Origin of the sequence: Acinetobacter sp. ANC 5414, from assembly GCF_013004295.1 — a bacterium.
GTDB lineage: Bacteria > Pseudomonadota > Gammaproteobacteria > Pseudomonadales > Moraxellaceae > Acinetobacter.
Map to the genome: position 1 here is coordinate 57672 of NZ_JABERM010000032.1, position 57671 is coordinate 115342.

Genomic DNA, 57671 nt, shown 5'->3' on the forward strand with positions numbered 1-57671 from the left:
AATTCAGCAATCAGCTGCTTGTCTTTAATTGCCACTTCATTGCGAGTATAGGTATAAGCCATGTTCAGCAGGGTGTGAGCAACTTCAGCACGTTTTAAAGCATTTTTTGTGCCCATAACCACGACAATCAGGCGACGTTCAGGCAGTGCCGGATTACCGGTAGGACGGTGTGCAGTCAGTGCCAGGTTATAACCTGCGGCTTTGGTAAAACCGGTTTTTAAACCATCCACAGTTGGGTCAAATTTGAGCGCCAAATTGGTTGCGCGGTGAAAACGCTGGTTATAACTGAAACTTGGCATCACTGAATAATGTAAGTATTCAGGTGTTTGTAATGCGAGTGCTTGACCCAGCAGTGCCATGTCATGTGCAGAGGAAAAATGATCTGGCATGGTTACACCGGGTGCATTGGCAAAATGTGTATCGTTCATTCCCAAAGCTTTGGCTTCTTTATTCATGCGTTGGATGAAAGCCGGTACTGTCCCTGAAATACGTTCCGCTAAAGTCACGGCAGCATCATTGGCTGACATCACGATCAAACCCGCCAGCAGCTGATCAATGGAGATCTGATCACCTTCTTTCAGGTACATTTGTGATTCATCCCACTGCACCATTTTTACCACCGGTGTTGCAGTGATGATTTCATCCTTTTTTAAACGCCCCGCTTCAATTTCTTTCAGCGCTATATACGCAACCATCATTTTGGTCATCGATGCTGGTGCACGTTGCTCATGGCTATTGTGCTCCGCAATCACTTGTCCAGATTGGGTATCAAGAATGGTCCATGCAGCAGCTTCAACGCTTTCAGGGACGAGGTTCAGTAGTGCAGCATTGACTATCGTGGAGCACAATAAACAAAGAGACGCGACGAGGTAGATGACAGCTTTCAATGATGTTCCTTTATTTGCCAATCCATTGACTTTAAAATGCAAAAAATCACGGGCATGCTATGCTTTTTTTTTAGCAATGGCTAGTCAGAATTGTAGACAATTGCGACAGTTCGCATTGCTTTGTAAAAAAATGCTAAGCTAATTGCCAAGTTACCTTTTTTTATTTTGTATTGCCCATTATGTTGCATTATCAAATCGAATTTGACGATTATCGTCAGCATCTAGTTCACGTGACACTTCGCTTTTTAGCAAATCCTACCCAAGTACTTTCTTTACCGACCTGGATTCCGGGAAGTTATTTGATTCGCGAGTTTTCAAAGCATCTTGAATCAGTCAAAGCATATGATGAAGATGGCCGCATTTTACAGATTCAAAAATTTGAAAAGAATAAATGGCGTTTATTTAATACCGATCATGAACTGATTACAGTTGAATATGATGTTTATGCCTATGATTTGTCTGTTCGCGGTGCATATGTGGATCAGACACGTTTATACGTGAATCCAGCCTGTGCATGTTTGGGACTGGAAGGTCAGGAAGATAAAGCCATTGAAGTTGAAGTGTTCTTGCCGCCAGAACTGAAACACTTCCAATTGGCTACCGGTTTGGAAAATAAAAGCCTGGTCAAAGGTCGTTATACCTTAAAAGCTAAAAACTATGCGCAGCTGATTGATTCGCCATTTGAACTGGCTGATCAAACCCGTTTTAGTTTTGAAGCCAATGGTATTCCGCACGAGTTCGTGGTTTCGGGCAAACATGCCATGAATGCCCAGCGTATGCAGCAAGACATTGAAAAAATCTGTAGCACAGAAATTTCAATGTTTGGTTCAGCGCCATTTGAAAATTATACTTTCATGACGATGGCAACAGGCAATAGTTATGGTGGTTTAGAACACCCGAATAGTACGAGCTTAATTACGCCACGTGATGACCTGCCAAAAGCAGATGAGCCAGAAGAGCCATCGAAAGATTATCAACGTTTCCTGGGTTTATGCAGTCACGAATATTTCCACTCTTGGCTGGTGAAATTTATTCGTCCGGAAAACTTTGTCAATTATGATTTGAATAGAGAAGGCTATACCTCACTCCTCTGGATCTTTGAAGGCTTTACCTCTTATTACGATGATCTGATTTTGCTGCGTAGCGGTGTCATCAATCAAGAATCGTATATTGCTTTATTAAAAGTACAGATTGATCGTTACCTGCAAAACCCAGGTCATGCGATTCAAACTGTGGCGGAATCCAGTTTTGATGCATGGGTGAAATTTTACCGTCAGGATGAGAACTCGAATAATGCAGGCACAAGCTATTACAACAAAGGTTGTTTGGTGGCGTTGTGTCTGGATTTAGGGTTGCGTCTTAAAGGTTCAAGCCTTGATGCACTCATGCGTAAGCTGTATGAAAATGCGCAAAAAGGCATTCAAGTGAATGAACGTACCATCTTTGATTTGTGTCAGGAGTTGACAGGTCAAAGTTGGCTTGAGCAAATTAATCATTTGATTAACACTACAGACGAATTGCCACTGGATCAGTTGTTCCCTGAATTTGGTCTAAGTTTTGAATTGAAAAATGAAAAAGCTTTGCCATTCGGACTAAAAGTTGCAGATAAACCTGAAGGTGTGGTGGTTCAACAGGTTCGTCGTGACAGTGCAGGGGCTAAAGCCGGTCTTTCAGCCAATGATGTGATTGTTGCAATTGATGGCTTAAAAGCCTCTGAAAAACTTCTTGAGAAATATTCAAAACAAGAAGGTATTTTCACTGTATATGCATTCCGCCGTGATGAATTTATTCAGTTTGAAGTTCAAGGTGGTGCGATTGATTTGACCACGGTTGAACTGAAAGTTGAAGATCAAGCCAAAGCAGAGAAGTGGTTGAAGGCTTAATTTGCTAGTTTGATTAAACTCATGTAAAACCGATGCTTAGGCGTCGGTTTTTTATTTTTTAATATGAAAAAATGATTTGATTTTATTTCTCAACCAACCAAACAGATACTTTTGATATCTCTTACTTGTTTAATTTTATACTTTAAACCCGTTATTTGTTCAAAAGTAATTTTATCTATACTCTTTTCAGGTTGGTATCTTTAGGCTAAAGCTCTGAAATTAGATTTTACTTATGGGTCGCACCTTTAAAATCCCCCATTTATCACCTTGCTGAGCTTCAAGGACAACATTTATATCTTGGATTCTCCCACAATATTCCGTTGAAAATTACCGCTCGAAAGCCTTTAAAGTTTAGTAAAACTTAAGTAAGGAGCGCAGACTTCACAATGACTACTTTTTCGGCTGATCAGGAAAAAATTTGCATCGTATTCCTTTATGTATGATTTATTTCCATGATACCCAACATGTTTTAATTAATTGGGTTGTAAAACAGTAAATTGATCGGTTTAAATTTTGATCATTAATCTAGAGTTTAATTAATATAAGATATTGATAAATAAATAATATTTGTTATTAAAGTCTTGAGTCGTTGCTCATGTAATGAGGTGTGTGAATGTAGTCGAAGAGACCAGCTGAGACTGCCTGTACTCGAAAAAATACGAAATTTCAAGTAGAATATAAGGATTGGTGAACAACACCGATATATATGAATTTTCAGCCAAGAAGCAATATGAAACAATATTGTTGTTTAGCTGAGGTGCAATGAGCACCGATACTTTCGATGTTTTATTTAAGCAAATCGGTTCGTAGGGCTGGGCCAAAAGCTCGGTTCTCAAAACTCAATCTAACGCAAGGGGCTATATATGGCTGGTGGAAAGTCAACTATCATTTACACTCTGACTGACGAGGCGCCATTGTTGGCGACTTATTCGCTGCTGCCGATCATTGAGACCTTTACCAAGCCGGCCGGTATCGAGATTGTCAAAAGTGACATCTCTGTAGCCGTTCGCGTGCTCGCAGAATTTGCAGACTGCCTAAATGAAGAGCAGAAAGTTCCCGATATCCTCGCGGAGCTAGGTCATCTTACACAAGATCCAGATACCAACATTATTAAATTACCGAATATCAGTGCCTCTGTTGGCCAGCTAACAGCGTGTATTAAAGAACTTCAGTCAAAAGGCTATGCAATCCCGGATTATCCGGAAAACCCAACGACTGAAGAAGAAAAATCAATCAAGGTTCGTTATGGCAAATGCTTAGGCTCTGCTGTAAACCCAGTATTACGTGAAGGTAACTCTGACCGTCGTGCGCCTGCCGCAGTGAAAAACTACGTTAAGAAACACCCGCATTCAATGAGCGAGTGGAAACAGTGGTCACAAACTCACGTTTCGCACATGAATGAAGGTGACTTCTACCACGGCGAAAAGTCAATGACACTTGACCGCGCGCGTGACGTGAAAATGGAATTGATCACGAAAAGTGGCGAAACCATCGTTCTTAAACAAAAAGTTGCATTGAAAGATGGCGAAATCATCGACTCAATGTTTATGAGCAAAAAAGCACTTTGCGACTTCTACGAGAAAGAACTTGAAGACTGTCGTGAAGCGGGCATTTTGTTCTCTTTACACGTTAAAGCAACCATGATGAAAGTTTCACACCCGATCGTATTCGGTCACTGTGTGAAAATTTACTACAAAGATGCGTTTGAGAAGCATGGCAAGTTATTTGATGAGTTAGGTGTTAACATCAATAACGGTATGGCGAGTCTTTACGAGAAGCTTGAAACTTTACCTGCATCGCAGCGTGAAGAAATCATCCGTGACTTGCACGCGTGTCAAGAACACCGTCCAGCACTTGCGATGGTTGATTCAGCAAAAGGCATCACCAACTTCCATTCACCAAACGACGTCATTGTAGATGCTTCTATGCCTGCAATGATCCGTGGTGGTGGTAAAATGTGGGGTGCTGACGGCAAACCTTACGACTGTAAAGCCGTAATGCCTGAATCGACTTTCGCACGTATCTACCAAGAAATGATCAATTTCTGTAAGTGGAATGGCAACTTCGATCCAAAAACAATGGGTACTGTACCTAACGTTGGCTTGATGGCGCAAAAAGCTGAAGAATACGGCTCACACGACAAAACGTTTGAAATTCCTGAAGCGGGTATTGCCAACATCACTGATCTTGAAACAGGTGAAGTGTTGATGTCGCAAAATGTTGAGGAAGGCGATATCTGGCGTATGTGTCAGGTGAAAGATGCACCGATCCGTGACTGGGTGAAACTTGCGGTAACTCGCGCGCGTAACTCTGGCATGCCGGCAATCTTCTGGCTTGACCCGTACCGTCCACACGAAAACGAATTGATCAAGAAAGTTGAAAAATACTTGAAAGATCATGACACTGACGGTTTAGATATCCAAATCATGTCACAAGTTCGTGCAATGCGTTATACGCTTGAACGTGTTGCTCGTGGTCTAGATACAATCTCTGTAACAGGTAACATCTTACGTGACTACCTGACAGACTTATTCCCAATCATGGAATTGGGTACTTCAGCGAAAATGCTTTCTATCGTGCCGTTAATGGCGGGTGGTGGTATGTACGAAACAGGTGCAGGCGGTTCTGCTCCCAAACACGTACAGCAGTTGGTTGAAGAAAACCACTTGCGTTGGGATTCACTGGGTGAGTTCATGGCGCTTGCTGTTTCTCTAGAAGAAATGGGCATCAAAGAAGACAATGCTGCTGCGAAGTTATTGGCTAAGACATTAGACCAAGCGACTGGCAAATTGCTCGACAATGACAAGTCACCATCGCGTCGCACTGGCGAACTTGATAACCGTGGCAGCCACTTCTACCTAGCAAAATTCTGGGCTGAAGCGTTAGCTGCTCAAGATGAAAATGCTGAATTGAAAGCGAAGTTTGCTCCGCTTGCTAAAGCATTGGCTGAAAACGAAGACAAGATCGTTGCTGAGCTAGCTGCTGTTCAAGGTAAAGCGGCTGACATCGGCGGTTACTACGCTCTTGATCAAGAGAAAGTAAATGCTGTGATGCGTCCAAGCGCAACCTTAAACGCTGCTCTTGCTTCTGTTTAATCTCGCTTGAACCTATCGGCTTTGCTGTAGGGTGGAGTCGATAAAAAAGCCGGTGCATATGCACCGGCTTTTTTTCGTCCGCAATTTCTACGGTACGAACACTCCCCCAAAAAGGAACTTATTTAAACTCAATTTTAGCGACCGTTACTACGTCCACGACCACGAGGTGCTTTAGTATTTGGGCGTGTCGTACCATTGGTTTTGCGACGTGGTTTATCCGCATCATCCATTTGCCAAATACGCGTTGTACCACCACTGGCTTTTTTCTTGCCTTTGAATGGCGCTTCGCCTTTTGCTTCGCGTGCTTTGTCTTTAGCAACCGAGAAATGCTGTTTCTTGGTTGTAGTCTTTTTCGCAAAGGAACGACCTTCATACGGTTTGTCCGCAGGAACATCTTTAAAGTCTGGGTAAAGTAAAGGTTCGATCTCCACTTGCTCACCGGGCTGTAAGCCCAATTTTACAATGCTGAGGCTACCAATTTGAGTACGAATCAAACGTAAAGTTGGAAAACCTACCGCAGAGGTCATGCGACGAACCTGACGGTTACGACCTTCACAAATTTGAATTTCTACCCATGAAGTTGGAACGCTAGCACGAAAACGTACGGGTGGCGTACGTTCCCATAACCAGTCCGGCTCATCAATTTTTTTGGCTTGAGCAGGCAGGGTGATGCCATCTTTAAGCTCAACACCTTTACGAAGTTGCTCTAAAGCTTCTTCGGTGATGTCACCATCAACCTGTACCACATAAGTTTTAAACTTTTTGTTGGCAGGGTTGGTAATAAACTGGTTCAAACCACCATGATCGGTTAAGAACATTAAGCCTTCTGAGTCTAAATCAAGACGACCAGCGATACGAAGATCAGGGTCTTGAGTGAAATCAGCCATGGTTTGATGTTTCTCATCGGCACGGAACTGGGAGAGAACGTCATAAGGTTTATTAAGAATGACGATTTTCATAGAAAATAACTACTTTGATAATGATAAATACTGGAAACGTTGAGTTTTATTTTATGGAGAAATGGCGTTATTTCCCCTGTAAATCTCAAAAACACTTAAATAGGATTACAATATTATGCGTTAAGATAAGTTGAAAGTATTGCATATTGGCAATTATTTTTTAGATTCGCCAGATAGAATAACAATAGGGAGAACGAGTACAATGGGTTATCAAAAGATTGTTGTGCCTGTGGATGGTAGCAAAATTACCGTAAATGCAGACTTGTCACTGAATGTTCCTAACAATCCTATCATTCCTTTCATTGAAGGCGACGGTATTGGTGTGGATATTACACCAACAATGAAAGCAGTGGTAGATGCTGCAGTTCAAAAAGCTTACGCTGGCAAACGTTCGATCGAATGGATGGAAGTTTACTGCGGTGAAAAAGCAGATAAAATCTATGGTACTTACATGCCAGAAGAAACGTTCGAAGCGCTTCGCGAGTTTGTCGTTTCTATCAAAGGTCCATTAACGACTCCTGTTGGTGGTGGCATTCGTTCTCTCAATGTCGCTTTACGCCAAGAATTAGACCTTTACGTCTGTGTGCGTCCAGTGCGTTGGTTCGAAGGTGTTCCTTCTCCAGTTCAACATCCTGAACTGACTGATATGGTGATTTTTCGTGAAAACTCTGAAGATATCTATGCAGGGATTGAATGGAAAGCGGATTCACCTGAAGCTAAAAAAGTCATCAAATTCCTGAAAGAAGAAATGGGTGTGACTAAAATCCGTTTCGAAGAAAATTGTGGCATTGGTATTAAACCGGTATCTAAAGAAGGGACGCAACGTCTGGTTCGTAAAGCCATTCAGTTTGCAATCGACAATGACAAGCCTAGCGTGACTCTCGTTCACAAAGGCAACATCATGAAGTATACCGAAGGTGCGTTCAAAGAATGGGGTTACGAAGTTGCGCTTGAGCGTTTTGGTGGCGAACTTTTGGACGGTGGTCCATGGGTGACTATCAAGAACCCTAAAAACGGCAAAGACATCATCATTAAAGATGTGATTGCTGATGCGTTCCTGCAACAAATCCTGATGCGTCCTTCTGAATATTCAGTGATCGCGACGCTTAACTTGAACGGTGACTACATTTCTGATGCGCTTGCAGCTGAAGTTGGCGGTATCGGTATTGCGCCTGGTGCAAACATTGGTGGTGCAATCCAGATGTACGAAGCCACTCACGGTACTGCGCCTAAATATGCAGGTCAAGACAAAGTAAACCCAGGTTCAATCATCCTTTCTGCTGAAATGATGCTGCGTGACATGGGCTGGACTGAAGCAGCCGACTTGATCATTAAAGGTGTTTCTGGTGCGATTACTGCAAAAACGGTCACTTATGATTTCGAGCGTTTAATGCCTGACGCGACTTTGTTACGTTGTTCGGAATTTGGTCAAGCAGTCATTAACAATATGGAATAAGTCTGGGACTGAAACCTTGTGTTAGAAAAACCTGCCATTCGTTGCGGGTTTTTTTGTTTTTACAGAAAGCATGTTTAATTTAATATATTTAAAATTTTAAGATGAAATAAAATCTCTTGCATAAATTATTTGAATATATTGCTTTTAAAGGCTTGGAGAACTTGGATTGAAAGATATTTAGCATAAGCTGAATAATACTATTCGAGAAATTTTGTAAAATATGGCAGAATATGCGGTTTTAAAGTATTTAGAGGATTGGCAGCATGCGCTTTGTTGATGAAGCAGTCATTACCGTAGAGGCTGGCGACGGTGGCAATGGCGTAGCCAGTTTTCGCCGTGAAAAATTCGTACCATTTGGTGGTCCAGATGGTGGTGATGGTGGACGTGGCGGTAACATCTATGTTGAAGCCGATAACGACACAAGCACACTTGTAGATTATCGTTATACACGCAGATTCCGTGCAGAACGTGCTAAAAACGGTCGTGGTGCGAACTGCTCAGGCCGTGGCGGTGAAGACACCATATTAAAGGTTCCAGTAGGAACAACAATTGTCGATACAGAATCAGGCGATATTATCGGTGACTTGGTTGCTGATGGTCAACGTGTGATGGTTGCAGCGGGTGGTGAAGGTGGTTTGGGTAATACCCACTTTAAATCATCGACTAACCGTTCACCACGTAAGTGCACAACAGGTACCAAAGGTGAATACCGTGAAATTCGTTTAGAGCTTAAAGTTCTTGCGGATGTTGGTTTGCTCGGTATGCCAAATGCAGGTAAATCGACATTTATTCGTGCAGTATCGGCAGCAAAACCTAAAGTTGCAGATTATCCATTTACTACCATGGTTCCAAACCTGGGTGTGGTAGATGCCGACCGTCACCGTTCATTTGTGATGGCCGATATTCCTGGACTGATTGAAGGTGCCTCTGAAGGTGCAGGTCTGGGTATTCGTTTCCTTAAACATTTGGCCCGTACCCGTATTCTGTTGCACATTGTTGATGTACAGCCGATTGACGGTTCAGACCCGGTGCACAATGCCAAGGCAATTTTGAATGAGTTGAAAAAATTCTCTCCAACCCTTGCTAAATTGCCAGTGGTACTGGTGCTGAACAAGGTTGACCAACTCGATCAGGACACCAAAGAAGAATGGTGTAAACATCTTCTGGAAGAAATGAAGTGGGAAGGTCCGGTATTCCAAACTTCTGGCTTAATGTCGGAAGGAACCAAAGAAGTTGTTTATTACCTGATGGATCAAATTGAACAACAACGTGAACGCGAAGTTGAAGATCCTGAATATGCAGCAGAAATGAAAGCATTCCGTGATCAGCTTGAAGCTGAGACACGTGAACAAACCATCGCAGCGAAAGAAGCTTATCGTGAAATGCGTCGTCAACAACGTCTTGCCGGTCTATTGGCAGAAGATGATGATGAAGATGATAACGACGGTGATGATGGCGAAATGGAAGTGTTTTACGTACGTTAAGCTCTTAGGATAGAGTACTGAGGACAAGATGATAGAAGTGGTAGATGGGCAACGTCAGCTCAAGGGTTGTAAACGAATCGTTGTTAAAATCGGATCATCTTTACTCACGGCAAATGGGCAAGGTTTAGATTTGGATGCAATTTCGCATTGGGCGCAACAAATTGCGGATCTACACAATGCAGGACACGAGATCATTCTTGTGTCTTCAGGTGCTGTGGCTGAAGGTATGGTTCGTATGAAATTGTCGAATCGACCCACTGATTTACCGAGTCTTCAGGCATGTGCTGCTATTGGTCAAATGGGCTTGATTCAAACCTGGTCTAGTGTATTAGAAAATCATTCTATTCAAACGGCTCAAGTTTTACTGACTCATGATGACCTGGCAGACCGTCGTCGTTATTTGAACTCTTGCGATGCTTTGCAGCATTTAATTGACTGGCATGTGATTCCTGTTATTAATGAAAATGACACGGTATCGACTGACGAAATTCGCTTCGGTGATAACGATACCTTGGCCGCTATGGTCGCAGGTCAGGTTCATGCAGATTTGTTGATTATCTTAACCGATCAGCAAGGCATGTTTGACTCTGACCCACGTTCTAATCCAAATGCAAAACTGTTCCATACGGTTCGTGCTTTGGATGAAAGTCTGTTTGATATGGCAGGTGGTGGCGGAAAATTTGGTCGTGGTGGTATGTTGACCAAAGTTCGTGCGGCACGCTTGGCAGCGAAATCAGGTTGTCCAACCCTGATCGCCAGTGGCGAAAGCGACAATGTGCTTGCGCGCTTAATGTCTGGTGAATTGCTTGGAACATTGTTTATTACGGATAATGACCGTATTACTGCACATCAGCAATGGTTGGCTGCGCATCTGCAAACTGCAGGCCGTTTAGTTTTGGATGATGGCGCAGTGAAAGCCATTAAAGAAAACCATCGCAGTTTATTGCCTGTTGGGGTGAAAGCGGTGGAAGGTCATTTTGAACGTGGCGATGTGGTTGAATGTGTCGATTCACATGGTGGCCGTGTAGCTGTGGGTCGTGTCAACTTTAGTTCGCGTTCAGCTGAAATTGTGAAGGGTTTGTCTTCGGATAAAGTGCATCAGGTTTTAGGTGAAGCACGTTCTTTAGAAATGATTCATCGCAATCATATGGCGATCTACTAAGAATTTACGTATTAAAAAATCCCGCTTAAGAGCGGGATTTTTTATGTTTTATCCTTAAAAGCTTTATTTAATAAAGCCACGCTGAATCAGTGAATTAAACAACTTTTAATATATCCACATTACTTAAGACATCAGTTTTGCCGGGTAATGATTCCATATTTTAAACCTGAATGATTCACAACCGGAGACAAAATAAGGCATATAAAGCAAGTTGATGGCTATTCATCAAATGGATCATGTGCGGGTAACAAGACCGACTTTTAAATAAATGACTTTTATCTTGTTTTAATGATGTGAAAAATGCTTTGAAATTATTGAAATGTAATAATTTATACTAAATATCAATAAAAATAATTTCTGAAAGGCTCAGCTGAGTAGTTCGAATTTTTATACAGTGATGATGCTGTTTGAGAAACTTCCAGTAAATGGGCTCAAACTTTAGAAAGAAATCGTCAACTACACAGAATAATTCGGTACTATAAATATAAGGACTAGAGTTGTGAGTTTTGTGTAGTAACTCAACTGATGGCTCTAGTCCTCTTATTTTTTAAGTCAATTTCTTATTCGAGATTTGGGTTAAGTAAATAGATCAACCTGAACGAACTGTACTGAATCAGCAAAATACAGAAATATAGGGGGGGTGATGTTGCATGTTGGTTTTTAGCCCTCATACTATGAATGTTATGTCGTTGAAGATGGATACTATGCAGGATAGTCAGCAACCTTTTGAATTAGTGACCAGCTATCAACCCGCTGGTGATCAGCCACAAGCCATTGAGAAACTGGTCAGTGGTATTGAAAAAGGCTATCACGATCAGTTGCTATTAGGGGTAACAGGTTCGGGGAAAACCTATACCATGGCGAATGTGATTGCTCAGACTCAACGTCCAACCATTGTCATGGCGCACAATAAAACCTTGGCTGCACAGTTGTATGGTGAATTTAAGTCATTTTTCCCGAATAATGCGGTTGAGTATTTTGTCAGTTATTACGACTACTATCAGCCAGAAGCCTATGTTCCATCTTCCGATACCTTTATCGAAAAAGATTCTGCCATTAATGATCATATTGATCAGATGCGCCTTTCAGCAACCCGTGCATTATTAGAGCGTCGTGATGCCATTATTGTGGCTTCGGTTTCTGCGATTTATGGTTTGGGTGATCCAAACGCCTATATGAGCATGTTGCTGCATATTGTACAGGGCGATCGAATCAGTCGAGATGACATTATTCGTCGTCTGGTTGAAATGCAATATACCCGTAATGAACTGGAATTTTTACGTGGTACCTATCGTATTCGCGGTGAAATTATGGATATTTTCCCGGCCGAATCGGATCAAGATGCAATTCGTATCGAACTGTTTGACGATGAAGTTGATTCGATTCGCTGGTTTGATCCATTAACCGGGAAAATGGTGCGTAAAGTACCGCGTGTCACGATTTATCCTAAAAGTCATTATGTCACTCCAAAAGACAACTTGCAGCGCGCCATCGGTACCATTCGTGAAGAACTGAAAGAGCGTTTAGTTTTCTTTCGCGAGCATGACAAATTGCTTGAAGCACAACGTATTGAACAGCGTACCCGTTACGATTTGGAAATGATGCAGCAGTTGGGCTATACCAACGGTATTGAAAACTATTCACGTCATTTGTCTGGTCGTCCATCGGGTGAGGCTCCTCCAACTTTATTCGATTATATCCCTGACGATGCTTTACTGATTATTGATGAATCGCATGTCACCGTTCCACAAATTGGTGCGATGTATAAAGGTGACCGTTCGCGTAAAGAAAACCTGGTCAATTATGGTTTCCGTTTACCCAGTGCACTGGATAACCGTCCAATGCAATTTGAGGAGTGGGAGCGCATTATTCCGACCACGATTTATGTCAGCGCAACCCCGGCAAAATATGAGCTGGAAAAATCCGAGCAAATTGCCGAGCAGGTGGTTCGTCCAACCGGGCTGGTCGATCCTGAAATCGAAATTCGTCCAGTTTTGACCCAAGTCGATGATGTGCTTTCAGAAATCAATCTGCGTAAAGATTTGGATGAACGTGTATTGGTGACTACGCTAACCAAGCGTATGGCGGAAGATTTAACTTCATATTTAAAAGAATATGGGGTGAAAGTCGCTTATTTGCATTCAGATATCGATACGGTAGAGCGGGTGAAGATTATTCATGACCTACGTTCGGGTGTGCATGATGTGCTTGTCGGCATTAACCTGTTACGTGAAGGTCTGGATATGCCAGAAGTATCTTTGGTAGCGATTTTAGATGCAGACAAAGAGGGCTTTTTGCGTTCTGAACGCTCACTGATTCAGACCATTGGTCGTGCAGCGCGTAATGTAAAAGGTAAAGCGATTCTTTATGCTGACCGCATCACCGACTCCATGCGAAAAGCGATTGATGAAACGGATCGACGTCGTGCCAAGCAGATCGAATTTAATACGCTGCATGGGATTACGCCGCGCAGTACCAAACGTCAAAACAATAAAGATATTGATACCGGTGAAGTACTGACTGATGATCAAATTGATGAAAAAATTTCGGATCAAGCACGTGCTTTAAGTGCAGATGACCGTCATATTCTGGCCGATCCTAAGTTGCTGGCGAAGCACATGTCCAAACTGGAAAAAGAGATGTTGAAAGCATCAAAAGAATTGCAGTTTGAACAGGCGGCACGACTGCGTGATGAGATTGTCCGTTTAAAAGCACAGCTGTTAAGTTAGCTGGATAGGTAATTTTTTACTGCAAAATCATTACATAACACTACAGTATCACCCAGTTGGAATGGTTATTTTTAAATGGATATTGATTTTTATAAATCTTAAATTTTGACTGGAAAGGTAGCTTTATGACAACGAATGATCTTCCTAAAGCCGGCTTTAAACTGGCTAAGATTGCTGTCGGTGGAGTTGTGCTCATTGGCTTGGGTATGGCAACCATGGCTTATGCACAAAACAAGCCTTTACACACTGTTGAAGAAGTTGAATTGGATAAATATCTCGGTGTTTGGTATGAAGTTGCCCGTAAGCCGATGTACTTCCAAAATAAGTGTGATCGTGATGTATCTGCCACTTATACCTTAAATGAAAATGGCAATATTGGGGTGGATAACCGTTGCTATACTAAAGATGGACAATTAAACCAGTCTATTGGTGAGGCGTTTATTCAAAATGCGCCATTTAATACCAAGTTGAAAGTCAGCTTTTTGCCGGAATCTGTTCGCTGGTTACCGGTAGGACGTGGAGATTACTGGATTCTAAAAATTGACGATGCTTATCAAACGGTATTGGTCGGTGAGCCACGTCGCAGATATCTTTGGGTACTGTCTCGTTCAGCACAACCGGATCAAGCTGTAGTAAAAGAATATCTGGATTATGCCCAATCGATAGGTTATGACATTAGTGATGTGATTCATACCAAACAAACTCAAAAGTAATCTTAAAAGATTGATTGATCAAACCATGCTTCGGCATGGTTTTTTATTGGATGGTCAATTTGAAGGATGAATGATTAAGTTTTATTGGTATGTAATGTTTATAATGCAGCCGAGATCAATCCAGAGATGAAAGATGTATAAAGGCGTAGCTTTGTCTGTATTGGCATCAGTCACTTTTGGGGTTTTGTATTTCTATACCCAATTCTTAAAACCTTTAGATAGCGAACAGACATTTGCCTGGCGTATGTTAGCCACACTGCCATTTCTCACTTTATTTATGTGGTGGACCGGTGATTTAAAACATATCGCAGAAATTTTTAAACGGATTTTCAAGCAACCGACTTTTTTAATCTGGCTGATGATTAGTTCAGTATTATGTACCACACAGCTTTGGTTGTTCTTGTGGGGACCGATTAATGGGCGTGGTTTGGAAGTGTCTTTGGGGTATTTCCTGTTACCCTTGGTGATGGTGCTCATTGGTTGTGTGCTTTACAAAGAAAAATTGTCCAAATGGCAAATCGCTGCGGTGATTTTTGCCAGTATAGGGGTGGGGCATGAATTGTGGCGGATTGGCAGTATTGCCTGGGAAACGGTATATGTTGCCGTTGCCTATCCTATTTATTTCTTTTTAAGACGTGCTTTTAAAACCGACCACTTGGGTGGTTTTTGGTGGGATTTATTTTTAATCCTGCCGGTCGCTATTTATTTAGCGACTGTGTATAGCGATTCTTTTGCTTTGATTGGGCAATTTCCGCACTTAATCTGGGCTGTTTTGGGATTAGGCTTTTTAAGTGCTTTGGGACTGGGAAGTTATATTCTGGCGAGTCGTTATTTGCCTTTTGTTATATTTGGATTGTTAAGCTATTTAGAACCGGTATTACTTGCCTTTGCATCCATTGCTTTAGGTGAAAGGGTGGAATCGGCAGAATGGTTGACTTATATTCCCATCTGGTTGGCAGTGTTACTTCTGGTCGTCGAAGGTTCAATTCATTTGATCAAGCAACAGCGGAAGCAAAAGTCATTAGCTCAAAATCTGGAAAATTATCAAGATCACTTAAAGTAAGCGGTCTCTGCTTTTGAATTTTGTCTGATAAAGCAACATTTGAACCGAATTTATTGTTTTGGTCTGAAATGTGGTGGTCTATAGCTTTCAATATGAAAATCATAAAAATAATTACAACTATTTTGTCAATTTATAATGAATATATAGCAAAATGTGCCAGACAAAATCAGCTTTTGATTCAAACTTGCCGACAATTCCTTTACAATTGCCGGGTTTTGAAATTTATGCCTAGATATACAATTAATTAGAGGACGTATCTGTGAGCAAAGAGACTATCATCGCCCTACATGCAGATCACCAAGGTCGCTGGAAAAACCGTGAAGAAATCGCGGAGCATATGATTGCCTTAATTGGTCAGTTGTATCGTGAAAAAAATATCGTGACTTCGGTATTTGGTCGTTCTTTAGTTAACCGTTCAGTAATCCAGATTTTAAAAGCACACCGTCGTACCCGTGTGATGGATGTTGAACTTTCTGTGGTTAACACTTTCCCAATTCTAGAAGCATTGGCTAAAGTTGAGAAAATTGGTTCTGCTGAAATCGATCTAGGTAAACTTGCAGTTAAATTTAAAGAAAAAGGCGGCGACATCGATGCATTTGTTGCAGATGCTGTTAAATCTTTAGAAGGCAATCCTGCAACTGTTGAACCTAAAGATGTGGTTCTTTACGGTTTCGGTCGTATCGGTCGTATCCTTGCACGCTTGATCATTGGTCAATCAGGTCTTGGTCGTGGTTTAAGCCTTAAAGCAATCGTTGTTCGTAAATCATCTGACGGTGATTTGGAAAAACGTGCCTCTTTACTTCGTCGTGACTCAATTCACGGTCCATTTGCAGGCACAATTTCTGTAGATGAAGAAAACGAAGCAATCATTGCTAACGGTAATTTCATTAAAGTCATTTACGCTTCAAGCCCAAGCGAAGTGGATTACACAGCTTTTGGTATCAATAACGCTTTAGTGATTGATAACACAGGTAAATGGCGTGATGCTGAAGGTCTTGCTGAACACTTGAAATGCCCAGGCGTTGCTCGTGTGGTATTGACTGCTCCAAGTAAAGGTGAAATGAAAAATGTGGTTTATGGCGTAAACCATACTGACATTTTAGATGAAGACAAAATCATTTCTGCTGCTAGCTGCACAACAAATGCAATTACGCCAGTATTAAAAGTGTTAGATGACAAATACAAAGTGCTTAATGGCCACGTTGAAACTGTTCACTCTTTCACAAATGACCAAAACTTGATCGACAACTACCACAAGGCAGATCGCCGTGGTCGTGCTGCGACTTTGAACATGGTAATTACTGAAACTGGTGCTGCGAAAGCAGTTGCTAAAGCACTTCCTGCGCTTAAAGGCAAGTTGACTGGTAACTCTGTACGCGTTCCTACTCCAAACGTATCACTTGCTATTCTTAACTTAACACTTGAGAAAGAAGTTGATCGTGAAGAAGTGAATGAATACATTCGTCAAATCTCAATCAATTCAAGCCTTCAAGGTCAAATCGGTTATACAAATTCGACTGAGGTTGTATCTTCTGACTTTATCGGTTCACGTACTGCAGGTGTATTTGATGCGCAAGCAACAATCACTTCAGGTAATCGTTTAACAGCGTATGTTTGGTACGATAACGAAGTGGGTTATAGCTGCCAAGTATTACGTATTGCTGAACAAATGTGTGGCGTAAGCTATCCAAAAGTTCCTGCTGAAACAAATGCATAATTTGTAAAGTAGTAAAAAAGAGTCTCATTTGAGGCTCTTTTTTTTGTTTTCTAAAGTTAAAAATTGAGCTGTTATCTAAGTTTTCTCATTTAAATTAACTCCATTCGCTTTTGAAAAAATATGACTTTTCTTTCAAATAGTCATTAGGAGGCTTTGTGATCTGGACAGATGCGGTTTTGAGTTTGCTTTATGAAATTTGATTCATTCAATCATTTTAAAATAATCACATTTTTTGTTAACCAAGCCTTCTTTAAGTCTTATGTCTCATAATTTTTATTCTAAAAAACGGTAAATTGATGGTTTTATATACTTGAATAACTTATCTTGTTATAGTGGCTTGCTTAAGGTAAGTATATATATAAAAGTAAGTTAAGAATAAAATTGGAGAACATGGATGAGCACCTACGCAACCAGTCATTTACTTGGACAAGTTTTATCTAATCAATGCCCTTCACGTGAAATATTGGAACACTTAACCACCAAATGGTCTGTGTTAGTTTTACGCTGTTTAAGTGATGGTGTGCATCGTTTTAGCGAGTTAAAACAGCGCATAGAAGGGGTGAGTGAAAAAATGCTGGTGCAAACTTTAAAAGTATTGGAAAAAGATGGTTTTCTGATTCGTACGGTTTATCCGGTTGTACCGCCTAAAGTGGAATATCAGCTAACTATTCTGGGTGCGCAGGCAGCTGAAAAAATGACAATACTCATTGGTTGGATTGAACGAAATTTGCCTGAAATTTTAGAAAATAAAGATAGATTGATGAAATAAACCATAAGATTGCTGCATGAGAACAATGAGTGAAAAAAAGAAGAAAATTTAGTTGTTACTTTATTGGCAGTCTATGCCATTATTTTGGCTTTATGTATTGCGATATATGCGATATTTAAACTTTTAGTTAGAAGTGGATATTACTTTAGCAACAAATTTTTTAATTTGGTCTGTAACTATATTTTCGCCTATAGCTGTATTAATGACTTACACAAATTGGAGAGAACAGAAACAAGCAGAATTGCTATCTAAAATGTCTGAGGATGAGCTTCATCATATTAATAGTCTAATCAGTAAAATTAATGAATTAGAAAATAAACTTGGATTATTGCTTTGTAATAATGGGATTACTAAGGTGTGTTGACATTTGCTGTTCAAAAATAGCGAGAAAGTAAAATTCAATCGCAAAACCAAATTTACTTCTCGCTATGCCTCGTACAATGCTAACTGATCAACACAGGTTAAAGCTGAAATCTATTGTCCATAATTTTGGTATTTACCTCAAACACAATCTTTGAAATTTTATTGAGACTATTCTTTATCGGATTCGAACTGGGTGTCCTTGGCGTGATTTACCTGACTTCTTCTGTAAGCCAAACTCGACTTTTAAGAAGTTCACTCGTTAGTGTAAAGATAGTAAAATATTAGAAATATTTAAATTATTATCACATCATGCAGATTTAGAATGGGTATTTATTGATGCTAGTCATGTTCGGGCACATCAACATGCGACAGGAATCAAAGATCAAGCTATTTCCAAGAGCATTGGTGGAATAGCTCTAAAATTCACTTAGCCGTGGATGCAAATGGAAACCCCCTATCGAATTTATCATTGGTGATGGCACAACTCATGATGTGAAAGTTGCACCTGATTTAATTGACTGTTTGGATTTCAAAGAAACTGAAATATTGTGTGCAGATAAAGGCTATGATTCAGCATCACTCAGAGAAAAAATCAAGAATACTCAAACTAAAGCGAATATTCCCAAGAAATCTAATTCTAAATCCAGTAATTAACATATGGATTAGTATTTATATAAAATCAGACACTGAGTTGAAAACACATTTGCAAGATTAAAACAATTCAGAGGTATTGCAACTCGTTACGATAAGCTAAAGCAGAACTACGAAAACTCAGTTGCTTTAGTCTGTATCTTATTTGGTTACCATTATGAAATGTCAACAGACCCTAATATATTTTAAAATTTTAAGATGGAATTGATTCAATCACTTTAATTCTTGAAATTAATGCATCAGCATCGAAAAATGTTCACAAAGATTTCCTGCCTGAGTTTAATGATTACATTGATACTGTTTTCAGGCTGTCAGCCACCACCATCAGGTGAAGCAGCAGGCATGCGTTACCCCATTTTATATATGCAATTACAACACATGGACTTGCCTGCACAACTTGCAATGCCGGTTGAAAATATTAAACCTCGACAAATCCAAGATACCTGGGGTGCAGCACGGAGTGAAGGGCGCAAACATGAAGGTGTCGATATTTTTGCCAAACGAGGAACACCTGTACGAATCACAACTCAAGGCATTGTCTTGCAAGTCGGAACCAATAATTTGGGTGGGAAAGTGGTCTGGATGATCGGTCCAGATTTAAGCCGACATTATTATGCCCATTTGGATGATTATGCTGACCAGATTCAAAAAGGCGACTGGGTTGAAGCCGGGGAAGTCATCGGTTATGTGGGCAATACCGGTAATGCTAAAAATACCCCGCCACACTTGCATTATGGCATCTATTTGAATGGATAGGGAGTTGTAAATCCTTATCCATATTTAGCCCCATCCTCATAAAAATATTTAAAACTTAAGGTGTTTGTTCGGTTCGCTTGTAGTGCTTTGAGCGTGTATGCCATGCGAGTTGCAGCGTTCCGAGTAATAATACAAAAGAAGCCAATAGAAACTGTTGATGATAGGTCACACCGAAATGCTGCAATGTACTAAAACTTAAACCGCCAATCAGCTGAACAGATGCAAAACACAGTGTCGCAATACTCCAGAGTTTTTTATACGCCAAAGCATAGAGTTGTAGAATCGTATAAGAGGTCAAAAACACGACTGCCGGATTCAGCAGGCCGGTAAAAAAGGATGAGGTAAAAGTCAGAAGTGGACTGGTGTTTAATGTGGCAATAAAAATCGCCAGGATATACAGACTATAAAGTATTTTAAGAGCAGTCAGGTTACCGAATTTTCTGGCTAAAAGGTAGGCAGTAAAAGCCCCCAAAGCGCTGCCTAAGCCATAAAGAATCCAGTTAAAATTGATCCAGAATAGATTCAGCCCCAGTTCATGACTGAGATAGTCAATCCAGAACAATGAATGTGGAATATAGGCGAATGCACTGCAGGCATACACAACCAGCAAGCTATAAAAAAGCGTATTCAACGTAACTTTACTGGTGGTCACAATGGTTTGCACCGACAAATGATGCTTAAATTGTTGCAGTAAAATACTTAAGCACACACAGATCATCAGCGCGAAGCCACATAGAATCAGCCAGGCTGTTTGTATCGAAATTTGATCCAGATAAGGCAAGAAAAGTGTTGCCAATAAAACCCCAAGACCAATTCCACTAAAACCAATAAAATTAATTTTAAAGCGATCCTGAATATCACAGTACTGCGCAACCACACTAGGCGATAGAATCATTAGTAGACCACCGCTGATTCCTGAAATCACACGCCAGAAGATATACCAAGCCTGAGGAAAATTGGTAAAAGCACAGCACATTAAACTGAACATGCCGGCGATTGCGGCAATCTGGATGTATAGGGTCATGCTTTTGTTTTGGGGCAGTCGCATGGCTGCAAAAGCGCCCATCAGATAACCGAGTAAATTTGCACTCCCTAAAAGACTGGCAAAACCTACGCTCCAGTCAAATGATTCACGTGTGCTGGGTAACAGCGCGGTATAGGAAAAACGTAAAATACCAATCCCTAAGCACATACTGAGGCATAAAAACAGACTGAGCTTGATATTGTTTGAGGACATCCATGCACTCGCAGCTATTTATTATTGATTCGTCTCAATAAATAGCATGAGTCTCCAACAATGAATAGGATCAGAACTTACAAACGCTACAAAAACATCAATGTTCGAGTCATTAAGTAATATTTAAGACTGCTCTTATAGAATTGGCTGACATATAACCCTTTACTTTGCAAATTGAGTTTTCTGCATAAAGGCCTACAATCTGAATAAGTTATTGTGTTTATCCTAAATTATGAATTTCTCATATCGCGCTGATATTGATGGCTTAAGGGCTATCGCCGTTTTATTGGTGATTTTTAACCATATCGGATTATCTTTCTTTTCTGGAGGATATATTGGTGTCGATGTCTTTTTTGTGATTTCAGGTTATTTAATTACCATCATTTTAACGCATGAGATTCAATCGAAACGATTTTCTGTCGCACGATTTTACAAGAAGCGTGTGGTGCGTTTAGCACCGGCTTATTTTACCGTACTCAGTGTTGTGAGCGTAATTGCCTGGCAGGTGATGCTACCGGGTGAATTGACTCAATATTTTGATAGTGTCATGTACGCAACCTTGCTCATGGCAAATATCTATATGCGCAATGAGGTGGGGGATTACTTTAGCCAAAGTGTTGAGGGTATTCCTTTATTGCATTTATGGTCGCTTGGGGTGGAAGAGCAGTTCTATATTTTTTGGCCTTTATTGTTATGGTTGTTTGTTCGAAAGGTACCACGAAAATATATGTGGGCGATCCTCACTACATTAATCGTGACTTTAATGGTGTATGCACAGCATAAATTGACTCAAAATGCAGAGCAAGCCTACTACAGTATGCCCGTACGTGCCTTTGAGCTGCTCATTGGTGCATTGATTGGTTTTTTGCCACAGCTCAAACTGCCGAAAAAATTACTGCAAAGTCTGGTTTGGATGGCTTTAATCGTATTGTTTACAGCAGCCATCTACTTCGATAAGCAAACTCCATTTCCAGGCGTAATGGCGCTTATCCCGTGTTTGGCGACAGCATTCATCATTTATCTGGGGCAATCTTCACCCTCCAGTAATGTGTTACTGAGCAATCGCTTGAGTACCTGGATCGGGAGAATTTCTTATCCTTTGTATTTATGGCACTGGCCCATTATTGTGTTATTCGGCATTTATATGCAGCCATTAAACGCAGAAAATCAGGCGGTGATTGTACTGTTGTCCATCATATTGGCATTTTTAACCTATAAATTCGTAGAAAAACCAACCAAACGTTTTGTGATGGCAGCGAATTACAAAGTGATTATCATCGGTTTTCTCGTGCCCGCCATGATTTTTATTACCCTTGCCAAGACCATCAATATCAATAAAGGCTTTCCAGATAGATTTCCTGAGTCTGTCTATAACAAGCAAGCGGCACTTAATTCATTTGCCCATATCATTCGCAATAAATGTATGGATATTGAGGACCCGGAAGCTTTACCTGATCCGAATGATTGTGTCTTGGGTAATGCTAAACCCAAAATAGATTTTTTATTGATCGGTGATTCTCATGCCAATTCTTATACCGCAATGCTGGATATATGGGCTAAAGATGCGAATTTACGCGGCTATGACGTCACGCAAAGTTCAACCTTCTATTTACCCGGTGTACAGCGTCTGGATGCCAATTTCAATGATTGGGAAGAGCTGAGCGAATTTAAATTAAGAAATGATGCGATTACCGCTCATCTTGCAAAAACACATTATCCAGTGATTATTTTAGCGGGTTCATATGTACCGTATTTTGGTCCTGAGGTGAAACTGGAAGATGGTATTCATCATTCCAATGAAGAAATATTCAAAACTGGATTTATGAAAGCTTTGAAAATTGCCTATCAGTCCAGTGATCAAGTGATTTTGCTTAATGATGTACCTCGCTTAGATCGGGACGGGGTACCAGCAGATTGTAATCTTCGCAATGAAATATTAAACACCCATGCTCAATGTACTGTTTCTAGACGGAATTATGAGCAACAGCTTCTGAAATTTAATCGAATTGTGGCTGAAGCCAAACTGAAATACCCTGACTTGAAAATTATTGACCCGACCAAGGTTATCTGTAATCAGCAGGTATGTAGAATCAGTATTGATGATGTGCCTTTATACCGGAATAAAGATACCAACCATATTAATAATCAAGGCTCTCGGCAATTGGGTATTGAATATTTAAAACACTATGGCAATCCGCTTAAAGATTAAAAACAGGCATAAAAAAACCGCGTGAGATCACGCGGTTTTTTTATATTTCAGAAATTAACGCATTTTTGCTAGGAAACGGCCTAAACGGGTAATCGCTTCACGTAGTTCATTTTCAGCAGGCAAGAACACCACACGGAAATGATCAGGAGTAGGCCAGTTGAAACCAGTCCCTTGAACCAGTAAAACTTTTTCAGCACGCAACAAGTCGAGCATGAATTTTTCATCATCCTGAATTGGATAAATTTCCGGATCCAATTTAGGGAAACAGTACATCGCACCTTCAGGTTTTACACAAGATACACCCGGAATTTCATTCAACATTTCCCAAGCGATGTTGCGTTGTTCATATAAACGACCACCCGGACGAATTAAGTCATTAATAGACTGATAACCGCCTAAAGCGGTTTGAATCGCATATTGCGCTTGATGGTTGGCACAAAGACGCATAGATGCCAACATGTCTAAACCTTCAATGTAGTCCAGTGCACGTGATTTATCACCAGTAATGGCCATCCAACCTGAACGGAAACCCGCAATTCGATAGGCTTTAGACAAACCATTAAACGAGATACAAAGTTGATCACCCGCAAGTGCAGCTACAGCGACATGTTCAATGCCGTCATAAATAATTTTGTCGTAAATTTCATCTGCAAATAAAATCAGGTCATATTTTTTTGCCAGATCGACAATTTGTTGCAATACATGACGTGGATAAACCGCACCCGTTGGGTTATTCGGATTGATAATCACGATACCACGGGTATTTGGCGTGATTTTACTTTCCATATCCGCAATGTCTGGATACCAGTAGTTTTCTTCATCACATTTATAGTGAATCGCTGTACCACCAGACAAGTTTACCGCAGCTGTCCATAATGGATAATCTGGCATTGGAACCAGCATTTCATCGCCATCATCCAGCAAGCCTTGCATTGCCATGACAATCAGTTCAGACACGCCATTACCGATATACACATCATTGACCTGCATATCCAAAATGCCTTTTTGCTGGTAATACTGACAAATCGCTTTACGCGCAGGGAAAATCCCTTTCGAGTCTGTATAACCTACGGCATTGGGTAAGTTTAAAGCCACATCATTAATAATTTCTTGTGGCGCTTCAAAGCCGAATGAGGCGGGATTACCGATATTAAGTTTAATAATTTTGTGACCGGCTTCTTCCATTTCATTGGCCGCTCGTAACACAGGTCCGCGAATGTCGTAGCATACATGATCGAGCTTAGACGATTTCTTAATTTCGCGAGGGGTTTGGAGAGTGTTCGGCATTTTGATGTTCTCGGAAGGAGTGGAGGTCACTTTTGCATAACGATATAAATAACTTTTAAATGTCTCAGTTGTTACTAAATCAAGATTGTGTTCATCCCGAAGTAAAGCAACAATTTTTTCGTGCGTAAATCCTGCCTGTTGATACTGTTTAATCACAGGAAGCAAATTTTTAAAAATAACGCTCTTTTTTTGCGACATTTTTTAATCCTGAGCAAGCTTATGACAAAGAGTAACACTAAATTTGCTCACAAAAAAGCATTTCTTAAATAAATTGCTCACTCTATTTTTAAACTTTGCTTACTTTTTGCTTTTTTAGGTAAATTATAGGTCTTTTGTAAAATGTTAACTAAAGACTAGAAATTTAAATATGAATGACGTAAATATAGGATTATTTTATTTTAAATAGCAAGGAAGAAGGTACGTAGCCATGGGAAAACTCAATAAATCAGACCGAGAATGGCAAAGAGAGTTATCACCTGAAGAGTTCCGTATTACACGTCAAAAGGGAACAGAGCCTGCATTTACAGGTAAATACTGGAACACAAAACAAGATGGTACTTATGTCTGCCGTTGTTGTGGTGAGCCGTTATTTAGCTCAGAAACAAAATACGATAGTGGCTGTGGTTGGCCAAGTTTCTATAAAGCCTTAAATAATTCTGCAATTGAAGAACATACCGATACGACACACGGTATGGTGAGAACAGAAATTGTTTGTCATCATTGTGATGCACATTTAGGCCATGTTTTTGAAGATGGTCCACAGCCAACAGGGTTACGCTATTGCGTAAATTCAGCTTCATTAGAATTAAAAACACAAGAAAAAAATGACGAGGAAACCTATCCATGACCAACATTTATCAGTTTGAGGCTGAGTTGTTAGATGGAAAAAATAAATCATTTGCTGATTATGAAGGCAAAGTTTTATTGATTGTAAATACTGCCAGTAAATGCGGTTTTACCCCCCAGTTTGCAGGTCTTGAAAAGTTGTATGAGAAATACAAAGATCAAGGTTTGGAGGTTTTGGGATTTCCCTGTAACCAGTTTGGCGGACAAGATCCTGGATCCAATGAACAAATCGGGGCTTACTGCCAAAAAAATTATGGCGTAACATTTCCCATGTTTTCAAAGGTCGATGTTAAAGGCCCAGAAGCGCACATTTTATTCCGTTATTTGACCAATAACAGTAAAGGAATACTCGGAAACGGGATCAAATGGAATTTCACCAAGTTCTTGATTGGTAAAGATGGCAAAGTGTTAAATCGTTTTGCACCGACCACCAAACCTGAAGATATGGAAAGTGAAGTTGAAGCTGCTTTGGCAAAGTAGTCAAAAGTAATTACTGACTAAAGTAAAATAGGGCGATCAATTGATCGCCCTAAATTTATCTAAAAAATGCTGTTTAGATTTTTTAAATGAGTAGGTATTTATAAGATCGCTTTTAAACGCTGAATGGCTTCCTCACACTGCGCAATATCTGCGACCAATGCTAAACGGACATGGTTTTCACCCGGATTGCCTTGTTCGGTATCACGAGACAAGTAACGTCCAGGAAGCACTTTAATATGTGCTTTTTCCATCAGCATTTTGGCAAAAGCTTCATCATTGTCTACTTTTAACCAGTAATAAAAACCTGCATCCGGTTTTTTCAGTGGCAATAAGTGACCGAGCTCTTTTTGGAACAGTTCAAATTTGGCACGATAAAGTTTACGGTTTTCTTCAACATGTTCTTCATCGTCCCAAGCGGCAATAGACGCCAGCTGATGTTGAACCGGCATCGCTGCACCGTGATAGGTACGGTATTGAAGATAAGGCTTAAGTAAGGCTGCATCACCAGCGACAAAACCTGAACGCATACCCGGTAAGTTTGAGCGTTTAGAAAGTGAGTGGAACACGACACAGTTTTTGTAGTCGTCACGTCCAATTTCAGCACAAACTTCAAGTAAGCCCACGGGTGCTTCATCAAACCAAAGTTCTGAATAACATTCATCCGATGCAATGACAAAGTCGTATTTGTCTGAAAGTTCAATCAATTTCTTGAACTGTTCTTTAGACAATACCGCACCGGTTGGGTTGCCCGGTGTGCAGACAAACAGTAAGGCTGTTTTTTCCCAGACTTCGGCAGGAACCGCATCAAAATCACCGAGGTAATTGTTTTCTTCCGTACAGTTAATGAAGTACGGTTTTGCACCTGCCAGTAAAGTCGCACCTTCGTAAATTTGATAAAACGGATTTGGCATCACCACATAAGGTGCATCTTCACGGTTCACTAAAGCTTGAACAAAAGAGAAGATCGCTTCACGTGTTCCTGATACAGGAAGAACATTAGTTTCAGCACTAATGCTGTTCAGCTTGAAACGACGTGTCAGCCAGTTGGCAATGCTTTGGCGGAGTTCTGGTAAACCTTTGCTGTTCGGGTAAGTCGATAAATGCTTAAAGTTGTCAATAATTGCTTGTTTTACAAACTCTGGCGCAGGATGCTTCGGTTCACCAATCGATAATGGAATGAGTGGTAAATCGGCAGGTTGAATATCCTGAAAAAGTTTATTTAACTTTTCAAAAGGATAGGGATGCAATAATGACAAACTTGAGTTCATGAAATCGGTACCGCTTAATTTAAGTTAATGTTGGCCAGAGACTTGATTCGAGGCTTCATCCAGTGCTGATTTTAATTGTGCAGCAAAAGTTTCAGCTTCTGAATCGGACATCGGAATGCCATCTTTTTTAGTGACAAAGAAAATATCTTCTGCGCGCTCACCAAGCGTTGCAATTCTAGCAGAGTGAATATCTAAACCTTGCATCATAAATAAACCGCCTACTTTAGCCAGTAAACCCGGATGGTCAAGTGTTGCTATTTCCACCATGTTTTGCTGTAACGCGGCATTCAGGGTGATGTCGACGGTATTTTCAATATCGAAATGGCGTAACTGACGTGGAATACGACGTTGCATTAAACCAGGATATTTATCTGAGTGGCTCAGTGCTTCCACCAATGCCTCAATCACAGTTTTTTCACGTTCCGGGTCGGTCAGTAAAGTCCCGAAACGGTCGAGAACCACATAAGTATCTAAACTAAATGCAGTGGACGCAGTAATAATTCGCGCATCCTGAACGTCAAGATTCATACGGTCAAATACAGCCACTGTGGTGGCAAATAAATTGGGCTGATCTTGCGTATAAATAAAGATCTGCACTGCATCTTGGGCGTATTGACGATGGGCACGCATGAGTACTAAAGGTTCAGTATTGTTGCCATGTTGCAAGATGGCACGGGTATGCCAGGCAATTTCATCTGCCGATTCTTTAATGAAATATTCATCCCCCAGTTCCTGCCAAATGGTTTCTACATCGTACAGGGAGAAATCATTCACCAACAGTTCACTGGCCGCAAATTTAGTATCTTCAATCAGCATTTGATAATCAACAGGACGCCCCAGACCAGTACGAATCACATCACGTGCATGGGTATAAAGCTGACGCATCAGCGATGCACGCCAGGTATTCCAAAGTTTCGGATTGGTCGCGTTAATGTCCGCCACGGTCAAGGTATACAGATAATCCAGATGCTCCATATCACCGAGTTTTTCAGCGAAATCCTGCACCACATCTGGGTCTGAAATATCTTTCTTCTGCGCCGTCATGGACATCAGTAAATGACTTTGAATCAACCATGCGACAAGATTACATTCACGCTCGGTAAAGCCATGTTTGCGACAGAACTTGATTGCATCTTCTGCACCCAGTTCACTGTGATCACCGCCACGACCTTTGGCAATGTCATGGAATAAAGCGGCCAAATAGACAATGTCGCGACGTGCAAGACGCTGGAAGACTGAACTCACCACAGGGAAGTCTTTGGCAAACTCGGGTTCTTTAAAGCGATTTAAATTACGCAGCAATAATAGGGTATGTGCATCTACAGTATAAATATGGAACAGATCATATTGCATCAGTCCCATAATCTGACCAAATGCAGGAATATAATTGCCCAAAACACTATAGCGTTTCATCGCAACTAGAGTGTCATAAAGACGATGCGGTGAACGAATAATGGCCATAAACAAGGCTTGATGTTCGGGATTATCTCGATAATTTTGATCAATGCGTTTTGCAGCAAGGATCAGAAGACGTAAGGTACGTGCGCGAATCCCTTCAATTTCCGGGCGATTTGCCAATAAATAGAAGATTTCTAAAATTGCGCTGGGGCGTTCCGAGAAAATTTTGTGATGCTGTACCGCAAGTTTGCCATCCACCAGTTTGAAGTTTTCGTTAATTTCTTCAATTTTGCGTTCGTAGTCGGGCAAACGTGGCGTAATGACCGATTCATTAAAGTAAGCCAGCAGCATTTCATTCAATGTGGAAACTTGCTGCGCGCTACGATAATAACGCTTCATGAATTGTTCGATTGGATAGTTTGGCGATTGATGTTCTTGACGGGTGTAGCCAAACAGGGCTGCAATATCACGTTGATAATCGAACAATAAACGGTTTTCATCACGCTTGGTTAAGCGATGTAAATGATGGCGAATTTCCCACAAGAAACTTTCCGCTTCTTCTAAAACACCCAGTTCAAAATCGGAAATAAAACCTAAATGTACCAAGTCATAAATACGATTAACCCGGAAATGGCGTTTCGCAATCCAGCCAATTTGATTGATGTCGCGAATACCACCCGGTGCATTTTTAATATCCGGTTCCAGATTGCTTTCAGTATTGTTGTGTTGAGCATGGCGTCTGGCTTGTTCATCCATTTTGGCATCAAAAAAGGTCTTGTCTGTCCAGGTTTGTGAAACGATACGACGCGGCCATTTGGCTAAATGCTGATTGCCAATAATTAAACGTGACTCAATTAAAGCCGTAGCAACAGTTAAATCGCTCGTGGCCTGTTCAACACAGTCGGAAATGGTACGTACACTAATGCCGGGTTTGAAATTACCCACATCCCAAAGTGATGAGATAAAGGTGGAAATCAATTTTTCCTGATCGGGGCTGATTCCATCTTCCGATAAAATCATGATGTCGACATCTGAATAGGGCAACATTTCCCGACGACCATAACCGCCAACAGCAAACAAACCTAAATCAGTCTGCTCGAGTTCTGCATGTTTCCAGAGAAATTGTAATGCTTCATCAATTAAATTGGATCGGGCCGAAATGACTTCACGAATCGACTGTCCATTTTCAAAACCTTCCTGAAGCTGCTTTTCAACATCTGTGCGCCATTGATTGATCGCTTGAATGTCATGGTTACTTTTAACGTAATTCAGCAGTGGAGAAGTATTGATCATGAACAGTAGTCCGTTAATATGGTGACAAGTTTAGTTTTGTTGAACACTGACTTGAGACGCTGTCTCTAGTGCAAGTTCACGTGCTTGATCTGTTGTTTCGGCACGTGCTGTTGCAACCCCCATGCGACGACGTTTAAAACCTTCAGGTTTACCAAAAAGGCGTAAATCGGTGTTTGGATTAGACAAAGCAAGATTTAAGCCAGAAAAAGATAAATTGGTATCATCAACGCCTGCATAAATAACCGCACTTGCTGCAACACTATGGCGTGTGGTGTTGACTGGCAGTCCTAAAATGGCACGTGCATGCAGTTCAAATTCACTCTGGAATTGCGATGCAAGTGTCACAAGCCCCGTGTCATGCGGGCGTGGTGATACTTCACTAAACCATACTTTATCACCTTTGACAAACAGTTCGACCCCGAAAATACCGCAGCCACCTAAAGCAGCCGTTACTTTATGGGCAATCCGTTTCGATTCTTCCAAAGCAGCAGGAGTCATGGCTTGAGGCTGCCAGCTTTCGACGTAATCGCCAGCGTCTTGACGATGTCCGATCGGGTCGCAGTATTGGGTTTCGATTTCACCTGTTTCAGCATTCTTAGCGCGAACCGTAAGTAAGGTAATTTCAAAATCGAAATCAATTTGTGATTCGACAATCACTTTGCCTTGATTTACACGACCGCCAGTTTGCGCATATTCCCAAGCGGCATCAACTTCATCAAAGCTTTTAACGCGAGATTGTCCTTTACCGGATGAAGACATCACCGGTTTGACGAAGTTAGGATAGCCAATATCATCGCAAGCCGCACGGAAAGACTCAATCGAGTCGGCAAAACGATAGGCAGATGTCGGTAAACCCAGCTCTTCAGCCGCAAGACGACGAATACCTTCACGGTTCATGGTGAGGTTGACTGCTTTTGCTGATGGAATCACGGTGGCAATATTTTGTTGTTCAATTTCGACTAAAACTTGCGTCGCAATGGCTTCAATTTCAGGAACAATCAGATGGGGCTGAATTTTTTGGATCAGTTGTTTGAGTTCTTCGGCATCTGCCATATTTAAAGTATAAGAATAATGGGCAACTTGCATGGCAGGTGCGTGATCATAACGGTCTGCTGCATGGACTTCCACACCGAGACGTTGTAGCGAAATCACCACTTCTTTACCCAGCTCTCCTGAACCTAATAGCAAAACTTTAAAGGCAGAAGCTTGAAGGGGAGTACCAATAGTCACGCTCATGTAAATCATCCATGCTTGATTTTATGGGCTTTTAGCATAGCAGAACTGATTGAGGTGTTAAGACTGGTTTCACATAAAATAATGATATTGTCTAACAATTTTATTTATAAAGTTATCTGTGTTTTGAATTTTAATCCCCTCTAAATCTCCCCTTTAAAAAGGGGGGAGACTTTTAATAAGGAATTTAGAAGGAAAAAGGCAGATAGGTATAAATCAAACCATAAGTCACGGCTGCTGTTAAAGTTGCAGGCACGATTTGCTTAAACTTAAAATACAGTCCGGCTAAGGTTAAAAAGCCCACCAGCATGGCAAAGCTTTTATTTGGTGTTTCCATCAGTGGTGGAAGGGTTGCAACCACCAGCATGGAACTAATCGCGGCAATGCCGATACTGCCTAGAGCGATTTTGATCCAAACCGAGCCACGCTTTTGCGAGTTTTGCTGATGTTTTTGAATCACATAAAAAGGACCAAAACGTGATGCAAAATTGGCAATTCCCACGATGATGCCAACGAGAATAATTTCAAGATTCATGCGCTTCTCCCAATTCATCATCGTGTTGTTTTAAAACATAGTACTTAAATAAGCCGGCCAAAATACCGGATAAAATCCCAATGAAAATCGCAGCCGATAAATTAATGAAATAACAGGCGATGGTTGAAACAATTAAACAAACAGTGACGATAAAAGTGTGTTTCTTCTCAAATGCCGCCAGCAGGAAGCTTAAGAACAGTGCAGGAAGCAGGAAATCCAGTGCAGCTTGTAAGAATTGCGGTAAATTGCTGACCTGATCTGCAAATAAGCCACCCAAGAACGAACCTAAAGCCCATGACATCCAGCTAAATAGGCTGACACCTAACATCCAGGATTCAGACCATTCCTGACGACGTTGCGACAGTTTAATCATCCCGGAAGCAAATACTTCATCAGTCAGACCCCAAGCCCAAACTGCGGTCTTTTTTAAGTTTAATTTATCTTGAATCAGGTTTTGCAGCGCGGGACCATAGAGTAGATGACGAATATCGAGGGCAATCACCGTGAGCGCTGTCATCCAGATAGATGTACCACTACCGAGTAAAGCGACCACTAAAAATTGACTGGCGCCTGCATACATGGAGCAGGATAAAAACAGGGCTTCCCAAGGAGTAAAGCCAAATTGTGTGGCAGAAACACCGAAGGCAAAAGAAACTGGAAGATAAGTAAAAATAATGGCTTGACTGTCTTTAGCGCCTTGCCAAAAGCCAGCAGCTTGTACTGGAGGGAGTTTGTGCTCAGACACGACACACCTAAGGAGAGTTAGACAATGAGGGTAAAATGGTGATTGAGTATTCTACCCGAATTCACTAGCATAGTGCCGAAATGTTTGTATAGGCAGCCGATATGTTTGCGTTAAAATCACGTGTAATAGTGATGATTTCTGTGCTGTGCAGTATGTTTGCATTGCAGGCTTGTGGTAACCCATCTGAAGAACCCGAGCAGAAAGTTGAAATTAAGGCTGCACCAAAGCTCAGCAATGATGCGACCACGTATGCCAATGAAGCCTGGAAATTCATGAATCAAGTCGATGGTTTGGTATATGCAAAACGACTGGATGTGCTTGAAGAACAGGTTCGTAAACCTGCCCGCAAGTTAAGCACCGATTGGCGCATTAATGTCAAAATGACCGATTCGGTGACTGAAGGTAAATATGCACTCTGCCGTAAAGCATTGACCAGTTTAGAAATATGGGCGCGTGAAAGCATCGATCAATCGAGTTCGGTTGCACAAAAGCAAGCAGATTATGAACGAGATAAAGCACAGTGCAAGGATGCAATTGATCATCCTGCGCTTGGAAATACTGACCCGAAAAAGAAAGGGGTTTAATGCAGATAAAGCGAGGCAAAGGCCTCGTTTTTTTTTCATCCTAATTTTTGGAAGTTTACTTCTATTTATAGTTAAAAAGAATCAATAATATTTTAAAGTGATAACTTGATGAATATATATAATTATCATTAATTGATAATATGTGTATAATAAATCGCATTAATGTTGTTATTTTTTTGATAAAAATCTAAACAACTTCCATTTATTGACTGATTAGGAGTAAAAAAAGATGTTTTATAAAGTGTTTTTATCAATAAGTGTGGTGGCGGCTTTAAGTGTTTGTAGTAGTGTGGCAATTGCAGCAGAACAATTACAGTCAATCCAATCTACATCAGAAAGCGAAAATGAAGTTGCACCATGTAGCAATGGTTTTGATGACGTCAATGTTTGCCAATTACGTTCGTAATGGATATATAAGAATAATGAGTGCAATCCAATATAGGCCCGATGAGGCCTGAATAAGATAAATACTGCAATAGTATGATCTGAATAGCTTGATTGAATATTTCTTATTTTTAATTCAAAGGCATTGGAAATGCATGTGCGATTCGATGCAATTCTGCCAGATCCAAAATTTCGATTTTCCGAAAAGAAAGCCGCAAAATATTCTGCTTCTCTAAGGCTTGCAGTTCCTGGTTTACGGTTTGTCTGGAACAGGTCAGCATTTGCGCCAATTGTTCTTGCGATAAATGAATGATATTTGTTTCAATCATCAAATGATTGCCATAGCCATTTAAGATGAACATTAAGCGTTGTGCTAAACGCTGGGTCATGCTTTGAGTCTGAATCGAAATCAGTTCTAAAAAAGCAAAACGTAACTTTTGGCTGGTCAATTGTGCAATGTGATACCAAAAAACAGGATGTGCTGCGAGCAGCTTTTGAATGGCTGGACTTGGAATATGCAAGATCAGACTTTTTTGAATGGCGATGGCATCGTGCGAGCGAGGTTGGGCATCGACCAGTGATATTTCGCCAAACCACATAATCGGTTCAACAATCGCCGCCACAGATTCTTTGCCTGCAATATCAATATAGCCTAAGCGAACAGCACCCTCTAAAACGGCATAGATCCCATTGAACAGGTCACCTGAATGAAAGATGGCTTGTTCCTTCGTAAAATGCTGTTGCATCGCATGGCTTACAATGAATTCCTTGAACAGTGAAGGTAATTGTGAAAACCACATGTTATTTTCTAAATCAGCAATATAAATGGGCTCGAGCACTTCAATTCCTTTTAATGCGAGTTGTCATTTAGCCGACAACTTTGTCTTTGGTTTTTTTATATAGTGGAAGAATAAGTGTAACAAGGAAGAACAACATGACCAAATTAGAACAGCTGCTCAGCCAGTATGCAGCCTATCATTTAGACCACAAAAACATTTTGACGCATTTTGTGGGTATTCCTTTAATTGTCTTTGCTATTCTTTGTTTAACCGCAAGAGCAGGCTTTACGTTGTCAGGAATAGAGCTGACCTTAGCCTTAGTGATTATCGTAGTCACGAGTATTTACTATTTTAGCCTCGATCGAATTTTTGCTTTAATTATGTTGATCGTTTTGGTCGCAGCCTATCCCTTGACCTTGAAAATTGCCCATCTGCAACTTGCCGCTTGGTTAAGCTTAAGTATTGGCATCTTCGTGGTGGGTTGGGTATTTCAGTTTGTGGGGCATTTTTATGAAAAGAAAAAACCGGCATTTATGGATGACATTATTGGCTTAGCGATTGGTCCATTATTTGTTTTGGCGGAAATGGTGTTCATGCTCGGTTTTCGTAAAGACCTTGAGCAACGTATGCTCGAACATGCACGTGTGTTACGCGCTGAAATGGATAACAAACATATTTCTGCGACCTCACATTAATTAAATGATTGCATAGCCATAAAAAAAGCCCCGACGCATTCGGGGCTTTTTTCGTTTTAACGATTAAACATTAAAACGGAAGTGTAAAACATCACCATCTTGAACGATATAAGTTTTACCTTCTAAACGCCATTTACCGGCTTCTTTCGCGCCAGCTTCGCCATTGTATTGGACGAAATCGTCATACGCGATACATTCAGCACGGATGAAGCCTTTTTCGAAGTCAGTGTGAATCACACCAGCCGCTTGAGGTGCCGTTGCGCCTACTTTAACTGTCCATGCACGAACTTCTTGTACACCTGCGGTGAAGTAAGTTTGTAAACCTAGAAGTGAATAGCCTGCACGGATTACCACGTTAAGACCTGGTTCTTCCATACCCATTGCTTCAAGGAATTCAGCACGGTCTTCATCTTCAAGCAAAGAAATTTCTGCTTCAATTTGGTTGCATAGTGGAACCACAATCGCATTTTCTTCAGCGGCTAATTTTTTAACTGCATCCAAATGTGGATTGTTTTCAAAACCGTCTTCAGCAACGTTAGCAATGTACATGGTTGGTTTTAAAGTCATTAAACCAAAACCACGCACCAATTTACGTTCTTCATCATCAAGGTCAGCTGCGCGAGCCGGTTTACCTTCATCCAGTAATGGTTGGATTTTTTCTAAAATTGCTTTAACGGCAATCGCTTCTTTATCGCCACTTTTTGCAGATTTTGCTAAACGGGTGATGGCTTTCGCAACAGCTTCAAGGTCAGCCAGTGCAAGTTCAGTGTTGATGGTTGCGATGTCATCTAGCGGGTCAATCTTACCATTTACGTGAATCACGTTTTCATCTTCAAAACAACGAACCACGTGCGCAATTGCATCGGTTTCACGGATGTTGGCAAGGAACTGGTTGCCCAAGCCTTCACCTTTAGATGCGCCCGCAACTAAACCTGCAATATCCACAAATTCCATTGCAGTTGGAACAACGCGTTGTGGTTTAACGATTTCCGCAAGTTTGTCCATGCGTAGGTCAGGTACAGGAACGATACCGGTGTTTGGCTCAATGGTACAGAACGGGAAGTTTTCTGCAGCAATCGCAGCTTTAGTCAATGCATTGAAAAGTGTAGATTTACCAACGTTCGGCAAGCCGACAATACCGCAATTAAAACCCATGAAATGACTCACAAAGTATACTTTAAAAATTGTGGCTGATTTTACATGAAAGCCACCACAAAGTCAGGTCATGGCTTTCATGTTTATTGAAAACAACTGAAACGTATATCCTTTAAATTTTACGTTTGTCGAGTTGGTTGGCCAGCGTATCGCCCGTTGCTTGAATGAGCATGACTAAAACAATCAGCACCACAATAACGGCCAACATGATTTGCATATCAAAACGCTGATAACCATAACGGTAGGCAATATCTCCCAAACCGCCTGCGCCAATGGCACCGGCAATCGCAGATGAGTTGATCATGGTGACTAAAGTCACGGTAAATCCTGCCACAATACCGGGTAGCGCTTCAGGTAGAAGCACATGCCAGACAATCTGTTTGCGGTTACAGCCCATGGCTTGTGCAGCCTCGATCAATCCCTGATCGACTTCACGCAAACTGACTTCGGCAATACGTGCAAAGAAAGGTGTCGCGGCAAGGGTAAGGGGAACTACAGCAGCCCATACCCCATAACTGGTACCAACGATGAGTCGAGTCAGTGGAATGAGCGCGACCATTAAAATCAGGAAGGGAATTGAGCGGGTGATATTAACAATCCAGCCTAAAGACTGATTAATGCTTTTCGAAGGATAAATACCGTGTTCCGAAGTATTGACCAAAATCACGGCCATCGGCAGACCAATCAGCAGGGCAAAAAATGCCGAAACGCCGACCATCAATAAAGTATCGATGGTGCCGGTAATTAACAGATCAATGAGTTGGTCGTGCATAGCCCAATACCTCTAGATGCGCAATCTGGTTTTTTAATTGTTGCGTGAGTTGCTGGATATCAATATCTAAATCAGCTACGCCGACAATTAAAGTGCCAACCAAATGATTTTGAATGGTATCGATGTGACTTTGATAGAGATGTACCGAATGCCCAAAGCGATTTAAAATTTGTGCAAGGTCAGGGGAATGTCTGGCTTCACTGGCATATTTCAATTTTAAAATAGTATGTGAAACCGCATTGTCCTTTTCAGGATAAACCGTAAAGGGTAAATCCAGTTGTTCCAGATTGAGTAGCTCTTGGGTAATCGGCTGTTCTGGATTAGAAAACACAGACCAGACTTGTCCGGATTCCACGATTTCGCCTTTTTCAATTACTACCACCTGATCGCAAATTTCACGGATCACCTGCATTTCATGGGTAATCAGCACAATGGTAATCCCCAGTTTCTGATTGATTTGTTTGAGCAGGGAAAGCACCACCGAGGTGCTTTCAGGATCCAGTGCAGAAGTCGCTTCATCGCAGAGTAAGATTTCTGGATGGCTCACCAAAGCACGGGCAATCCCGACACGCTGTTTTTGCCCGCCCGAAAGCTGTGAGGGATAATGTTGGGCTTTATCGCCAAGTCCCACCAATTCCAGAACTTCATTGACGCGTTGTTGAATATCTGCCTTGTTGAAGTTTGAAATTTTTAACGGTAGCGCGACATTTTCCCAAACGGTTTTGGCGGACATTAAATTAAAATGCTGGAAAATCATGCCAATTTTCTTGCGCAACTGAATTAAATCCTGATGATTTAAGGTGGCTATTTCCTGTTGATGGATATGAATGCTGCCTTCATTGGCCTGTTCCAATCCATTTAGGGTACGAAGTAGCGAGGATTTACCTGCGCCACTTTTACCAATAATGCCCAAAATCTTGCCTTGTGGAATATCGAGATTAATATTCTTTAAGGCATGCACCTGTTTATCCTGTACATCATAAAATTTATTCAAGTGCCGGATTTTAATATGCGGCACTGAAAAATCGATTTGTGAACCAAAACTCACCATGGTGATTCTCCTTATTTCCAGCCTTCAAACCACATGCCTTGCCCAAAATATTCATTCAAAATTTCGCGAACTTTGGCAGAATTCTGGAATGCTTGGACAAAGGTGGCCAGTTTTTGGTCTTGATCTGGGTAGTCTTTACGCGTCACAAATAAAATGGCATATTTTTTATCCACTGGGTCAATAAACAGGGCTGAATTTGGATCAGCGACTTTTGCCATTTTTAAATAATGGGGAAAGCCCATAATCAGGTCAGCTTCGTTATATGCATGTGCTGTTTGTGGGCCTTCAACTTCAATTAACTTGAGTTGTTTCGGGTTGCTGGTGATGTCCTGCAATGTAGTCAATTCATTGTTGACATCTTTTACAGTGAGCAAACCTGCACGAGCTAATAGGGTCAAGCCACGGGATAAGTTCACAGGATCATTCGGCACAACGACTTTGGCCTGATCTGGAATTTGATTAAGTGAACGATATTTTTTGGAATACAAACCGACATGACTGCCAGAACCTTTGCCAAAGGCATGTAAGTTATAACCTGTTTCATGTACGGCATTGGCCAGGAACACACTTTGCTGAAAAAAGTTGGCATCGATATCGCCGTTTTGAACTGCCACATTGGGAGCTTGCCAGTCTGAAAACTCGATCAGTTCGACATTAATGCCTTGGGCTTTAACTTCGTCAGCCACACTTCTTAAAAGTTCGGCATAGGGTGGGCTAATACCAATTTTCAGTGTGTCACTGTGTTTATTGCTATTGATCCAGCGATAGCCTGTCAGCCCGACCACAAGCGCAATCACCACTGCTGTAATAACCCAAAGTTTGGTATTGTTTTTAACTGTATTTGACATGATCTTATTTCCAGCCCGGGAACCAGAGTTTGGCACCGAAATCTGCGTCCAAAGCCTGTTTCACTTTTGCAGAGTTCTGATAGATCTCGACAAACTTTTTCAGCTTGTCATTTTTATCCTGGTAGTCATCACGCACGGCAAACAGGATGGCATAGCGTGTGTCAGTGTTAGAGTCAAATAACAAGGCTTGTTCAGGGTCAGCCGTTTTCGCCAAACGTAAGTAATGCGGGTAGCCAAAAGCCAGATCGACATCATCAATAGCACGTGCGGTTTGTGGACCTTCCACTTCAACAAACTGTAATTTTTTAGTGTTGGTTGCAATGTCTTTCAGACTAGATAAATAGTTTTCCGGATCTTTGAGTGTGATCAGTTTTGCCTGTTGTAAAAGCAGTAGAGCACGTCCCTGATTCACCGGATCGTTTGGAACCACGACTTTAGCGCCGTCTTTTAATTCATCAAAACTTTTGATTTTATTTGAATACAAACCCACATGCGTTGCCGCACCTTTGGCAAATGCCTTGATCTTGAAGTCAGTTTCTTTTTTCGCATTATCCAGGAAAGGTTGGTGCTGAAAGAAGTTGGCATCAATATCGCCATGGTTTAATGTGATATTGGGTGTATTCCAGTCAGAAAATTCCACCAGTTTGACGTTTAGACCTTGTTGCTTGGCTTCGGTAGCTGCCACCTGTAACGGTTTGGCAAAGGATGGACTAATGCCAATCACCAGTTCATCAGAAGCGGATTTTTTTTGTTGATTCCAGACCACCAGTCCAATAATCACGGCGGCAATAATCACCCCAATAATGCTGAATTTGGTTTTCGCTGTTTGTGTCATGTTGCACCTCAAAATTTATGCGGATTGTTTTTGCTTTAAGTTGGAATTCGAAGTTGAGGCGGAGCTTTGACATCGAAATTGCTGAACAGGATGAGAAGCTGAAAGCTGATCTCCCTGCTGAAAGAGTTTGTGTCTTAAACTGCCGTGTTCATATGCGGTTTTATAACGACTGCGTTGCTGTAATTCAGGAATCACGAAACGAATAAAGTCATGGTGCGATTCAGGGGCAACGGTGCGGGTCAGGTTAAAACCATCAATCCCTGTTTCATCCATTAACTGAATCAGTTTTTCTGCCACGGTTGCGCCACTGCCGACAATCAGGGGATAACGACCACCCAGAACATGCTGTGCTTTTAAATCATTTTTAGTGATTTTCTGTTCTTTAAACTTATTGTTGACTGAAGCAATACTGTTGGTCTTTTGGTAGGGAATGGCTTCGTCATCGGCAAATTTAGACAGATCAATACCGACTGAACTGGAGAAATGGGCAAGACCTGCTTCAGGACTGGCATAAGCAATATATTCATCCAGCTTCTGCTGTGCCAGTTCATCGGTTTCCGCAGTCACGACGGTAATGCCGACAAAGATTTTAATGTCTTCGGGATTGCGGCCTTGATCGGTGGCTTGCTGACGAATTTGATCGACCTGTTTTTTGATTTTTTTAGGTTGATCGCCCCCAATGAACATGCCTTCTGCATGCTGAGTAGCAAAAGCTAAACCACGAGGAGACGCGCCCGCCTGGAATAAAACCGGGGTGCGTTGAATCGATGGTGAAACCTGAAATACACCCTGGCTTTGATAAAACTGACCTTGATGCTGTACTAGATGAACTTTAGATGGATCAGTAAAAATACGATTTTGCTTGTCTTTTAAGACGGCGTCGTTTTCCCAGGAACCTTCCCATAATTTATAACAAAGCTGTAAAAACTCTTCGGCTTGCTCATAGCGCAGGTCGTGGTCTTTTAAACCTTTTTCACCAATTAATCGCTGTGCGCTGTCTAGATAACCGGTGACAATATTCCAGCCGATACGACCTTGGGTCAGATGATCCAGACTGGCAAAACGACGTGCAAACTGGTAAGGCGATTCATAGCTTAAGTTCACCGTAATTCCAAAACCTAGATTTTGCGTCACGGCAGCCATAGCTGAAACCAAGGTGGTTGGATCATGGCTCGGTAACTGAATTGATTCTTTTAAAGTCAGGCCAATGTCATTTTGATAGACATCATAAACCCCAGTAATGTCAGCAATGAACAATCCATCAAACAGACCTTGTTCTAAAGTTTGAGCCAAATCCGTCCAGTAGCTGAGTTCATTAAAGCGATGCGACTGATCACGTGGATGGGTCCATAAGCCATGGTTGATATGACCGACACAGTTCATGTCAAAGGCATTGAGCAGGATTTTCTTTGCTGTATTTGGCGTTGAGGTTGTTGTCATTACAATGTCCCTCGGCGTGGTGGCAATACACCGTTTAACACATGATTGGCAATGAAATAATATTTCCAGCGAGAGGCATCATGCAGGGTATGTACGCGGGCATTGCGCCAGAAACGGTCCAGACCATCTTCACGCTGACTGCCACGGCTGCCTGCCAGTTCAATCAGTTTAGATGAAGCCTTTAACGCTGTTTCAGTACTGTGAGCGCGCACCTTTGCGACATCGAGAGAGGCTTTGGCAACATTTTCTGCTGTAGGTGCAGGTTTGGCCGCATCAATAGAACGCGCTGCCTGTTTGAGTAACACTTCAGAAGCACGCACATCGGCAACAATACGACCCAGTTCAAACAGGGTGAGCGGATCATCAGTGGCTTTGTCGACACCTGAATCAATCCATGGACGCGCTTGACGCACACGATTCAGGGTTTCTTCAAATGCAGCACGCGCAATTCCGGTTTCAATCGCGGCATGCATAATTTGTGCAAATGGGCCGGAAATGGTCGGTTGTAAATACGCAGTATCAAATGGAATAACATCTTCCGCTTCTACAAAAACGTTATTAAATTTAACGGTGCCACTGCCGGTGGTGCGTTGTCCAAAACCAGACCAGTCATCGACTAATTCTAAGCCTTCACTTTGACGAGGAATAAAAGCCAGAAATTCACGGTCATGTTCATCTTTCACCAAGGTAGGGATACGATGAGCAAATAAACTGCCGGTGCAATAAAACTTTTCACCATTGACCAAGAAACCGTGTTCAGTGGAGCTAATGGCGGTTTGCTTTTGTGCGGCATTCTTGGTTTTAAATTCTGCCAAAGCATTACCAAAACGAGCACCTTTTAAAACTTCGGCATACAGTTTCTGCTTTTGTTGCTCTGAGCCGGTATTGCGTAAAATTTCTAAACCATAGAAATGATTTTGTGGAATTTGTCCAATTGAACCATCGACACCACTCATTAAGGCGATAACTTGCGCCACGGTATAGCTTGAAACCTCTGCGCCACCATATTGCTTAGGCACAGTAATTGCCCATAAGCCGGATTGGCTGTACGCCTCAATTTCTTCAAAGGGCAGAAGACGTTCAGCATCACGTTGCACAGCATTGGTTTTAAATTGTTCTGCTAACGCGTGTGCAATTTCCAGTGCTTCTGCATCAGACTGAATAATATGTGCATGCGCCAATTGTTGTGCTTGAGACTGGTTAAGTTCTTGATATGAAGTCATGTTTATTACTCCTTAAATCCAGGCGTGGCGGGCAGGGAGTTTATGATTCAGGTAATAATTCCCAAGCGCATGCAATTTCCAGCGCACCGGATCATGCAGGGTATGCACACGGGCATTGCGCCAATGCTGATCCAGATTGTGCTGACTGAGACTGGAACGACTACCGCCGAGTTCGAGTAGTTTTTCAGAAATGTGCAGTGCCGCATCATTGGCATAGATTTTTGCTTCTGCCACAAGAATCGAGGCTTTAGCTGCTTGTTCATCCGTCACGGCATCGAGTTGATCCAGTTCATCTAAATATTCAGCCGCTTCATCCAGTAATAAGATGGCAGCATCCAGTAACACATTCGATTTACCGACTTCTTGTAGGGTGTAATGTTCAAAACTGGCTTTTTCGACATTGGCATCAACAATCGGACGTGCTTTCTGTACCGCACTTAGCGTGTCGGCAAATGCCGCTTCTGCAATACCGACATCAATTGCAACTTGTATAAGCTGTGAGTAGGCACCCCGATAGTTTGGCGCATTGCCGAGTAGGCGTTCATCAAAAATTAAAAATGGGTCAACTTCAACATGGTCGAGTTTGACCGTGCCACTTGAAGTGGTACGCTGACCAAAACCGTTCCAGTTATCAATGACTTCAACACCGGCAGCTTCACGATTCACAATAGTTAAAACCACATGACCTTCAGGATGAATGGCTTTAATCGCGAGCCAGTGGGCAAAACTGCTGCCGGTAGAATAAAACTTTTCACCCTCTAAAAAATAATGACCATCTTCAATGGTTAAACGTGTATTTAATGTTTTGGTGTCTTTGGTATGACGTTCTGGACCACCATTGGCTAAGCGTTTTCCTTGTAAAATTTCATTAAAAATAAAGGTCTTTTGTGGTTCTGTACCCATGATGTTAATCATGTTGAGCAGGGCAATCTGGTTTTGCGGAATTTGTCCAACACTTGAATCCGCTTTATTTAAAATGCGAAAAACATGCGCCAAGGTTTTATTGGACACAAAGGCACCACCAAAATTTTGCGGGATGCGAATTCCGCCTAAGCCTTTTTGACTGAATAAATCAATTTCAGCAAACGGTAATTGACGTTTTTGATCACGTTCATTACGACCTTCCAAAGCAAAATCTGCAACTTGGTACGCTGCATTAATCGCATCCTGGTCATTTTTAACCACATGAACATTGTCAGAAATTAAATGAGACATAACGACACCTTAAATAGATATCAAAACGCTACAAGTAATTGGATTCAAAATTAAGTAATTGCTTTTGCAAAGCTTATGAAAAATCATCTTTAAGATAAAAACTGCTAGATTTTTTATAAATTTGAATATGTTAAGTGTTTAAAAATCCACATAATTTAATTTTATCTGTGTTTATATTTGAACTTTAATCTATGGGTTTATCTGCTTTAAAGATAATCAAGACAAAAAAATGTATAAAAATAAATAATCTAGCATTGGACTCTGTACCCAGATTTTTGAATAAAAAGTCCATTGTATTTCTAGGGCAGGGTGACTAAAGTATCCGATTAAGGTTGATGGTTATCTTTATAGCCAGAACTAAAAAAATAACTGCGGAGATTTTATGCGGACTTTATACCAGTTTCCTTTGTCTCATTTTTGTGAGAAAGCGCGCTGGTTGCTCGATCATAAAGAATTGGATTATGTGGCTCATAACCTGATCCCCGGTGTGCATCGTGCATTTGCACAATTAAAAACCGGACAAAACCGTTTACCGATTTTACGTGACCAAGACCGCTGGATTGCGGATTCGACTGAAATTGCCTTGTATTTGGATAAAGTCTATCCTGAGCACGCTTTACTGCGTTCTGATCTACAGCAACGTGAGCTAGCTTTAGAGATTAATCATCAAGCGACAGAATTGGGCAGACATGTACGTCGCTGGGGTTTGGCGCATACTTTGACAGAAAGTGAAGAATCTTTGGATATTCTGATTGGTGAAAAAGGTTATTTACGCCAGTTTGAAAAATATTCAAAACCAATTATCAGAGCCTTGCTGTCTAAAGGCTATCAGCTGAATTCAGATAAAGTGGCTGAGTCTAAACAGCGAATGGATGATTTAATTGAGGTGCTGAATGGACGTCTCATTGAAAATCATGGACGTTATTTTGTCGGTGAACGGTTAGGATTGGCTGATATTGCGGTCTGTTCAATGCTTGCTCCACTTTTGGAAATTCCCGGTACGCCGTGGGAAAAAGAGCATGCTGAAATATTGTCTGAAGAATTTAAAAAATATAAAGAGACTTTAACTGAATTGCCGATCGGGCAATATGTACTGCGAATTTATCAAACTAAACGCAATGCCCGCGTAGATTGGCGCGGTGTTTAAAAGGAACTCATAAAAATACGCGCTATAGAGCGCGTATTTTTTTCTCACTAAAAGACTTACCCAAATACAATCGGTTGCTCGAGTTCTAAGCTTGGAGTTGATGTTGGTAACGTTGTTGCGTCGTAACCTGGTAACGTGCTGCTAGTCAGAGGTTGCAGTAATGATTCCGTGATCCCTGGGATAATGTTGCTTAAATCGATATCACCTAAATTGCTATTGCCTTGTAATAAATCAGAAAGGTTAGTGAAGGTTGTTGGGGTGCCGCCAACGAGCTGTCCAAGCGTATCTGTAATCGTATCCAGATTAAAGTCGCCGCCCAGTAGGCCAGTTAAATCAGGGAGGTCGGCATTGGCAAGCAGTCCCTCTAATTCACCATTGCTATCAATCAGGGCAATCACAGGTTTCAGGGCTTCAATGACATTATTCAGGCTAGCTGAAATATTGCTTAGGTCAGGATCATTGATGGTATCGATAATGACTTTCACCCCATTCAATACATCGTAAATTGCATCCACTGTTTCTGCTTGGCTTGCATCAATTGCACCACTATCCGCCAATAATTTCAGTAAAGGATTAATGCCTTTAATGGTGCCTGAAATGGTTTCAGGAATATTGCCTTGATTCGCTTGGGTCAAGGTTGCCACTAAGGTCGTCACACTACCGACTAGAGTCGGTAAAGTTTGTGACAATTGCGCCATATCTACAGCTGAACCCTCTGGATTAATGGAGGCCAATATCGGCATTAAGTTTTCTGTAAGGTCATATGCAATATCACCAAAATCAGTATTACCACCAATCAGCTTGCCGACCAGATCGGTAATGACACCAATATCGATGTTACCTGAACCGCCGACTAAGCTGCCCACCAGTTGTGTAATCTGTGCGATATCAATATCGCCATTTCCATCAATCAGGTTGCCAATTAGACCTGCAATCGCGCCGATGTCGATATTGCTCGAACCTCCAATGAGACCACCCACCAGCTGAGCGATTTGTGCGATATCAATATCGCCATTGCCACCGATCAACTTGCTAACCAAACCAGCAATCGCACCGATATCTACGCCACCTAAACTGCCAGAACCGCCAATTAAACCACTGACTAGCTGAACAATTTGTGCGATGTCTATGTCGCCATTCCCGCCGATCAAGTTGCTTACTAGGGTAGCAATCGCACCGATATCTACACCACCTAAACTGCCAGAGCCGCCAATTAAGCCACCGACCAGCTGAGCAATTTGTGCGATGTCGATATCGCCATTGCCACCAATCAGGTTGCCGACCAGACCCGCAATCGCGCCGATGTCGATGTTGCTTGAACCACCGATTAAACCACTCACCAGTTGAGCAATTTTAGCAATGTCGATATCGCCATTACCGCCAATTAGGTTAGTAACCAAATTAGCAATTGCAGCGATGTCGATGTTGCTTGAACTACCGATTAAACCACTGACTAGCTGAACAATTTGTGCGATGTCGATATTGCCATTGCCACCAATTAGGTTAGTAACTAAATTAGCAATTGCAGCGATGTCGATATTGCCACTGCCACCAATCAGGTTACTAACCAGACCCGCAATCGCACCGATATTGATGTTGCTTGAACCACCAATTAAACCACCCACCAGTTGTGTGATTTTAGCAATGTCGATATTGCCGGTATTGCCACCGATCAAGCCGCTGACCAGTTGAGAAATCGCTTTAAGATCAAGGTTGCTGATATTGCTGCCCAATAGGCCACTCAATAAATTGGTAATTTGAGGAATACTAAAACTACCACCATTCGATTGAGTTAAACTGTTGATCAGGTTTTGAATATTTAAACTTGAAGTATTTGAACCAGAAAACTGACTCAATAAAGTACTGAGGTTTGTTGTACTCAGTTTACTGCCAGAGAGAAGGTTATTTAATAAGGAGCTAACTGAAGGTTGAGTGATGGAGCCAGTCAGATTAGTAATAAGATTGGTGAGGGTGCCTGAGGTACTTCCACCGAGCAAACCACTTAATAAGCTTTTAGTTTGCGTTTCAGCGGTTAAGACAGGACTCACTTTAGTTTTTATCAAGCTTAGAAGTTGAAAAGCCATGACCATTCCTTGTGTAATATATGTTTTTTTAAAATGCGCTATTTTTATTTTTGGTAGAGCACTTATCTTCTAATCTATTTTTATACACATGTAAAAGATGAGCGGTCATGGTATGGAGGATACTCGAACAGCTCAGCCCGATCTTAAAGTTAGCCCTGAATTTAAATGATTTAAAAAGAAAGATTTAATAAAAATTACCGCTGTTCATTTTTTATAATTAAATGACCAGTGGTCATCTAACCCAACATGAATCAAAAAATTCTTTATAAATTGAGCAAGCTTTTGGAAAATATTTTCAGGATATTAAGACTTTGTGAAAATAAATAATTATTGTATAACGGAGATAGCGCAATATTTTGCGTATCTATTGATTATTGAGAAAGAGTATAAAAATGGAACTGGATCGTTTCGATAAACAAATCCTGGAAATTTTGAATCAGGAAGATGTGAATTTAAATGAGCTTTCAGAGCGCGTTAATTTATCTGTCAGTTCAGTCCATAGACGAATTAAACATTTGATTGATCAAAATATTATTAGCGGTCTTAAACGTGAATTGAATTATAAAAAACTTGGCTTTAGTTTGCATGTATTGCTACAAGTCTCATTAAGTAAACATGACAGCGATACTTTTGCCAAATTTCTTGAGGAACTAGAAAGTATTCCGGAAGTGATTAATGCATTTTTAGTCACGGGGCAATCGGCGGATTTTATTGTCGAAGTTGTTGCGCGAGATATGGAAAATTATAGTGAAATCCTGCTCAAGCGCATTGGAAAAATTGAACATGTCGTGGCCCTGCATTCGAGCTTTGTGATTAAAGAATATAATGTGTTTAACTGTAGTGGATTACTTAATAAAGTTTAATCAAATTAAATACTCAGACATCATCAAAGCTCTTTGCCCATAAAAGTTCTATTGGTTTTCTCAGGCAGCATATTTTTGTGGCTAATCACCGATTTGATTGTGCTGAAAACAGCATGGAAATGGACTGAGATAAATTTTGATTACTTTTAATATCTGATTCAGTATGTCATTTTTCTGTTTAGCCTTCATTCTGCTTTTACGGAAGAGCGAAAATTTCAAGCTTGGTTGAAAGGGCATTGGCTGCATTGCTTGTTTTGATTGGTTTTATTATTTTAGTTTTACCAATAATGTTGATTTTACATACTTCGATTGGGGGACAGCTATAAAAAAACGCACCATGCGGTGCGTTTTAGATTCGAGAAAATATTAGGCTTCAAGCTGCTCTAATACTTCATCTGAAAACTCTACGTTAGTATAAACGTTTTGAACATCATCAAGATCTTCAAACATATCAATCATTTTCAAGATTAGTTTTGCTTGATCGATATCTGTGATTTCAGCTTTAGTGGATGGGCTCATCACAACTTCAGCGTTGTCAGATTTCAAACCTGCAGCAGATAAAGCATCCTGTACATCACCAAATGATTCAGGTGTGGTAATGACTAAGATTTCATCTTCACCCACTTCAATATCTTCTGCACCCGCTTCTAAAGCCACGTCCATGATTTTATCTTCTAAAGAAACATCTTCAAAAGTAATTTCACCACGTTTGGTAAAGAGGTAAGCCACTGAACCGGCTGTACCCAAGTTACCATTGGTTTTAGAGAAGCAATGACGAACGTCAGGTACGGTACGGTTTAAATTGTCTGTCATTGTTTCGACTAGAACAGCTACGCCACCAACACCATAACCTTCGTAAGTGACTTCTTTTAAGTCGTCGTTATCTTCGCCGCCAGCACCACGTTGAATAGCACGGTTGATCACATCACGTGTCATATTTACAGATAATGCTTTTTCGACTACAGCACGTAGACGAGGGTTACTTCCCACATCTGGACCGCCGAGTTTTGCAGCAGTTGTTAATTCACGAATATATTTGGTAAAAACTTTACCACGGCTAGCATCTTGTTTTGCTTTGCGATGCTTGATATTGGCCCACTTGGAATGACCCGCCATGCGAAATATGCTCCTTGTAGATTGGCTTTATGCCGAATCGAATGTGTTAAATTCTACCATAAGCCCTTTTTTCTTAGAAAGGGCTGGCTTTTGAGTTTTTATACAAATATCACTTAGTTTTTAGGTTCTGGAATAACAATATCCAAACCAACCTTATCTTTATAGAGTTGTTTAAGCAAAGCTAAGTCATGGTTGATTTCAGTCGGGTATATTTTTCCTAAAATGCCACCTTGTTTGGTATTGGAATTGGCATACATTAAAACGATAGGAACACCCGCTGCTTTGGCGATATGCCAAAAGCCGGTACGAATCGGTCTTCTTGTTTCACCTGTTTTTGCACGGGTGGCTTCAGGTGCAATCACCAGATTGAATTTTTCATTTTGCTGAAAATGTTCAACCATTAATGACACGATATCTTTATTGGATTTACGATCGACTGCAATCCCGCCAATGGCTTCTAATAACGGTTTCATCGGCCCCTTAAAAAGTTCTTTTTTAATCAGGGTATGAATTTTCATATCAAAAATTTGAAACAGGGCAAGAGAAAGAACTGCATCCATCATCGAAGTATGTTCAAAGCCAACAATGACTTGTTTATTCTCAAGTACATCTGGTTCAACATGATAAGTCCATCCGGCAAGTTTAAATGCAGATTCACCAAGAAATTTTTTTAACATAGAAGGAAATTAGGCAATTCGAAAGTGAGCTAATTTCTGCTTGTTCGTATTTATAGTCAAGAGGCGATGTGTTTAAAATGAACAAATAAATAGATGTGTATATAGTTTTGAAAAATGGCCGCATTAATTGTTTTTATATATAAATAGGCGTTAATAAATATATAAAATGTATCACTTAATATAAATTAAGTCTTAATAATGATTTAAAATGGCTATTCAGATCAAAAAATACCTATTAGACTTTTGTCGAAGATAAAAGCTTATGAACAAATTGTTCAACTTCGCTTCTGTTTAATGAGGATTGAAAAGAATGATGTATTTTTCGACTTTTTTATTGGCGTTTGGATTGTTTATGCTAGTTATTGTATGGTCTTTAATCGAAATTCGCATAGAATCTCGTAAAAAAAGCAGTTTTGGCTCTGAATTGGGCTGAAAATTAAACTTTTCGGGAAAGTTCATAGCTCGGATTTATTTTTAAATTATTACTTAAAATAATGGTTGAATGATTAATTAAGACCTTATAAGTATAATTAATTCATCATTCTATCATCCTGTAATATTCAGCATTCGAGCTGCTTAAGCGATAGTAAATGTGGTTTTATTGACTGAATGTATTTCTAAAATAGAAAAAATATCTACTTTTAATTTTAGCGATGAATTAAGAATTTATGAAAATTACACGTTATAAAATAAGTGATAAAAACAATTGTTGTGTTACTGTGCAAGTGAAAGCAAAAACGCTTGTTTTTTGAAAAAATCTTCGTTAGTATTGCCTCGCTTGAACTTGTTGATATATAACAATTTCAGCTTATCAGGGCCTATAGCTCAGTTGGTTAGAGCAGCGGACTCATAATCCGTTGGTCGACAGTTCAAGTCTGTCTGGGCCCACCATATAAAACAACCACTTAGGTGTACTAATCCTAAGTGGTTTTTTTTGTTTTTGTATTTTAGTAAGCATATAGTAAGCAACTAAAATCAACGATCAAGTTTAAAAGTAGTAATAAAATGCTTATCTAAACATTTTTGGCATGCCTTTTTAAATCTCATTTGAACATACTTGTTTTCAAATTTAACTATGCCGTGATCAAGATAGAATGTATCAGTAGCACTGATAGGACTTTTTGTACTAGATGCAAAAATTTCTAATTTAGGATTACTGAGTAATAAAATTTCCTCTGCGAAGGAAGCCAGTTTTACAGCTTCTGTCCATTCTTCGAACCTTTGTCTACGCCAATCAATTTTATCGGTATAAGTTATAGTCAACTCGCGGTGCTCTCTCTTAAACATACGTGCACACATTTCATCAAATAGAAATATGTGAGCTCTTCTGAGATGAGGGTTTTTACTTAAAATTTTCTCTAAATTATTGAGTATTAGATATGCACAAAAATTACTCAAATCCTGATTATTTGTGACTTCTCCCCAACAATATAAAAGATATATTGCACAGAGATTGTCAACTGTATGAGTAGAGATAACTTGTGTCAAAAAATCATAGCTTGTTGGCGTTGGAGCGCCAAAGTTATCTTCAATTATTAATTCTCGAGTTTCGATAGGAAGCTGACACATCTTTTCAACGATAGATTCTTGCGTATTAAGTTCACTATCAAAATAGCTCCAAATAGGATGCTCAAAAATTAGTCTTGATGTTTGTATTTTTCTTTCGGCATACAGTAGCCATGCTTTTGAGGGGGATGACAAGCCAAATTTATATTTTTTAAAAATATTGTCACTTACATCATATCCAGTGTCTTGATAGATTTGCTTATAAAATTGATATTCAGAATGGCATTTCCATAATTCTTGTGCTTTATAAAGTACGAAATCATACCAAGCAATTGTTCTAGCATATTCAATCTTACTTCTCTTTTTTCGACCCATCATTTAATCCTATATATCAATAATACTTATAATTATATAGGGTAAAGAAAAAGTCAATTTATTGTATATTTTACTACCCCATAAAAAGTGCTTTCATCTGCTTAAAGATACTTAAAGAGATTTGAAACGATGACTAGCGATAAAAAAGTAATTGATAAATTGCTTTTGACTACAAGTGAAGCAGCGCATTTATTAGGACTTCAACCACAAACCTTAAGAAGGTGGGCAATTTATGAAAATGGGCCTATCACGCCAATTAGATATGGGCGTCTCCTTCGTTGGAGTAAAAAAGAGATTTTAGAGTTTGCACGAGAATCAATTTAAAATTGGGGTAGATAAAATGGAAGTTAATAAATTTTTAGCCAAGCTGAAGTCTTATGAAAGAATGCGACATGCAAATGGTTTTTTCGAAATAGCTGAAGATGGTGTTTGGTTTGTCAAAGATAATAATGACGATAAGCAAAAGTTATTTATTTGTAGTCCTATTATTATACTGGCAAAAACACGGGATGATAGTTCTAATGGTTGGGGACGTCTTTTACAGTGGTTAGACGATGCAGGTATGCTACATACTTGGGCTATTCCAATGCAACACTTTCAAACAGATGGTGCTGATATAAGAAAAGCTTTGTCAGACCAAGGAGTAACTATTTCTGTAAATGGATATGAAAGAAAACTTTTTCTTTTTTATTTGGCTAATTATCCAATAACACAATTAGCAGTATGTGTTAATAGAATTGGTTGGTATCGAAATCAATTTATTTTGCCCAATAAAACGATTGGCCAAAACGATAGTAGTGAAATCGTTGTATATCAATCTGAAAATGCTTCTCTTAGTAAATATTCAACAAAAGGGACATTACATGAATGGCAACAACACATATCAATACTTGCTGAAAATCATCCCTTTTTAATATTAGCAATTAGCTTAGCTTTTAGTGGACAGTTGCTCGAACCTTTAAATCAAAATGGTACTGGCATACATTTTAAAGGGAAATCAAGCAAAGGTAAAAGCACTGCTGAGTTTGTTGCATGCACTGTTTTTGGAAATCCCGAATCATATCATTGCACATGGAGAAATACTGGCAATGCTTTAGAGCAAACGGCTTTTATGCATAACGATAGCCTACTTGTATTAGATGAAATAGGTGAAATCCCGAATCCAAAAGAACTTGGAAGTATCGTGTATATGCTAATCAATGGTAGTGGTAAGGGTCGTATGACTAAATCATTGACTTTAAAAGATAGTAACCGCTGGCGCATAGTATTTTTGTCAAGTGGAGAAAGAACCTTATCAGAGCTTATGGAAGAATCAGGGCAAAATAGTAAGCTAGGGCAAGAAATTCGAATGATAAATATAAATATAGATGATTCTCCTTGTGGGATATTCAATTGTATCGATTTTGAAGAGAATGCAGCATCTCAAGCAATGCTATTAAATAGCAATTCAAAGAAATACTATGGAGTAGCTGGAGAGCAATGGTTAGAATATTTAACTCAAAATAAATTTGAAGTTATTGATATAGCAAATAAATTATTGACGGAATATTCTAGAGTGTTGACAGTAAATTTTAGTGAGGGGCATATAATACGTGTTGCTAAATCTTTTGCTTTGGTAGCTGTTGCTGGTGAACTAGCTACTCAAGCAGGAATTACCTCATGGAAAAGAGGAGTTGCATTTAATGCAATACATACAGTGTTCAACAATTGGATTAAGAACTTAAAAGAAAAAGGAAACTATGAAGAAAAAGAAATTTTAGAAAAAATAAAGTTATTTTTTATGCAGAATGGTTCAAGTAAGTTTGAACAATTGATTCCGAAAGAATTAAATACACTTTACGTTGATAACTTTAATCAAAAAACCAATAACTGTGTTGGTTATTGGATGCAAAATGGAATAACTAAAACCTTTTATGTGCATCCAGAAAGCTTTAGGGAGGCAATATGTAAACCTATGAAGCTTGTTAACCATCAATATGTAGCTGAAGTATTAAAAAAGAATGGTTGGATAGACTGTGAAAAAACAAGATTTACAAGATCTATTCGATTACCAAATATAGATGGCAATGTTAGAGTGATGATTTTCAATTTTAATCTTATAAGCCAATATTCAAATGAATAATTGATAGTGGTGACATGGTAACATGGTGATGCACTAAAATTACTTGTTACCACGTTACCACGTTACCATTATTTTTTGATGAATTTTGGCATTAAAAATTGACATCGTGCGACACAATGTTCGTTAAAAAATTATCAATTTCAGTCCAATCACAGTTTTGAGCTAGTCTTCTTGGTAGCTCAACATCGTAATTTATGTAGATCTCCCTTCTTAAAAAATACTCATCATAATTTTCAGCATACAACCCCAATCTCGGTAAAAAATATAACTTCAAATTAGGTAAATTTTCATCATCCCATCTTTTCTTGCTACGACTATATAAAAACAATTTCCCTAATGTGTATAGTCGTCCAACCTGTTGCCGCATCCCTCTAAAAACCGCATAGGTTTGAAAATATGACTGCCATTTCACGAGGTCTTCAATTGGTTTGGCTTTATTAGTCTGTGAGACATAGCGGTTAATAATATTAACTAAATCCATCTTCTTTTTAGCTACAACTTCTTTCTTCCATCTCCACGTCCAACTAAACGGCTTACTTGGCATTTTATAAAATTTGTCTGAATTTGATTTGTACTTCTTGTGAGTCATTCGCACAAGTTCCGCTGAACAGCCTGCAAAATCTAATTCTAGATAAGGCTTAGACATTACAAACTTCAAAACTTCACCATCTTTAAAGTAGTCATGGACTAAGTCAGTTTCAGCAATAATAAGCTCTCTAGAAAAAGACAACTCTTCTATTTCGATGATTTTATCTTTGCCGAATTGCTTTTGCTGTTCAGTAGAATGAATTGGCTGTTTACTGTGTTTATGGCTGTTAGGCGTGGTGATTAATAAAATAAAAAGCCATCTATTTTCATACATTACATCTTGAACAATCAGATCTGCAATCGGCTTTCCTGTTTTCAGTCGATAATTCCTTTGCCGACTCGTTAAATTTAGGTCATATCTGTCCGTTAGTTTCTCGATGAGTTTCTTAATGTGGGTTGTTGAGCCAATACCATTATCAATACTAAATGATGAGTAAAAGTATGCTCCACGATTCACTTTATCCTGAATTTTTTGTGCTGTGTATTTGGTATGAGGGCTGTAATCAATCATTTTTTGTCATCCAACAATACAGTTTAACTGTAAATCAACAATCCACTTTTTCCCTGTGGAATCCCATCTAAGCATTTGTGTCAATCAACAATAGAAATTGTCTCAATTAAGGTGTTTTTACTTTTGAGCTTTGCTCAAAAACCGCTATGGCAAAGCCATAGCTTTATGAATGATCACCTCACTTTGTAAGGTGGCAATTAAGTAGTTCCTAATGACGACACAAACTTCATTAGTTAAACTTATATTATTTTAAATTTATTATCAATAATATTGATATTTAAAATCAGATGTACTAATATGAAATTATCAATCGAATAGTGGACTGACCATCCATCCTTAATTTTCTTCTTTGAAGTTTTGGATGGGTTAAAGACCACCATTCAAAACTTTGATACATATTGCCGTGAGTACCTGAACTAACCATTCTTGTACTGCCGATGTAGCGGACTGCTGGGGAAACCTCGCTCGGTACGTTGCAACGGGGGCTGGAGAGCTGCAATGCTCTTCTTCTATCCGTTCATTCAACTTGGATTTAAGAGTTCCTATATGCATTGCATATAAAGTTGTTGGGCGACAAGGACACGGGAGCCTATAAGGAATTTATTCCGAAATGGTCATTTGGTTAGGAATAGCCAGATTAGATTTAAGACTTAGGTTTTGAATTGATACCCTGTTCAAGGTGATACAGTCAGGAGCAGCATAGGATGTGCGATAGTCTCCGTTAATAGCTGAGTGTGTATGCTTGATCGAGGCAAGTGAACAACTTGCGAAAAGTATGCTCATTTCCAATCACGATGGCTGCTGAGAGTACCGTGAGGTACTAGGACTTCGAGCCTAACGGTGGAGAAGTTGGCACCATTTGGCGCAAGCTGAATGGGTCGCTGGATAGCTTAAACGTGTAACGGCATTAATCGATAGATGCTGATTGGAGTGTAAGAGTTTTACCCTTTATAAAGTTGTGTATACATCATATCCCGATAAAACTAAGGAACTACGGTTGGGGGAAACAGGAAGTATGTATGCAAGCGAGAGGATAAACGGTCTGCACATTAAGACACTTTGAAATAACTTGGGAAGCACTGTATGAAGGACTTAAATTGGTTAAAGGTCTGTCAATTTATACAGTGTGGGAGCGATGGCAAGTAGCGCATATAAAGCAGGTTCTACCTGTGGAAGTTGTGATATAGATCTTCGTTAAAAAGAACTGTATTAAGTGAGATAGCTAGCTTAAAGCGAATCCTAAAACAGTCTGATTCATCAGATTGCTCACTGCGAAAGCTTGAGTCGGCACATATGAAAGTATGTTCGGCAATATGTTAGAAGAAGGTTAAGGGAATACTTGGTCGTATTCCTCCGTTTGGGCTTGGTCGCTCAAACTAGACCGAGATTGATAAGGTATAAGTATTCTGAAGTTTGGTCACTGAAGAAAATTGCTTATATGAAGTTGCCAGGTTCTTTCTAATCTGGCTAATGTTCACACGGACATGAAAAATATTAGTGTCTCGCTCTTCCATCTTAGGTGAGAAAAAGCTAAATCCCCGATTTAGAAATTTGAAGTGGAATATGGCTTAAGTCAGCATGAAAAAATTGATCAGCCAAAAAAGGCGTTAAAATTGAACAAGGAAATGTTCTCAAAAACCTTTTAAGGCTACATTCCATTTGGGATGTAGCCTTTCTTTTAAGATTAAACTTTTAAATAAATTCTATCAATTCAGTAGGAGTAATAATATCAATACCAAATTTATCCTTCAGTTTTTTTCTATTTTCAATAGAAAAAACCGACTTTGAACCAGCACCTCTTGCTTTATCGTTTGTACAAAAATATTTGATGCCATAACCATAGTGTGCGGATAATGCATCACCATCCACCCATTCTGCAACTCCTGCAGCAAATTGCTTATCAGTTAAAACTTCATTGCTATGAGTTTTTTCAATTAAATGCTCATTACCTGAAAGATCTAATATGTTTTTTAAATATTGATATCCAGCACCAAGTTCCTTTTCGATGAAATGAGCGCATTTAAAAGAGTAATTTTGACGTTCCCCAATATTTTCATTACGTAATGTGGACATATATGTTTCATTAATTGAAAAGCTGCCAATTCTAGGAATACGAATGAATTTAAAACCTAGATCAAAAGCTAAAGGTAAGTTGAGTTTTAAATAGTCAGATAATTCAAATGGTGCTGTTCCTTCATCAGTAAAAATTTTATTCTCAATTTTGAATTCAGTACTTGCTCTATAATTTGCTATATATTCTTTACGTTTAGCTTTAGGAATGCATTCTAATGTTACTAACCCTTCAAAAAAAAATGGTTCAATTTTATTGGATAAAATTTCTTCATAAATTTTTTCATAAATTTGATTACCTTTTCGCTTTGATGGATCGACCACATTTTCCCAAACATTTGAGTCAAAAGTAACTGTAAGAATTTCATCTAAATTTAATTTAATCATATATTACCTATATTATTCCTTATGAAGAAAGCACTTTTATTACCACTCAAATCGTTCATTTCTTAGTTTATTATCTTGATCATCTTTTTCTGACTGAGCTTCTATACGTTTTAACCATTCTTCTTCTTTTGAGTCAATGAATGGTAAGAGAGATGGGTGAGATGTTTTGAGCTTATCTTTTAAGGCGGTAATAGATGGTAATCTGCGTTTCATTTCCTCTGACCAACTTCCAGAAGCTGAACGTAACGTGAAAATATTTTTTTCAATAATCTTATCTAAGGCATTTTTAGCAGAATGGCTTAAGTCGAGTAAGTTCACAACTAAATCTAACCAAATGATTTGACCATTATCTTTAATTAAAAATAAGTTCGAATTTTCTATCCAAAATTCTAATCTAACTTGATCATGACCGATCCAATTCAAAACACTTTGCTGATTTGCATGAACAAGAACTTTTCTTAGATCATTACACCAAAATTTATCTAAAAATTCTTGATCTAGTAAAAATAGAGGAAGGAATAGATCAGTATTCTTTTCTACACAAATTTTTAATAACTTAAAGTTTTTTGAGTTTCGAGATATAGAAATAAATTTATCCTCATGAAATATGCTTTTGACTTCTTCAAGAACTTTAACTTTGTAATCATCATTCAAAGTAAATAAATATTTTAAGGCATCTTCACTATGGTTATACAAGTTATTGTTTTTGAGTATTGTCCCAAGTTCACTTAAAAGAATCCCTACATATTTAATAGGTAATTTCTTTTGAAAGAAACATTCTTCTAGAAGTGTATATCTAACTTGATCAATCGCATTTACAAATATTAATGCATCAATTAAAATTTCAAATTGATCATTAGAAATTTTATTGTGATACTTTAATGCTGATAAATTTGGGAAATTTAAAACATCAATTTTTTTGTTAATGATTAACTGACTAAAATATTGGAAATCATCATCATATTGACATGATTGAATCAATAATAAGCAAATAGTATTTTTAAAACTATCATTCTGCCTCATAAA

General features: G+C 39.9%; 45 protein-coding genes, 1 tRNA gene and 3 pseudogenes (2 of these 49 cut by a window edge). 23 read left to right on the forward strand and 26 right to left on the reverse strand.

What is annotated here, in order from left to right; genetic code table 11:
* Positions 1-887, reverse strand: partial view of a D-alanyl-D-alanine carboxypeptidase PBP6B gene (locus HLH18_RS14085; protein ID WP_171547334.1) — the 5' portion only. Its footprint begins 424 nt before the window's first position; only the first 887 of its 1311 coding nucleotides appear in the window; its start codon is at positions 885-887; the stop codon falls past the left edge of the window.
* A 179-nt stretch (positions 888-1066) separates the two neighbouring features.
* Between HLH18_RS14085 and HLH18_RS14090 the strand changes: the two genes are divergently transcribed.
* Together HLH18_RS14090 and HLH18_RS14095 are read left to right on the forward strand one after the other, a co-directional pair.
* Positions 1067-2770: a M61 family metallopeptidase gene (locus tag HLH18_RS14090; RefSeq protein ID WP_171547335.1), complete on the forward strand. Its 1704-nt coding sequence runs from the start codon at positions 1067-1069 to the stop codon at positions 2768-2770.
* Positions 2771-3633: 863 nt separating this feature from the next.
* Positions 3634-5865 carry an NADP-dependent isocitrate dehydrogenase gene (locus HLH18_RS14095; protein ID WP_171547336.1) on the forward strand — a complete coding sequence of 744 codons (2232 nt, stop codon included), beginning with the start codon at positions 3634-3636 and terminating at the stop codon, positions 5863-5865.
* 134 nt (positions 5866-5999) lie between these two features.
* On the opposite strand, the gene HLH18_RS14100 is transcribed toward HLH18_RS14095, so the two are convergent.
* On the reverse strand, positions 6000-6824 hold the full coding sequence (locus HLH18_RS14100; RefSeq protein WP_171547337.1) for an rRNA large subunit pseudouridine synthase E: 825 nt from the start codon (positions 6822-6824) through the stop codon (positions 6000-6002).
* A 202-nt stretch (positions 6825-7026) separates the two neighbouring features.
* On the opposite strand from HLH18_RS14100, the gene icd reads away from it, so the two are divergent.
* The 3 genes from icd to proB all read left to right on the forward strand — a co-directional run bounded on the left by icd (position 7027) and on the right by proB (position 10926).
* Positions 7027-8280 (forward strand): NADP-dependent isocitrate dehydrogenase, encoded by a 1254-nt coding sequence (icd, locus tag HLH18_RS14105; RefSeq protein ID WP_171547338.1) that lies wholly within the window; start codon positions 7027-7029, stop codon positions 8278-8280.
* Positions 8281-8543: 263 nt separating this feature from the next.
* Positions 8544-9764, forward strand: coding sequence for an Obg family GTPase CgtA (gene cgtA / locus HLH18_RS14110; RefSeq protein ID WP_131286853.1), 1221 nt, complete (start codon positions 8544-8546; stop codon positions 9762-9764).
* Positions 9765-9792: 28 nt separating this feature from the next.
* The gene (gene proB, locus HLH18_RS14115) at positions 9793-10926 is read left to right on the forward strand and encodes a glutamate 5-kinase (RefSeq protein WP_171547339.1); all 1134 of its coding nucleotides are present in this window, start codon (positions 9793-9795) and stop codon (positions 10924-10926) included.
* Between the two features lie 193 nt (positions 10927-11119).
* Here proB and HLH18_RS16160 read toward each other — a convergent pair.
* Positions 11120-11410 (reverse strand): annotated as a pseudogene (locus HLH18_RS16160) (IS982 family transposase); the annotation flags it as partial.
* Positions 11411-11630: 220 nt separating this feature from the next.
* Between HLH18_RS16160 and uvrB the strand changes: the two are divergent.
* The 7 genes and pseudogenes from uvrB (at position 11631) to HLH18_RS14150 (ending at position 19687) form a co-directional block, all read left to right on the forward strand.
* Entirely contained in the window at positions 11631-13655 is a 2025-nt protein-coding gene (gene uvrB / locus HLH18_RS14120; RefSeq protein WP_171547371.1) for an excinuclease ABC subunit UvrB, read from the forward strand.
* 125 nt (positions 13656-13780) lie between these two features.
* The gene (locus HLH18_RS14125; protein WP_171547340.1) at positions 13781-14368 is read left to right on the forward strand and encodes a lipocalin family protein; all 588 of its coding nucleotides are present in this window, start codon (positions 13781-13783) and stop codon (positions 14366-14368) included.
* Between the two features lie 133 nt (positions 14369-14501).
* Positions 14502-15431 carry an EamA family transporter RarD gene (gene rarD, locus HLH18_RS14130; RefSeq protein WP_171547341.1) on the forward strand — a complete coding sequence of 310 codons (930 nt, stop codon included), beginning with the start codon at positions 14502-14504 and terminating at the stop codon, positions 15429-15431.
* A gap of 259 nt (positions 15432-15690) precedes the next feature.
* On the forward strand, positions 15691-17148 hold the full coding sequence (locus HLH18_RS14135; RefSeq protein ID WP_171547342.1) for a glyceraldehyde-3-phosphate dehydrogenase: 1458 nt from the start codon (positions 15691-15693) through the stop codon (positions 17146-17148).
* Positions 17149-17542: 394 nt separating this feature from the next.
* Positions 17543-17917 (forward strand): winged helix-turn-helix transcriptional regulator, encoded by a 375-nt coding sequence (locus HLH18_RS14140; RefSeq protein WP_171547343.1) that lies wholly within the window; start codon positions 17543-17545, stop codon positions 17915-17917.
* 428 nt (positions 17918-18345) lie between these two features.
* Positions 18346-19092, forward strand: a pseudogene (locus HLH18_RS14145) (IS5 family transposase).
* A 121-nt stretch (positions 19093-19213) separates the two neighbouring features.
* Complete coding sequence (locus HLH18_RS14150) at positions 19214-19687, forward strand: M23 family metallopeptidase (protein ID WP_502708147.1); 474 nt, start codon at positions 19214-19216, stop codon at positions 19685-19687.
* Between the two features lie 55 nt (positions 19688-19742).
* Here HLH18_RS14150 and HLH18_RS14155 read toward each other — a convergent pair whose 3' ends face one another.
* On the reverse strand, positions 19743-20924 hold the full coding sequence (locus HLH18_RS14155) for a YbfB/YjiJ family MFS transporter (RefSeq protein ID WP_171547345.1): 1182 nt from the start codon (positions 20922-20924) through the stop codon (positions 19743-19745).
* 232 nt (positions 20925-21156) lie between these two features.
* On the opposite strand from HLH18_RS14155, the gene HLH18_RS14160 reads away from it, so the two are divergent.
* Positions 21157-23133 carry an acyltransferase family protein gene (locus HLH18_RS14160; RefSeq protein ID WP_171547346.1) on the forward strand — a complete coding sequence of 659 codons (1977 nt, stop codon included), beginning with the start codon at positions 21157-21159 and terminating at the stop codon, positions 23131-23133.
* A gap of 54 nt (positions 23134-23187) precedes the next feature.
* Here the strand turns inward: HLH18_RS14160 and HLH18_RS14165 are convergent, their stop codons facing one another.
* Positions 23188-24618, reverse strand: coding sequence for a pyridoxal phosphate-dependent aminotransferase (locus HLH18_RS14165; RefSeq protein ID WP_171547347.1), 1431 nt, complete (start codon positions 24616-24618; stop codon positions 23188-23190).
* 229 nt (positions 24619-24847) lie between these two features.
* On the opposite strand from HLH18_RS14165, the gene msrB reads away from it, so the two are divergent.
* A complete protein-coding gene (msrB, locus tag HLH18_RS14170; RefSeq protein ID WP_131286451.1) occupies positions 24848-25267 on the forward strand; it encodes a peptide-methionine (R)-S-oxide reductase MsrB in 420 nt (139 codons plus the stop codon).
* Positions 25264-25746 (forward strand): glutathione peroxidase, encoded by a 483-nt coding sequence (locus tag HLH18_RS14175; protein WP_131286449.1) that lies wholly within the window; start codon positions 25264-25266, stop codon positions 25744-25746. Before msrB ends, HLH18_RS14175 begins: the two co-directional genes overlap by 4 nt.
* A gap of 98 nt (positions 25747-25844) precedes the next feature.
* Here HLH18_RS14175 and dapC read toward each other — a convergent pair whose 3' ends face one another.
* The 5 genes from dapC to HLH18_RS14200 form a co-directional block, all read right to left on the reverse strand.
* A complete protein-coding gene (gene dapC, locus HLH18_RS14180; RefSeq protein WP_131286447.1) occupies positions 25845-27014 on the reverse strand; it encodes a succinyldiaminopimelate transaminase in 1170 nt (389 codons plus the stop codon).
* Positions 27015-27038: 24 nt separating this feature from the next.
* A complete protein-coding gene (glnD, locus tag HLH18_RS14185; protein ID WP_171547348.1) occupies positions 27039-29705 on the reverse strand; it encodes a [protein-PII] uridylyltransferase in 2667 nt (888 codons plus the stop codon).
* Positions 29706-29735: 30 nt separating this feature from the next.
* Positions 29736-30950, reverse strand: a complete 1215-nt coding sequence (gene purT, locus HLH18_RS14190) for a formate-dependent phosphoribosylglycinamide formyltransferase (protein WP_171547349.1) — start codon at positions 30948-30950, stop codon at positions 29736-29738.
* Positions 30951-31125: 175 nt separating this feature from the next.
* The gene (gene ygaH, locus HLH18_RS14195; RefSeq protein ID WP_067724177.1) at positions 31126-31473 is read right to left on the reverse strand and encodes an L-valine transporter subunit YgaH; all 348 of its coding nucleotides are present in this window, start codon (positions 31471-31473) and stop codon (positions 31126-31128) included.
* Complete coding sequence (locus tag HLH18_RS14200; protein ID WP_171547350.1) at positions 31463-32218, reverse strand: AzlC family ABC transporter permease; 756 nt, start codon at positions 32216-32218, stop codon at positions 31463-31465. The genes ygaH and HLH18_RS14200 overlap by 11 nt, the downstream gene beginning before the upstream one ends.
* Positions 32219-32319: 101 nt before the next feature.
* Here HLH18_RS14200 and HLH18_RS14205 point away from each other — a divergent pair, with 101 nt between their 5' ends.
* Together HLH18_RS14205 and HLH18_RS14210 are read left to right on the forward strand one after the other, a co-directional pair.
* Positions 32320-32802, forward strand: a complete 483-nt coding sequence (locus HLH18_RS14205) for a hypothetical protein (protein ID WP_171547351.1) — start codon at positions 32320-32322, stop codon at positions 32800-32802.
* A gap of 229 nt (positions 32803-33031) precedes the next feature.
* Positions 33032-33208: a hypothetical protein gene (locus tag HLH18_RS14210; protein ID WP_171547352.1), complete on the forward strand. Its 177-nt coding sequence runs from the start codon at positions 33032-33034 to the stop codon at positions 33206-33208.
* Positions 33209-33317: 109 nt separating this feature from the next.
* On the opposite strand, the gene HLH18_RS14215 is transcribed toward HLH18_RS14210, so the two are convergent.
* Entirely contained in the window at positions 33318-33986 is a 669-nt protein-coding gene (locus tag HLH18_RS14215) for a Crp/Fnr family transcriptional regulator (RefSeq protein ID WP_171547372.1), read from the reverse strand.
* Between the two features lie 134 nt (positions 33987-34120).
* Here HLH18_RS14215 and HLH18_RS14220 point away from each other — a divergent pair, with 134 nt between their 5' ends.
* A complete protein-coding gene (locus HLH18_RS14220) occupies positions 34121-34660 on the forward strand; it encodes an Mpo1 family 2-hydroxy fatty acid dioxygenase (RefSeq protein ID WP_171547353.1) in 540 nt (179 codons plus the stop codon).
* 63 nt (positions 34661-34723) lie between these two features.
* On the opposite strand, the gene ychF is transcribed toward HLH18_RS14220, so the two are convergent.
* The 8 genes from ychF to HLH18_RS14260 all read right to left on the reverse strand — a co-directional run bounded on the left by ychF (position 34724) and on the right by HLH18_RS14260 (position 43199).
* Complete coding sequence (gene ychF, locus HLH18_RS14225) at positions 34724-35815, reverse strand: redox-regulated ATPase YchF (protein WP_171528828.1); 1092 nt, start codon at positions 35813-35815, stop codon at positions 34724-34726.
* A 112-nt stretch (positions 35816-35927) separates the two neighbouring features.
* Positions 35928-36587, reverse strand: coding sequence for a methionine ABC transporter permease (locus HLH18_RS14230; protein WP_131267831.1), 660 nt, complete (start codon positions 36585-36587; stop codon positions 35928-35930).
* Entirely contained in the window at positions 36568-37638 is a 1071-nt protein-coding gene (locus tag HLH18_RS14235; RefSeq protein WP_171547354.1) for a methionine ABC transporter ATP-binding protein, read from the reverse strand. The genes HLH18_RS14230 and HLH18_RS14235 overlap by 20 nt, the downstream gene beginning before the upstream one ends.
* Before the next feature lie 11 nt (positions 37639-37649).
* Positions 37650-38486, reverse strand: a complete 837-nt coding sequence (locus tag HLH18_RS14240) for a MetQ/NlpA family ABC transporter substrate-binding protein (RefSeq protein ID WP_171547355.1) — start codon at positions 38484-38486, stop codon at positions 37650-37652.
* A 4-nt stretch (positions 38487-38490) separates the two neighbouring features.
* On the reverse strand, positions 38491-39321 hold the full coding sequence (locus tag HLH18_RS14245) for a MetQ/NlpA family ABC transporter substrate-binding protein (RefSeq protein ID WP_171547356.1): 831 nt from the start codon (positions 39319-39321) through the stop codon (positions 38491-38493).
* Positions 39322-39336: 15 nt separating this feature from the next.
* Positions 39337-40761 carry an LLM class flavin-dependent oxidoreductase gene (locus tag HLH18_RS14250; RefSeq protein WP_171547357.1) on the reverse strand — a complete coding sequence of 475 codons (1425 nt, stop codon included), beginning with the start codon at positions 40759-40761 and terminating at the stop codon, positions 39337-39339.
* Positions 40761-41984 (reverse strand): SfnB family sulfur acquisition oxidoreductase, encoded by a 1224-nt coding sequence (locus tag HLH18_RS14255; RefSeq protein ID WP_171547358.1) that lies wholly within the window; start codon positions 41982-41984, stop codon positions 40761-40763. The genes HLH18_RS14250 and HLH18_RS14255 overlap by 1 nt, the downstream gene beginning before the upstream one ends.
* A 12-nt stretch (positions 41985-41996) precedes the next feature.
* A complete protein-coding gene (locus tag HLH18_RS14260) occupies positions 41997-43199 on the reverse strand; it encodes an SfnB family sulfur acquisition oxidoreductase (protein ID WP_171547359.1) in 1203 nt (400 codons plus the stop codon).
* Between the two features lie 382 nt (positions 43200-43581).
* On the opposite strand from HLH18_RS14260, the gene HLH18_RS14265 reads away from it, so the two are divergent.
* Complete coding sequence (locus tag HLH18_RS14265; RefSeq protein WP_171547360.1) at positions 43582-44346, forward strand: glutathione S-transferase family protein; 765 nt, start codon at positions 43582-43584, stop codon at positions 44344-44346.
* An 824-nt stretch (positions 44347-45170) separates the two neighbouring features.
* Here the strand turns inward: HLH18_RS14265 and HLH18_RS16375 are convergent.
* Positions 45171-46430: pseudogene (locus tag HLH18_RS16375) on the reverse strand (hypothetical protein); the annotation flags it as partial.
* Between the two features lie 392 nt (positions 46431-46822).
* Between HLH18_RS16375 and HLH18_RS14275 the strand changes: the two are divergent.
* Entirely contained in the window at positions 46823-47293 is a 471-nt protein-coding gene (locus HLH18_RS14275; protein ID WP_131286409.1) for an Lrp/AsnC family transcriptional regulator, read from the forward strand.
* A 366-nt stretch (positions 47294-47659) separates the two neighbouring features.
* Here the strand turns inward: HLH18_RS14275 and HLH18_RS14280 are convergent, their stop codons facing one another.
* Positions 47660-48409: a YebC/PmpR family DNA-binding transcriptional regulator gene (locus tag HLH18_RS14280; protein ID WP_131286405.1), complete on the reverse strand. Its 750-nt coding sequence runs from the start codon at positions 48407-48409 to the stop codon at positions 47660-47662.
* A gap of 113 nt (positions 48410-48522) precedes the next feature.
* A complete protein-coding gene (locus HLH18_RS14285) occupies positions 48523-49086 on the reverse strand; it encodes a 1-acyl-sn-glycerol-3-phosphate acyltransferase (RefSeq protein WP_131318723.1) in 564 nt (187 codons plus the stop codon).
* An 814-nt stretch (positions 49087-49900) separates the two neighbouring features.
* Here HLH18_RS14285 and HLH18_RS14290 point away from each other — a divergent pair.
* Positions 49901-49977: transfer RNA gene (locus tag HLH18_RS14290), tRNA-Ile, on the forward strand.
* A gap of 84 nt (positions 49978-50061) precedes the next feature.
* On the opposite strand, the gene HLH18_RS14295 is transcribed toward HLH18_RS14290, so the two are convergent.
* Positions 50062-50967: a hypothetical protein gene (locus HLH18_RS14295; RefSeq protein ID WP_171547361.1), complete on the reverse strand. Its 906-nt coding sequence runs from the start codon at positions 50965-50967 to the stop codon at positions 50062-50064.
* Positions 50968-51096: 129 nt separating this feature from the next.
* Between HLH18_RS14295 and HLH18_RS14300 the strand changes: the two genes are divergently transcribed.
* On the forward strand, positions 51097-51291 hold the full coding sequence (locus HLH18_RS14300) for a helix-turn-helix domain-containing protein (protein ID WP_171547362.1): 195 nt from the start codon (positions 51097-51099) through the stop codon (positions 51289-51291).
* A gap of 16 nt (positions 51292-51307) precedes the next feature.
* A complete protein-coding gene (locus tag HLH18_RS14305; RefSeq protein ID WP_171547363.1) occupies positions 51308-53089 on the forward strand; it encodes a DUF927 domain-containing protein in 1782 nt (593 codons plus the stop codon).
* A gap of 91 nt (positions 53090-53180) precedes the next feature.
* On the opposite strand, the gene HLH18_RS14310 is transcribed toward HLH18_RS14305, so the two are convergent.
* From HLH18_RS14310 to HLH18_RS14320, 3 genes are all read right to left on the reverse strand, one after another.
* Complete coding sequence (locus HLH18_RS14310) at positions 53181-54188, reverse strand: hypothetical protein (RefSeq protein WP_171547364.1); 1008 nt, start codon at positions 54186-54188, stop codon at positions 53181-53183.
* Between the two features lie 1692 nt (positions 54189-55880).
* A complete protein-coding gene (locus HLH18_RS14315; protein WP_171547365.1) occupies positions 55881-56645 on the reverse strand; it encodes a hypothetical protein in 765 nt (254 codons plus the stop codon).
* Between the two features lie 39 nt (positions 56646-56684).
* A protein-coding gene (locus tag HLH18_RS14320; protein ID WP_171547366.1) for a hypothetical protein crosses the window boundary here: on the reverse strand, positions 56685-57671 show its 3' end. The gene runs 2775 nt beyond the window's last position; the window shows 987 of its 3762 coding nt (coding positions 2776-3762); its start codon lies beyond the right edge, outside the window; it ends in the stop codon at positions 56685-56687.

Excerpts from the sequence above, each read along its gene's own strand:
- HLH18_RS14090 (WP_171547335.1), top strand. The coding sequence starts at position 1,067 with ATGTTGCATTATCAAATCGAATTTGACGATTATCGTCAGCATCTAGTT.
- HLH18_RS14095 (WP_171547336.1), top strand. The coding sequence starts at position 3,634 with ATGGCTGGTGGAAAGTCAACTATCATTTACACTCTGACTGACGAGGCG.
- HLH18_RS14100 (WP_171547337.1), bottom strand. The coding sequence starts at position 6,824 with ATGAAAATCGTCATTCTTAATAAACCTTATGACGTTCTCTCCCAGTTC.
- icd (WP_171547338.1), top strand. The coding sequence starts at position 7,027 with ATGGGTTATCAAAAGATTGTTGTGCCTGTGGATGGTAGCAAAATTACC.
- cgtA (WP_131286853.1), top strand. The coding sequence starts at position 8,544 with ATGCGCTTTGTTGATGAAGCAGTCATTACCGTAGAGGCTGGCGACGGT.
- proB (WP_171547339.1), top strand. The coding sequence starts at position 9,793 with ATGATAGAAGTGGTAGATGGGCAACGTCAGCTCAAGGGTTGTAAACGA.
- uvrB (WP_171547371.1), top strand. The coding sequence starts at position 11,631 with ATGCAGGATAGTCAGCAACCTTTTGAATTAGTGACCAGCTATCAACCC.
- HLH18_RS14125 (WP_171547340.1), top strand. The coding sequence starts at position 13,781 with ATGACAACGAATGATCTTCCTAAAGCCGGCTTTAAACTGGCTAAGATT.
- rarD (WP_171547341.1), top strand. The coding sequence starts at position 14,502 with ATGTATAAAGGCGTAGCTTTGTCTGTATTGGCATCAGTCACTTTTGGG.
- HLH18_RS14140 (WP_171547343.1), top strand. The coding sequence starts at position 17,543 with ATGAGCACCTACGCAACCAGTCATTTACTTGGACAAGTTTTATCTAAT.
- HLH18_RS14150 (WP_502708147.1), top strand. The coding sequence starts at position 19,214 with ATGATTACATTGATACTGTTTTCAGGCTGTCAGCCACCACCATCAGGT.
- HLH18_RS14155 (WP_171547345.1), bottom strand. The coding sequence starts at position 20,924 with ATGTCCTCAAACAATATCAAGCTCAGTCTGTTTTTATGCCTCAGTATG.
- HLH18_RS14160 (WP_171547346.1), top strand. The coding sequence starts at position 21,157 with ATGAATTTCTCATATCGCGCTGATATTGATGGCTTAAGGGCTATCGCC.
- HLH18_RS14165 (WP_171547347.1), bottom strand. The coding sequence starts at position 24,618 with ATGTCGCAAAAAAAGAGCGTTATTTTTAAAAATTTGCTTCCTGTGATT.
- msrB (WP_131286451.1), top strand. The coding sequence starts at position 24,848 with ATGGGAAAACTCAATAAATCAGACCGAGAATGGCAAAGAGAGTTATCA.
- HLH18_RS14175 (WP_131286449.1), top strand. The coding sequence starts at position 25,264 with ATGACCAACATTTATCAGTTTGAGGCTGAGTTGTTAGATGGAAAAAAT.
- dapC (WP_131286447.1), bottom strand. The coding sequence starts at position 27,014 with ATGAACTCAAGTTTGTCATTATTGCATCCCTATCCTTTTGAAAAGTTA.
- glnD (WP_171547348.1), bottom strand. The coding sequence starts at position 29,705 with ATGATCAATACTTCTCCACTGCTGAATTACGTTAAAAGTAACCATGAC.
- purT (WP_171547349.1), bottom strand. The coding sequence starts at position 30,950 with ATGATTTACATGAGCGTGACTATTGGTACTCCCCTTCAAGCTTCTGCC.
- ygaH (WP_067724177.1), bottom strand. The coding sequence starts at position 31,473 with ATGAATCTTGAAATTATTCTCGTTGGCATCATCGTGGGAATTGCCAAT.
- HLH18_RS14205 (WP_171547351.1), top strand. The coding sequence starts at position 32,320 with ATGTTTGCGTTAAAATCACGTGTAATAGTGATGATTTCTGTGCTGTGC.
- HLH18_RS14210 (WP_171547352.1), top strand. The coding sequence starts at position 33,032 with ATGTTTTATAAAGTGTTTTTATCAATAAGTGTGGTGGCGGCTTTAAGT.
- HLH18_RS14215 (WP_171547372.1), bottom strand. The coding sequence starts at position 33,986 with ATGTGGTTTTCACAATTACCTTCACTGTTCAAGGAATTCATTGTAAGC.
- HLH18_RS14220 (WP_171547353.1), top strand. The coding sequence starts at position 34,121 with ATGACCAAATTAGAACAGCTGCTCAGCCAGTATGCAGCCTATCATTTA.
- ychF (WP_171528828.1), bottom strand. The coding sequence starts at position 35,815 with ATGGGTTTTAATTGCGGTATTGTCGGCTTGCCGAACGTTGGTAAATCT.
- HLH18_RS14230 (WP_131267831.1), bottom strand. The coding sequence starts at position 36,587 with ATGCACGACCAACTCATTGATCTGTTAATTACCGGCACCATCGATACT.
- HLH18_RS14235 (WP_171547354.1), bottom strand. The coding sequence starts at position 37,638 with ATGGTGAGTTTTGGTTCACAAATCGATTTTTCAGTGCCGCATATTAAA.
- HLH18_RS14240 (WP_171547355.1), bottom strand. The coding sequence starts at position 38,486 with ATGTCAAATACAGTTAAAAACAATACCAAACTTTGGGTTATTACAGCA.
- HLH18_RS14245 (WP_171547356.1), bottom strand. The coding sequence starts at position 39,321 with ATGACACAAACAGCGAAAACCAAATTCAGCATTATTGGGGTGATTATT.
- HLH18_RS14250 (WP_171547357.1), bottom strand. The coding sequence starts at position 40,761 with ATGACAACAACCTCAACGCCAAATACAGCAAAGAAAATCCTGCTCAAT.
- HLH18_RS14255 (WP_171547358.1), bottom strand. The coding sequence starts at position 41,984 with ATGACTTCATATCAAGAACTTAACCAGTCTCAAGCACAACAATTGGCG.
- HLH18_RS14260 (WP_171547359.1), bottom strand. The coding sequence starts at position 43,199 with ATGTCTCATTTAATTTCTGACAATGTTCATGTGGTTAAAAATGACCAG.
- HLH18_RS14265 (WP_171547360.1), top strand. The coding sequence starts at position 43,582 with ATGCGGACTTTATACCAGTTTCCTTTGTCTCATTTTTGTGAGAAAGCG.
- HLH18_RS14275 (WP_131286409.1), top strand. The coding sequence starts at position 46,823 with ATGGAACTGGATCGTTTCGATAAACAAATCCTGGAAATTTTGAATCAG.
- HLH18_RS14280 (WP_131286405.1), bottom strand. The coding sequence starts at position 48,409 with ATGGCGGGTCATTCCAAGTGGGCCAATATCAAGCATCGCAAAGCAAAA.
- HLH18_RS14285 (WP_131318723.1), bottom strand. The coding sequence starts at position 49,086 with ATGTTAAAAAAATTTCTTGGTGAATCTGCATTTAAACTTGCCGGATGG.
- HLH18_RS14295 (WP_171547361.1), bottom strand. The coding sequence starts at position 50,967 with ATGGGTCGAAAAAAGAGAAGTAAGATTGAATATGCTAGAACAATTGCT.
- HLH18_RS14300 (WP_171547362.1), top strand. The coding sequence starts at position 51,097 with ATGACTAGCGATAAAAAAGTAATTGATAAATTGCTTTTGACTACAAGT.
- HLH18_RS14305 (WP_171547363.1), top strand. The coding sequence starts at position 51,308 with ATGGAAGTTAATAAATTTTTAGCCAAGCTGAAGTCTTATGAAAGAATG.
- HLH18_RS14310 (WP_171547364.1), bottom strand. The coding sequence starts at position 54,188 with ATGATTGATTACAGCCCTCATACCAAATACACAGCACAAAAAATTCAG.
- HLH18_RS14315 (WP_171547365.1), bottom strand. The coding sequence starts at position 56,645 with ATGATTAAATTAAATTTAGATGAAATTCTTACAGTTACTTTTGACTCA.